At 67.4% G+C, this 52,584-nt stretch carries 67 protein-coding genes (2 of these 67 running past the window's edge); 28 read left to right on the top strand and 39 right to left on the bottom strand.

All coding sequences use genetic code 11. The features are described 5' to 3' along the window. Both RKE50_RS16085 and RKE50_RS16080 read left to right on the top strand, forming a co-directional pair. A protein-coding gene (locus tag RKE50_RS16085) for a TonB-dependent receptor plug domain-containing protein (protein ID WP_350038133.1) crosses the window boundary here: on the top strand, positions 1-1,264 show its end. The gene continues 1,580 nt to the left of window position 1, outside the view; the window shows 1,264 of its 2,844 coding nt (coding positions 1,581-2,844); its start codon lies off the left edge, out of view; its stop codon occupies positions 1,262-1,264. A gap of 101 nt (positions 1,265-1,365) precedes the next feature. Continuing rightward, positions 1,366-2,340 (top strand): class I SAM-dependent methyltransferase, encoded by a 975-nt coding sequence (locus RKE50_RS16080; RefSeq protein ID WP_350038131.1) that lies wholly within the window; start codon positions 1,366-1,368, stop codon positions 2,338-2,340. Here the strand turns inward: RKE50_RS16080 and RKE50_RS16075 are convergent. The 3 genes from RKE50_RS16075 to RKE50_RS16065 form a co-directional block, all read right to left on the bottom strand. After that, entirely contained in the window at positions 2,330-2,512 is a 183-nt protein-coding gene (locus tag RKE50_RS16075; RefSeq protein WP_350038129.1) for an aspartyl/asparaginyl beta-hydroxylase domain-containing protein, read from the bottom strand. The two genes, RKE50_RS16080 and RKE50_RS16075, sit on opposite strands and share 11 nt — an antisense overlap. Before the next feature lie 84 nt (positions 2,513-2,596). Beyond that, positions 2,597-3,985 (bottom strand): sulfotransferase family protein, encoded by a 1,389-nt coding sequence (locus RKE50_RS16070; protein ID WP_350038127.1) that lies wholly within the window; start codon positions 3,983-3,985, stop codon positions 2,597-2,599. 45 nt (positions 3,986-4,030) lie between these two features. Continuing rightward, entirely contained in the window at positions 4,031-5,161 is a 1,131-nt protein-coding gene (locus tag RKE50_RS16065; RefSeq protein WP_350038125.1) for a tetratricopeptide repeat protein, read from the bottom strand. A gap of 57 nt (positions 5,162-5,218) precedes the next feature. Here RKE50_RS16065 and RKE50_RS16060 point away from each other — a divergent pair, with 57 nt between their 5' ends. Together RKE50_RS16060 and RKE50_RS16055 are read left to right on the top strand one after the other, a co-directional pair. Then, a complete protein-coding gene (locus RKE50_RS16060; RefSeq protein ID WP_350038123.1) occupies positions 5,219-5,809 on the top strand; it encodes a YhgN family NAAT transporter in 591 nt (196 codons plus the stop codon). A gap of 94 nt (positions 5,810-5,903) precedes the next feature. Continuing rightward, complete coding sequence (locus RKE50_RS16055) at positions 5,904-6,761, top strand: 6-carboxytetrahydropterin synthase (protein ID WP_350038122.1); 858 nt, start codon at positions 5,904-5,906, stop codon at positions 6,759-6,761. Here the strand turns inward: RKE50_RS16055 and RKE50_RS16050 are convergent. From RKE50_RS16050 to tkt, 3 genes are read right to left on the bottom strand one after another with little or no spacing between them, the layout of a single operon-like run. Continuing rightward, positions 6,758-7,933 (bottom strand): phosphoglycerate kinase, encoded by a 1,176-nt coding sequence (locus RKE50_RS16050; RefSeq protein ID WP_350038120.1) that lies wholly within the window; start codon positions 7,931-7,933, stop codon positions 6,758-6,760. The genes RKE50_RS16055 and RKE50_RS16050 overlap by 4 nt on opposite strands. 23 nt (positions 7,934-7,956) lie before the next feature. Next, complete coding sequence (locus tag RKE50_RS16045; RefSeq protein WP_350038118.1) at positions 7,957-8,970, bottom strand: glyceraldehyde 3-phosphate dehydrogenase NAD-binding domain-containing protein; 1,014 nt, start codon at positions 8,968-8,970, stop codon at positions 7,957-7,959. Between the two features lie 2 nt (positions 8,971-8,972). Beyond that, the gene (gene tkt / locus RKE50_RS16040; RefSeq protein WP_350038116.1) at positions 8,973-10,991 is read right to left on the bottom strand and encodes a transketolase; all 2,019 of its coding nucleotides are present in this window, start codon (positions 10,989-10,991) and stop codon (positions 8,973-8,975) included. Between the two features lie 120 nt (positions 10,992-11,111). On the opposite strand from tkt, the gene RKE50_RS16035 reads away from it, so the two are divergent. From RKE50_RS16035 to RKE50_RS16015, 5 genes are read left to right on the top strand one after another with little or no spacing between them, the layout of a single operon-like run. After that, on the top strand, positions 11,112-12,119 hold the full coding sequence (locus RKE50_RS16035; protein ID WP_350038114.1) for an ArsR/SmtB family transcription factor: 1,008 nt from the start codon (positions 11,112-11,114) through the stop codon (positions 12,117-12,119). A gap of 29 nt (positions 12,120-12,148) precedes the next feature. Then, a complete protein-coding gene (gene metK, locus RKE50_RS16030; RefSeq protein WP_350038113.1) occupies positions 12,149-13,300 on the top strand; it encodes a methionine adenosyltransferase in 1,152 nt (383 codons plus the stop codon). Positions 13,301-13,343: 43 nt separating this feature from the next. Further along, on the top strand, positions 13,344-14,735 hold the full coding sequence (gene ahcY / locus RKE50_RS16025; RefSeq protein WP_350038111.1) for an adenosylhomocysteinase: 1,392 nt from the start codon (positions 13,344-13,346) through the stop codon (positions 14,733-14,735). Positions 14,736-14,744: 9 nt separating this feature from the next. Then, complete coding sequence (gene metF, locus RKE50_RS16020) at positions 14,745-15,587, top strand: methylenetetrahydrofolate reductase [NAD(P)H] (RefSeq protein WP_350038109.1); 843 nt, start codon at positions 14,745-14,747, stop codon at positions 15,585-15,587. A 7-nt stretch (positions 15,588-15,594) separates the two neighbouring features. Beyond that, positions 15,595-16,320: a 16S rRNA (uracil(1498)-N(3))-methyltransferase gene (locus RKE50_RS16015; RefSeq protein WP_350038107.1), complete on the top strand. Its 726-nt coding sequence runs from the start codon at positions 15,595-15,597 to the stop codon at positions 16,318-16,320. On the opposite strand, the gene RKE50_RS16010 is transcribed toward RKE50_RS16015, so the two are convergent. The 5 genes from RKE50_RS16010 to RKE50_RS15990 all read right to left on the bottom strand — a co-directional run bounded on the left by RKE50_RS16010 (position 16,321) and on the right by RKE50_RS15990 (position 17,920). After that, entirely contained in the window at positions 16,321-16,581 is a 261-nt protein-coding gene (locus RKE50_RS16010) for a type II toxin-antitoxin system RelE family toxin (protein WP_350038105.1), read from the bottom strand. Then, a complete protein-coding gene (locus RKE50_RS16005) occupies positions 16,581-16,814 on the bottom strand; it encodes an RH3 domain-containing protein (protein ID WP_350038103.1) in 234 nt (77 codons plus the stop codon). The genes RKE50_RS16010 and RKE50_RS16005 overlap by 1 nt, the downstream gene beginning before the upstream one ends. Before the next feature lie 95 nt (positions 16,815-16,909). Then, positions 16,910-17,335 carry a GtrA family protein gene (locus RKE50_RS16000; protein WP_350038101.1) on the bottom strand — a complete coding sequence of 142 codons (426 nt, stop codon included), beginning with the start codon at positions 17,333-17,335 and terminating at the stop codon, positions 16,910-16,912. A 40-nt stretch (positions 17,336-17,375) separates the two neighbouring features. Further along, entirely contained in the window at positions 17,376-17,675 is a 300-nt protein-coding gene (locus RKE50_RS15995; RefSeq protein WP_350038099.1) for a CcdB family protein, read from the bottom strand. After that, complete coding sequence (locus tag RKE50_RS15990) at positions 17,675-17,920, bottom strand: type II toxin-antitoxin system CcdA family antitoxin (protein ID WP_350038098.1); 246 nt, start codon at positions 17,918-17,920, stop codon at positions 17,675-17,677. Before RKE50_RS15990 ends, RKE50_RS15995 begins: the two co-directional genes overlap by 1 nt. A gap of 344 nt (positions 17,921-18,264) precedes the next feature. Between RKE50_RS15990 and RKE50_RS15985 the strand changes: the two genes are divergently transcribed. Together RKE50_RS15985 and RKE50_RS15980 are read left to right on the top strand one after the other, a co-directional pair. After that, positions 18,265-19,026 carry a phytochelatin synthase family protein gene (locus RKE50_RS15985; RefSeq protein ID WP_350038096.1) on the top strand — a complete coding sequence of 254 codons (762 nt, stop codon included), beginning with the start codon at positions 18,265-18,267 and terminating at the stop codon, positions 19,024-19,026. Between the two features lie 6 nt (positions 19,027-19,032). Continuing rightward, the gene (locus RKE50_RS15980; RefSeq protein WP_350038094.1) at positions 19,033-19,473 is read left to right on the top strand and encodes a GNAT family N-acetyltransferase; all 441 of its coding nucleotides are present in this window, start codon (positions 19,033-19,035) and stop codon (positions 19,471-19,473) included. A 20-nt stretch (positions 19,474-19,493) separates the two neighbouring features. On the opposite strand, the gene RKE50_RS15975 is transcribed toward RKE50_RS15980, so the two are convergent. From RKE50_RS15975 to RKE50_RS15945, 7 genes are all read right to left on the bottom strand, one after another. Continuing rightward, complete coding sequence (locus tag RKE50_RS15975) at positions 19,494-20,291, bottom strand: hypothetical protein (RefSeq protein ID WP_350038092.1); 798 nt, start codon at positions 20,289-20,291, stop codon at positions 19,494-19,496. A gap of 171 nt (positions 20,292-20,462) precedes the next feature. Further along, entirely contained in the window at positions 20,463-21,206 is a 744-nt protein-coding gene (locus RKE50_RS15970; RefSeq protein WP_350038090.1) for an MBL fold metallo-hydrolase, read from the bottom strand. Between the two features lie 150 nt (positions 21,207-21,356). Continuing rightward, positions 21,357-21,971, bottom strand: a complete 615-nt coding sequence (locus RKE50_RS15965; RefSeq protein ID WP_350038088.1) for a thiamine biosynthesis protein ThiC — start codon at positions 21,969-21,971, stop codon at positions 21,357-21,359. Between the two features lie 46 nt (positions 21,972-22,017). Further along, positions 22,018-22,659, bottom strand: a complete 642-nt coding sequence (locus RKE50_RS15960) for an NrsF family protein (RefSeq protein ID WP_350038087.1) — start codon at positions 22,657-22,659, stop codon at positions 22,018-22,020. Between the two features lie 2 nt (positions 22,660-22,661). Beyond that, complete coding sequence (locus RKE50_RS15955; protein ID WP_350038085.1) at positions 22,662-23,192, bottom strand: sigma-70 family RNA polymerase sigma factor; 531 nt, start codon at positions 23,190-23,192, stop codon at positions 22,662-22,664. Beyond that, entirely contained in the window at positions 23,189-23,641 is a 453-nt protein-coding gene (locus tag RKE50_RS15950; protein ID WP_350038083.1) for a DoxX family protein, read from the bottom strand. Before RKE50_RS15950 ends, RKE50_RS15955 begins: the two co-directional genes overlap by 4 nt. Before the next feature lie 4 nt (positions 23,642-23,645). Further along, entirely contained in the window at positions 23,646-23,930 is a 285-nt protein-coding gene (locus tag RKE50_RS15945) for a BufA1 family periplasmic bufferin-type metallophore (protein WP_350038081.1), read from the bottom strand. Positions 23,931-24,120: 190 nt separating this feature from the next. On the opposite strand from RKE50_RS15945, the gene bufA2 reads away from it, so the two are divergent. Genes bufA2 through RKE50_RS15930 form a run of 3 tightly spaced genes read left to right on the top strand, consistent with a single transcriptional unit; the run spans position 24,121 to position 26,038 of the window. Then, entirely contained in the window at positions 24,121-24,405 is a 285-nt protein-coding gene (gene bufA2, locus RKE50_RS15940) for a BufA2 family periplasmic bufferin-type metallophore (protein WP_350038079.1), read from the top strand. Then, complete coding sequence (bufB, locus tag RKE50_RS15935) at positions 24,402-25,250, top strand: MNIO family bufferin maturase (RefSeq protein ID WP_350038077.1); 849 nt, start codon at positions 24,402-24,404, stop codon at positions 25,248-25,250. Before bufA2 ends, bufB begins: the two co-directional genes overlap by 4 nt. Next, on the top strand, positions 25,250-26,038 hold the full coding sequence (locus tag RKE50_RS15930; RefSeq protein WP_350038075.1) for an HvfC/BufC family peptide modification chaperone: 789 nt from the start codon (positions 25,250-25,252) through the stop codon (positions 26,036-26,038). Before bufB ends, RKE50_RS15930 begins: the two co-directional genes overlap by 1 nt. Before the next feature lie 10 nt (positions 26,039-26,048). Here the strand turns inward: RKE50_RS15930 and RKE50_RS15925 are convergent, their stop codons facing one another. After that, positions 26,049-26,276 carry a putative antibiotic biosynthesis monooxygenase gene (locus RKE50_RS15925; protein WP_350038074.1) on the bottom strand — a complete coding sequence of 76 codons (228 nt, stop codon included), beginning with the start codon at positions 26,274-26,276 and terminating at the stop codon, positions 26,049-26,051. Beyond that, a complete protein-coding gene (locus RKE50_RS15920; RefSeq protein ID WP_350038072.1) occupies positions 26,273-27,175 on the bottom strand; it encodes a pirin family protein in 903 nt (300 codons plus the stop codon). The genes RKE50_RS15925 and RKE50_RS15920 overlap by 4 nt, the downstream gene beginning before the upstream one ends. A 147-nt stretch (positions 27,176-27,322) precedes the next feature. On the opposite strand from RKE50_RS15920, the gene RKE50_RS15915 reads away from it, so the two are divergent. Further along, positions 27,323-28,258: a LysR substrate-binding domain-containing protein gene (locus tag RKE50_RS15915; protein ID WP_350038070.1), complete on the top strand. Its 936-nt coding sequence runs from the start codon at positions 27,323-27,325 to the stop codon at positions 28,256-28,258. On the opposite strand, the gene RKE50_RS15910 is transcribed toward RKE50_RS15915, so the two are convergent. The 7 genes from RKE50_RS15910 to RKE50_RS15880 all read right to left on the bottom strand — a co-directional run bounded on the left by RKE50_RS15910 (position 28,224) and on the right by RKE50_RS15880 (position 33,766). Beyond that, entirely contained in the window at positions 28,224-28,682 is a 459-nt protein-coding gene (locus tag RKE50_RS15910; protein ID WP_350038068.1) for an abscisic acid-deficient protein Aba4 family protein, read from the bottom strand. The genes RKE50_RS15915 and RKE50_RS15910 overlap by 35 nt on opposite strands. A gap of 27 nt (positions 28,683-28,709) precedes the next feature. Beyond that, positions 28,710-29,270, bottom strand: a complete 561-nt coding sequence (locus RKE50_RS15905; RefSeq protein ID WP_350038067.1) for a DUF2239 family protein — start codon at positions 29,268-29,270, stop codon at positions 28,710-28,712. Positions 29,271-29,360: 90 nt separating this feature from the next. After that, positions 29,361-30,620 (bottom strand): HNH endonuclease signature motif containing protein, encoded by a 1,260-nt coding sequence (locus RKE50_RS15900; protein WP_350038065.1) that lies wholly within the window; start codon positions 30,618-30,620, stop codon positions 29,361-29,363. 218 nt (positions 30,621-30,838) lie between these two features. Continuing rightward, entirely contained in the window at positions 30,839-31,231 is a 393-nt protein-coding gene (locus RKE50_RS15895; RefSeq protein WP_350038064.1) for a hypothetical protein, read from the bottom strand. A 192-nt stretch (positions 31,232-31,423) separates the two neighbouring features. Then, positions 31,424-32,365, bottom strand: coding sequence for an RNA-directed DNA polymerase (locus RKE50_RS15890; RefSeq protein ID WP_350038062.1), 942 nt, complete (start codon positions 32,363-32,365; stop codon positions 31,424-31,426). A 196-nt stretch (positions 32,366-32,561) separates the two neighbouring features. Beyond that, positions 32,562-33,269: an abortive infection family protein gene (locus tag RKE50_RS15885; RefSeq protein WP_350038060.1), complete on the bottom strand. Its 708-nt coding sequence runs from the start codon at positions 33,267-33,269 to the stop codon at positions 32,562-32,564. 107 nt (positions 33,270-33,376) lie between these two features. Next, positions 33,377-33,766, bottom strand: coding sequence for a hypothetical protein (locus RKE50_RS15880; protein ID WP_350038058.1), 390 nt, complete (start codon positions 33,764-33,766; stop codon positions 33,377-33,379). A gap of 695 nt (positions 33,767-34,461) precedes the next feature. Between RKE50_RS15880 and gshB the strand changes: the two genes are divergently transcribed. Genes gshB through ruvX form a run of 4 tightly spaced genes read left to right on the top strand, consistent with a single transcriptional unit; the run spans position 34,462 to position 37,326 of the window. Then, positions 34,462-35,418, top strand: a complete 957-nt coding sequence (gene gshB / locus RKE50_RS15875; RefSeq protein WP_350038056.1) for a glutathione synthase — start codon at positions 34,462-34,464, stop codon at positions 35,416-35,418. 4 nt (positions 35,419-35,422) lie between these two features. Then, the gene (locus RKE50_RS15870) at positions 35,423-36,277 is read left to right on the top strand and encodes an energy transducer TonB (RefSeq protein WP_350038054.1); all 855 of its coding nucleotides are present in this window, start codon (positions 35,423-35,425) and stop codon (positions 36,275-36,277) included. A gap of 33 nt (positions 36,278-36,310) precedes the next feature. Then, positions 36,311-36,886 carry a YqgE/AlgH family protein gene (locus RKE50_RS15865; protein WP_350038052.1) on the top strand — a complete coding sequence of 192 codons (576 nt, stop codon included), beginning with the start codon at positions 36,311-36,313 and terminating at the stop codon, positions 36,884-36,886. 5 nt (positions 36,887-36,891) lie between these two features. Continuing rightward, on the top strand, positions 36,892-37,326 hold the full coding sequence (ruvX, locus tag RKE50_RS15860) for a Holliday junction resolvase RuvX (protein ID WP_350038050.1): 435 nt from the start codon (positions 36,892-36,894) through the stop codon (positions 37,324-37,326). Between the two features lie 7 nt (positions 37,327-37,333). On the opposite strand, the gene RKE50_RS15855 is transcribed toward ruvX, so the two are convergent. Together RKE50_RS15855 and RKE50_RS15850 are read right to left on the bottom strand one after the other, a co-directional pair. Beyond that, the gene (locus RKE50_RS15855; RefSeq protein WP_350038048.1) at positions 37,334-38,446 is read right to left on the bottom strand and encodes a PilT/PilU family type 4a pilus ATPase; all 1,113 of its coding nucleotides are present in this window, start codon (positions 38,444-38,446) and stop codon (positions 37,334-37,336) included. A 30-nt stretch (positions 38,447-38,476) separates the two neighbouring features. Further along, positions 38,477-39,511 carry a type IV pilus twitching motility protein PilT gene (locus RKE50_RS15850; RefSeq protein WP_350038046.1) on the bottom strand — a complete coding sequence of 345 codons (1,035 nt, stop codon included), beginning with the start codon at positions 39,509-39,511 and terminating at the stop codon, positions 38,477-38,479. 64 nt (positions 39,512-39,575) lie between these two features. Here RKE50_RS15850 and RKE50_RS15845 point away from each other — a divergent pair, with 64 nt between their 5' ends. From RKE50_RS15845 to hemW, 7 genes are read left to right on the top strand one after another with little or no spacing between them, the layout of a single operon-like run. Continuing rightward, positions 39,576-40,268, top strand: a complete 693-nt coding sequence (locus tag RKE50_RS15845) for a YggS family pyridoxal phosphate-dependent enzyme (RefSeq protein WP_350038465.1) — start codon at positions 39,576-39,578, stop codon at positions 40,266-40,268. Between the two features lie 58 nt (positions 40,269-40,326). Then, positions 40,327-41,148 carry a pyrroline-5-carboxylate reductase gene (proC, locus tag RKE50_RS15840; RefSeq protein WP_350038044.1) on the top strand — a complete coding sequence of 274 codons (822 nt, stop codon included), beginning with the start codon at positions 40,327-40,329 and terminating at the stop codon, positions 41,146-41,148. A gap of 22 nt (positions 41,149-41,170) precedes the next feature. Then, on the top strand, positions 41,171-41,758 hold the full coding sequence (locus RKE50_RS15835; RefSeq protein WP_350038042.1) for a YggT family protein: 588 nt from the start codon (positions 41,171-41,173) through the stop codon (positions 41,756-41,758). Between the two features lie 10 nt (positions 41,759-41,768). After that, entirely contained in the window at positions 41,769-42,914 is a 1,146-nt protein-coding gene (gene metX, locus RKE50_RS15830) for a homoserine O-succinyltransferase MetX (protein ID WP_350038041.1), read from the top strand. Beyond that, positions 42,914-43,504, top strand: a complete 591-nt coding sequence (gene metW, locus RKE50_RS15825) for a methionine biosynthesis protein MetW (RefSeq protein ID WP_350038039.1) — start codon at positions 42,914-42,916, stop codon at positions 43,502-43,504. Before metX ends, metW begins: the two co-directional genes overlap by 1 nt. After that, positions 43,501-44,115, top strand: a complete 615-nt coding sequence (rdgB, locus tag RKE50_RS15820; protein ID WP_350038037.1) for an RdgB/HAM1 family non-canonical purine NTP pyrophosphatase — start codon at positions 43,501-43,503, stop codon at positions 44,113-44,115. The genes metW and rdgB overlap by 4 nt, the downstream gene beginning before the upstream one ends. Beyond that, entirely contained in the window at positions 44,112-45,251 is a 1,140-nt protein-coding gene (gene hemW, locus RKE50_RS15815) for a radical SAM family heme chaperone HemW (RefSeq protein WP_350038035.1), read from the top strand. Before rdgB ends, hemW begins: the two co-directional genes overlap by 4 nt. Here hemW and trmB read toward each other — a convergent pair. From trmB to ftsY, 6 genes are read right to left on the bottom strand one after another with little or no spacing between them, the layout of a single operon-like run. Continuing rightward, positions 45,248-45,940, bottom strand: a complete 693-nt coding sequence (trmB, locus tag RKE50_RS15810; protein ID WP_350038033.1) for a tRNA (guanosine(46)-N7)-methyltransferase TrmB — start codon at positions 45,938-45,940, stop codon at positions 45,248-45,250. The two genes, hemW and trmB, sit on opposite strands and share 4 nt — an antisense overlap. Positions 45,941-45,956: 16 nt before the next feature. Continuing rightward, positions 45,957-46,334 carry a DUF423 domain-containing protein gene (locus RKE50_RS15805; RefSeq protein ID WP_350038031.1) on the bottom strand — a complete coding sequence of 126 codons (378 nt, stop codon included), beginning with the start codon at positions 46,332-46,334 and terminating at the stop codon, positions 45,957-45,959. Positions 46,335-46,337: 3 nt separating this feature from the next. Then, positions 46,338-47,192: an RNA polymerase sigma factor RpoH gene (gene rpoH / locus RKE50_RS15800; protein ID WP_350038029.1), complete on the bottom strand. Its 855-nt coding sequence runs from the start codon at positions 47,190-47,192 to the stop codon at positions 46,338-46,340. Positions 47,193-47,245: 53 nt separating this feature from the next. Further along, entirely contained in the window at positions 47,246-48,238 is a 993-nt protein-coding gene (gene ftsX, locus RKE50_RS15795) for a permease-like cell division protein FtsX (protein ID WP_350038027.1), read from the bottom strand. Further along, the gene (ftsE, locus tag RKE50_RS15790; RefSeq protein ID WP_350038025.1) at positions 48,238-48,900 is read right to left on the bottom strand and encodes a cell division ATP-binding protein FtsE; all 663 of its coding nucleotides are present in this window, start codon (positions 48,898-48,900) and stop codon (positions 48,238-48,240) included. Before ftsE ends, ftsX begins: the two co-directional genes overlap by 1 nt. 7 nt (positions 48,901-48,907) lie before the next feature. After that, the gene (gene ftsY / locus RKE50_RS15785; RefSeq protein ID WP_350038023.1) at positions 48,908-49,960 is read right to left on the bottom strand and encodes a signal recognition particle-docking protein FtsY; all 1,053 of its coding nucleotides are present in this window, start codon (positions 49,958-49,960) and stop codon (positions 48,908-48,910) included. Between the two features lie 73 nt (positions 49,961-50,033). On the opposite strand from ftsY, the gene rsmD reads away from it, so the two are divergent. Further along, positions 50,034-50,609 (top strand): 16S rRNA (guanine(966)-N(2))-methyltransferase RsmD, encoded by a 576-nt coding sequence (rsmD, locus tag RKE50_RS15780; protein ID WP_350038021.1) that lies wholly within the window; start codon positions 50,034-50,036, stop codon positions 50,607-50,609. Between the two features lie 42 nt (positions 50,610-50,651). Then, positions 50,652-51,137 (top strand): pantetheine-phosphate adenylyltransferase, encoded by a 486-nt coding sequence (gene coaD / locus RKE50_RS15775; protein ID WP_350038019.1) that lies wholly within the window; start codon positions 50,652-50,654, stop codon positions 51,135-51,137. Positions 51,138-51,149: 12 nt separating this feature from the next. On the opposite strand, the gene RKE50_RS15770 is transcribed toward coaD, so the two are convergent. The 4 genes in view from RKE50_RS15770 to rpmB are tightly spaced (at most 57 nt apart) and all read right to left on the bottom strand, a layout consistent with a single transcriptional unit that may run on beyond the window. Continuing rightward, entirely contained in the window at positions 51,150-51,488 is a 339-nt protein-coding gene (locus RKE50_RS15770) for a hypothetical protein (RefSeq protein WP_350038018.1), read from the bottom strand. A gap of 57 nt (positions 51,489-51,545) precedes the next feature. Next, on the bottom strand, positions 51,546-52,358 hold the full coding sequence (gene mutM, locus RKE50_RS15765) for a bifunctional DNA-formamidopyrimidine glycosylase/DNA-(apurinic or apyrimidinic site) lyase (RefSeq protein ID WP_350038016.1): 813 nt from the start codon (positions 52,356-52,358) through the stop codon (positions 51,546-51,548). A 35-nt stretch (positions 52,359-52,393) separates the two neighbouring features. Beyond that, the gene (rpmG, locus tag RKE50_RS15760) at positions 52,394-52,549 is read right to left on the bottom strand and encodes a 50S ribosomal protein L33 (RefSeq protein ID WP_035516806.1); all 156 of its coding nucleotides are present in this window, start codon (positions 52,547-52,549) and stop codon (positions 52,394-52,396) included. Between the two features lie 26 nt (positions 52,550-52,575). Then, a protein-coding gene (rpmB, locus tag RKE50_RS15755; RefSeq protein ID WP_350038013.1) for a 50S ribosomal protein L28 crosses the window boundary here: on the bottom strand, positions 52,576-52,584 show its 3' end. 228 nt of this gene lie beyond the right edge of the window; the window shows 9 of its 237 coding nt (coding positions 229-237); its start codon lies off the right edge, out of view; it ends in the stop codon at positions 52,576-52,578.

Below are 52,584 nucleotides of genomic sequence, written 5' to 3'. Positions count from 1 at the left end.
CGTGCTAGATCTCCCGGCCGGGGGGCTCGGTATGGCAGCCGGCATCGAGTACCGCGAGGAATCCGGTAGCGTAACGCCTTCCGGAATCGTCGGCGACGGCAACAGCGGAGGCAATTTCGCGGAACCCACCGATGGCGAGTACGACCTCTACGAGGTCTACGTGGAAAGTGAAATCCCGCTGATCTCCGGTGCTCCATTCGCCGAAGAGGTGAGCGCTCAGCTCGCCGCGCGGTTCTCGGACTACGGTGACTTCGATGAGACGACCTGGAAAGTCGGCGCCCGCTGGCAGCCGCTGCAGTCGCTGACCTTCCGCGGCCAGCTCTCCACCGGTTTTCGTGCGCCGAACGTACTCGAGCTGTTCGGCGGCAACGCCGACGCGTTCACAGGGGTTACCGACCCCTGCAACTCGGAGAACCAGGCCGCGAACCCGACCGTTGCAGCCAACTGTGCAGCGGAAGGAGTCCCCCCCGACTTTGTTCAGCCGGCTGCACAGCTGAAGATCACCCAGGGCGGCAACCCGGATCTTCAGCCCGAGACCTCTGACAATATGTCCGTGGGCTTCGTGTTCACGCCCGAGGTATGGGGTTCCCCGAGCATCAGCCTCGACTACTACGATGTCGAAATCGATGACGCCATCGGCACGCCGGTGGAGAGCACCGTGATCAATACCTGCTACGAGAGCCAGGGGCTCTCGGCGCCGGAGTGCGATCGTATCGCGCGCGGTCCCGGCAATGACGTGGTGCGCTTTGACCTGCTTCTGGAGAACCTGGCGACGATCGAAACCTCCGGTATCGATCTCAATTCCTCGTTTACCTGGAACACCGATTTCGGCATGGTCAGCGCCGACTGGCTGCTGATGTGGCTGGAGGACTACAAGGAAATCAGCGCAACGGGTGCGGTCGAGGATCAGCGCGGCAAGGTAGCTTGCACTACCTGTTCCTTCGCCGGCTACCCGGAGTACAAGTCGACGCTGTCCCTGAGCCTCGCCCAGGACAGCTGGTCGACTTCACTGGTCTGGCGTTACCTCGATGCAATGGACATCTCGGATGAGGTTGGTTTCGACAACGTCAATACTGAAGTCGACGAGATGAACTACTTCGATTTCTACGCCAGCTACAACTTCAGCGCCTTTGAAGTCTCAGTCGCCGTGGAAAACCTGACCGACGAACAGCCGCCCTTCGTGCCGGCGATTTCGACCAACACCAGTGCAATCTACGACTTCCTTGGTCGGTTCTACAGCGCACGGCTGGTATGGCGCATGTAAATCATCGGCAGTTACCAGCGTTTGCGACGGGCCCTTCGGGGCCCGTTTTTTTTAGTGCTTTCTTTTTGTGCTCGCGATGCGAAGGAGGCATGCTCTAGCCCATGAACAGCACTGACGCACAGGCCTGGGAAGACTACTGGGAGCGGACCCGGCGCGCCGGCGTGGTGCCCGAGATCGGCGCCCGCGACCCGGCGCTCCGGGACTACTGGCTGGCGTTCTTCACGTCCTGCGCGCTCGCCGATGAAGGGCACACCCGCCTGCTGGACCTCGGCTGCGGCCACGGTGCGGTAACCGCCCTGGCCGAGTCCGTCGCCCGCAACAACCTGCGCCACTTCCGCATCACCTGCCTGGACATCAGCGATGCGGCGGTGGACCTGGTCAAGGCACAGCACCCGGCCGTGGCCGCGGTCTGCGCCAGCGCCGACGACATTCCCCTGCCCGATGCGTTCTTCGACCACGTGGTGAGCCAGTTCGGCATCGAGTACGCACCGCCGGCAGCGGCCGATGAAGCAGCGCGCGTGCTCCGGCCCGGCGGCAGCGTCGCCTTTCTCATGCACCTGAAGAACGGCGCTATCTGGGACGAGTGCCGGGCCAACCGCGATGCCCTGGACGGTGTCCGCGACAGCGGCCTGCTGCCGGCTTTCATCCGCCTGGTGGAGGAGAGCCTCGCCCTACGCGAGGGCCGGGGCAGCCGCGGGGCCTTCGAGCAGGCGGACCGCGATCTCGCGCCCTGCGTGAAGGCCATGGAGGCTGTCCTCGGGGAGCACGGCAAGGCGATCGGCGGCGGGCTGGTGTTCCGGACCTACGCCGACATCGCCCACATGTACCGGAAGATGAACGCCTTCGCGCCCGCGGAGGTGATCGCCTGGGCGGAGAAGGTCGAGGCGGCCATGACGGCCTGGCGGGAGCGCATGCAGTCCATGCTGGACGCCGCCCTCGACGAGACCGCCCTCGGCGCCTGGCGCGACCGGCTGACCGCCGGCGGTCTCGCCATGAACGAACCGGCGCGCCTGGCCCTGGGCGAGCCGGTAAGGGACGGTGCCTGGATCCTGCGCGGGAAAAAGCTCAGTCGCTGAAGCTATCGACCGCGTGCAGCAGGGTCCGCACCCAGTGCCACTCGGCTTCCGTGAGCTCCGGTCGCCAGATGTCGAACAGCAGCACTACGCGCTCGCGGTCCGAGCGGTTGATCGCCTCGTGTTCCATGCTGTCGTCAAAGACGAAAGCCTCGCCCTCGACCCAGGGACGCACGCAGTTGACCATGCCGTTGCGAGGCGGGATGTGCGTCCCCGGCTTCAGCTGGGAGAAAATCGAGGCCCCGTTTCAAAAGGTCGCTCACGCCGCACCCTCCAGCGCCTCGCGGAGCGCGGGCAGGGCGTCGGTGAACGGCCTGTGTCCCTCGACCGCTCCGCCGTGGATCGGCCGGCGGACCTGCAGCGTGCTCGCCGTGGTCACGGGGCGAGGGTTCTGCTCCGGCGCCAGGCAGGCCGGCTCCGGCTCCAGGCCGCAGTGCGCGAGCAGCGCGTTGATCACGGGCTCCGGGCTCGCGACGAGTTCCTCGTAGGCGACGCTGTAGAGCCGATCACCCAGCAGCTCACCCATGCGCTTCATGTAGTCGTCGTAGAGGCGCCAGTAGGCGCCCAGCTGCGCCGGGTCGTTGGCGTAGCGGTGCGGCTCGTCGAAGCGCGTGCGGTAAAGGGACCAGCAGGTCGCGAGGGCATCGCGCCGGCAGTGGATGAAGCGCGCCTTCGGGAACAGGCAGGCGAGCAGTGGCAGGGCCAGGAAGTTCGCCGGCATCTTGTCGACCACGCGCCGGGCGAGGGGCGCCCGGGACTGCAGGGCCTTGAGATAGGTGCCGGCAATCCCCCGCCGGTCTGCGGCGGAGAGCCGCCCGAAGGCGACGTTGAAGGGCTGCCGGGCGCGGCGCTCGAGGTCGCCGCAGAGGTCGCCGATGAGCCGCAGCTCGCCCGCGCCGTGCACGGCGCTGTGGCTGTCCAGCACCTGCTCCACCAGCGTGGTGCCGGAGCGCGGCAGGCCGAAAACGAAGATCGGCAGCTCGCTGCCGCTGCCGCCGTCCGCGGCGCGCCCGGCAATGGCGTCGGCGTCCAGGGCGCCGGCCAGGGCATCGAAATAGCGGCCCGCGCCGGCCACGTCGAAGGGCTGCCGCGCCGCGTCCACGGCGTGGGCCTCGGCGAGGTGGGCCAGCGTCGCCTCCACGTCGCCGGCGCGCTCGGCAATCGCCGCCAGCCCCCAGGCGAGGTCACGGCGCTCGAGCGTCCCCGCCTTGCTGCGGGCGTGCAGCTGGCCCAGGGCCTTCGCTTCCGCCGCCTCGGCCGCCGGATCGCTGCCGTCGCGCAGGCGCGCCAGGGCGCAGTGCGCCGGGGCGAAGTCCGGTGCGTGCTGCAGGGCGCGGCGGTAGGCGGTGATGGCGCCGGCCACGTCGCCGAGGTCCCGGCGCACGTTGCCGAGCTCGTACCAGGCACCGTGCAGCCGGGCCTTGCGCGTCACGGCCTCGGCGAGGCAGTCCCGCGCAGCTTCCAGGCGGCCCAGCTGGTAGTAGAGCGTGCCCAGACCGTGCAGCGCCTGCGGGTGCGACGGGTGCGCCGCCAGGGTGGCGCGGTAGCCGCGCTCGGCCTCGCCGAGGCGGCCGGCGCGGTGCAGGGAGAGGGCGTTTTTCAGGGGCGCCGGGATCGCGGCAGCGCGGCGCTTGCGGGCTTGGGCCATGGTGTTCCTGCGTCGGGGGTTGCGGCCCGCGATTCTACCAGAGCGCTAGCTCCCGGCGAGGAGATCGAGCTTATCGCCGTAGCGCTGCTTGTCGCCGTCCCCGGCCAGCGCCTCGGCCTGGCGCAGGAACTTGCGCGCCAGCTCCGGCTGGTGGCGCCGGGTCAGGATCATAGCCATGAGATGGTGAAAACGGTGGTCCTTTGCCTGCTTGCGCAGGGCGCGTTCGAGGTGGCGCTGCGCGGCCGCGTAGGCGCCCGCATCGTACGACTGCTTCGCGCGGTAGTACTGGTAGTAGGGGTTCTTCGAGCGCAGGCGTTCCACCTGCCGTGCGTAGTCGGCAGCCAGCGAGGGCATGCCCTGCTCGCGATAGAGCCGGGCGAGGTTGCTCATGGCCACGGGCTCGCGGTCGAGCTCGATGGCGTGGCGGAACGCCGTCTCGGCCTCGGCGAGGGCCCCCTGGCGACGATAAAGGGTGCCCAGGTTGGTCCAGACGTGCCCCGCGCCGGGCTGCAGCACCAGGGCCTGGCGGAAGTGCAGGAAGGCCCGGGCCGGATCGTCGTGGGTCATGTAATGCACGCCGAGGTTGTTGTGGTAGCGCGACTCCCCGGCCTCGTCGCTGATCAGCCGCCGCGGGTAGGCGCGCAGGTACTCGCCGATGTTGAAATCCACCACCTGCTCGGCACCCGGCAGGTCCACGAGGACGTTCACGTGCAGGTTGTAGAACCAGGCGTTGTCGCCCTCGGTCCAGGTGGGGGGCACCATGACTTCCTGGTAGCTCGCCCGGACCCCGGCTTCCCGTGCCAGCGCCAGGAAAAGGTTGGTAAAGCTCATGCAGTTGCCGGCACGGCGGTAGAACGCCTCGCTGGCGGGCAGGGTGAGCAGGTTGTCGTACTCGAGCTCGAGGCCCCCGGCGAGGATGCCCTCGAGGATCAGGTCGACCTTGCGGGAGTCGGACGCCCGCTCGGGAACGCGCTCGGCGAGAAAGGCGCGCATGTCGTCGTTGACCTCGAGGAGTCCCGGATCCTCGGGGGCGTCCGCGGGGCCGACGCCGAAGAGCCGGCCATCGAGGAGCGCGTTCGGGGCGAGCTGCGCCTCGGGGGCGAACTGCGCGGGCGGCTGCGAGGTACAGCCGGCGAGGATCAGCAGCACAGCCGCAAGCAGCCTGTAGCGGGGCATGGCCAGCCTCCTGCCGGGGCGATGCATCCCGGCGTTTCATGAGACAATTGTAGCACCATGGACACCGCCTTCAGCGCCTTCATCACCCTCCTCCTGGTCATGGACCCGCTGGGCAACGTGCCCATCTTCCTGTCCGTGCTCAAGGACGTGGACCCGAAGCGGCGCCAGTGGGTGATTTTCCGGGAGCTGCTGGTGGCCCTGGGCGTACTGCTCCTCTTCCTCTGGGGCGGGAGCACGGTGCTCGATCTCATGGGGCTGCGGCAGGAATCGATCAGTATCGCCGGCGCGATCATCCTGTTCCTGATCGCCATCCGCATGATCTTCCCGTCGCCCTACGGACTGATCGGTGACGCCCCGGGCGGGGAACCGTTCATCGTGCCGCTGGCCATACCGGCCGTGGCCGGCCCGTCGTCGCTGGCCATCGCCATGCTCATGGTGCATACCGACCCGTCGCGGATGCTCGACTGGACCGCCGCCCTGGTCGGCGCCTGGGCCGTCTCCGCGGTGCTGCTCATGGCCTCACCGCTCCTGCTCCGGGCCCTGGGCAACCGCGGCCTGATCGCCATGGAGCGGCTCATGGGGATGATTTTGGTGATCATCGCCGTGCAGATGTTCTTCGACGGGGTGGCAACCAGCCTGCACCTGTAGCGCCGGACTGCCGCCGTGCTCGACAGGATGGGGTTTTGCCACCACCATGTAGCCTTTTCTGCTCAGCTGCCCCGGCTGAATAGGTAGACAGATCTTGGCCAGGCTGTTCGTAGACAACCTCACCGTGATGGACTTCTCGTTCCTGGACCGGGAGCGTGGCGTGGTCGGTGAGTCCTGGATCGTCGACATCGTGCTCGGCGGCGAGCTCGACGACCAGGGCATGGTCTTTGATTTCGGCCACGTGAAGAAGCAGATCAAGCGGTTTATCGACGCCCGGGCCGATCATCGCCTCCTCGTGCCCGTCGGCGCCGAGGGCTGCCGGACGGAACTGGCCGGTGAGGAACTGTTCATCGAGTTTCCCCTCGCCTCCGGGGCGCTGATCCGGCACCGGTCGCCGCGCGACGCGGTGCTGCTGGTGCAGGCCGACGCCATCGACGCGGCGCAGTTCGCGGGGACGCTGGCGGCGGAGCTTGAGCCCGTCATGCCGGAGAACGTGAAAGAGGTGCTGATCACCCTGCGCCCGGAAGCCATCGAGGGCGCTTACTTCCACTACACCCATGGCCTGGCAAAGCACCGGGGCCAGTGCCAGCGCATTGCCCACGGCCACCGCTCGCGGCTGGAAATCGCCGTCGACGGGCAGCGCGACGCGGCGCTCGAGGCCGAGTGGGCCGGGCGCCTGGCGGACAGCTACATCGCTACCGAGGCGCATATCGCGGACGAGGCCGACCACGGCGGCGTCACCCATCTCACGCTGCGCTACACGGCCGCCCAGGGCGACTTCACCCTCACCCTGCCGCGCGACCAGGTCTATGTCATGCCGCTGGACAGCACCGTGGAGAACATCGCCGGCCACCTGGCCGACCGAATTGCGGGCGCCACGACGGGGGACGTGCTGGTGAAGGCCTTCGAGGGCGTGGGCAAGGGCGCCTTCGGCAGCCGGACGGGACGCTAGCTGCCCTCGCGGGCGCGCGCTTCCAGCATCGCCACCGCCGGCAGGGTCTTGCCTTCCACGTACTCGAGGAAAGCGCCGCCGCCGGTGGAGATGTAGGAAACCCGGTCGGCGATGCCGAACTGGTCGATGGCGGCCAGCGTGTCGCCGCCGCCGGCCAGGGAGAAGGCATCGCTGGCCGCGATCGCCTCCGCCAGGGCGCGGGTGCCGCCGGCAAAGGCCTCGAACTCGAACACGCCGACCGGGCCGTTCCAGAGGATCGTGCCGGCGCCGGTGAGCTGGGCGGCGAGGGCCTCGGCGGCCCGGGGGCCGATATCGAGGATCATGTCCTCCGGGCCGACGTCGGCCACGGCCTTCACGGTCGCCTCCGCATCGGCGCTGAACTCGCTGGCCACCACCACGTCCTCCGGCAGCGGCACCTCGGTTTTCTCCATGAGCGCCTTCGCCGCGGGCACGAGGTCGTGCTCGCAGAGCGACTTGCCCACCGGGTGCCCGGCTGCGGCGAGGAAGGTGTTGGCGATACCGCCGCCGACCACCAGCTTGTCGACCTTGTCGGCCAGGGTCTCGAGCACGGTGAGCTTGGTGGAGACCTTGGAGCCGCCGACGATGGCGACCATCGGCCGGGCGGGCTCCGCGAGGGCCCGCTCCAGGGCCGACAGCTCCGCCGCCAGCAGGGGCCCCGCGCAGGCGGCCGGGGCGTAGCGGGCGACGCCATGGGTCGAGGCCTGGGCCCGGTGCGCGGTGCCGAAGGCATCCATGACGAAGAGGTCGCAGAGGCCCGCATAGGCCCGGGCCAGCGCCTCGTCATCGCTCTTCTCGCCGCTGTTGAAGCGCACGTTCTCGAGCATGGCGATCTCGCCGTCGCCGAAAACCACGCCGCTACGCCAGTCCGGAATCATCGGTACCGGGCGGCCGAGCAGCTCGCCGAGGTGCGCCGCCACCGGCTCCAGCGAAAGCGCCGGGTCGAATTCGCCCTCCACGGGCCGACCCAGGTGCGACATGAGCAGCACCTTCGCGCCCGCGGCCAGCGCCTGCTCGATGGTGGGCAGGGCGGCGCGGATGCGCGCATCCGAGGCCACCCTGCCGTCCTTGAGGGGCACGTTCAGGTCCTCGCGGATGAGCAGCGTGCGGCCGGCGAGGGGAAAGTCCTGCATGAGCTTGACGGAGAGGGACATGGCGGGCTCCTCCGGGGTAGCGCCTAGGCGGTGTGGCTCCAGTAGTGGGCGACGTCGAGCATGCGGTTGGCGTAGCCCCATTCATTGTCGAACCAGGTCAGCACCTTCACCAGCTGGCTGCCGCTGACCCGGGTCTGGCTGGCATCGATGATACTGGAGCGCGGATCGTGGTTGAAATCGCAGGAGGCCAGGGGCTCCTCCGTGTAGCCGAGGACGCCGTCGAAGCGCGCGGCGGCGGCTTCGGCGAGCGCGCGGTTCACGGCGGCGACGTCCGCCGCCGCGCGCACCTGCACCGTCAGGTCCATGGCGGAGACGTTGAGCGTCGGCACGCGCAGCGCCTGCGCGCTGAAGCGGCCGGCCAGGGCCGGCAGGATGCGCTCGATGCCCCGGGCCAGCCCCGTGTCGATGGGAATGATGGAGCGCGACGCGGCCCGGGTCTTGCGCAGGTCCGTGTGGTGGTAGGCATCGAGCACCGGCTGGTCGTTCATCGCCGAGTGGATGGTCGTGATCGTGCCCACCTCGATGCCGAAGGCGTCGTCCAGGGCCGCAATCACCGGCACGATGCCGTTGGTGGTGCAGGAGGCGGCGGAGACGATGCGGTGGCGAGCCTCGAGGCAGTCGTGGTTGACCCCGTAGACCACGGTGGCGTCGACATCCGCCTGCGCCGGCTGCGAGAAGAGCAGGCGCCCGGCGCCAGCGGCGAGGTGCTGCTCGGCGGTCGCGCGGTCCGTGAAGGCGCCGGAGCATTCCAGCACGAGGTCCACGCCGTGGCGGCCCCAGTCGAGGCGCGCCGGGTCTTCTTCGCGGAGCAGCGCGATCGGCTCGCCGGCGATGCTGAAGCCGCCCTCGCAGGCGGCGACCTCGGCCGGGAAGCGGCCGTGGGTGCTGTCGTAGCGGGTGAGGTGGACTACCGTCGCCGCGTCCGCCAGCTCGTTGACCGCGACCACCTCGAGCGCCCCGCGCAGCGGGCTCTCCTGCAGGGCCCTGAGGACACTGCGCCCGATGCGGCCGTAGCCATTGATGGCGAGGCGCAGCATGCTCAGCCTGGCTGCAGGACCTCGTCCACCGCGGCAACCACGTTGTCGACGGTGAAGCCGAACTCCTCGAACAGCGCGCCGGCCGGGGCAGACTCGCCAAAGCTGTCCATGGCGACGATACGGCCGTCGAGGCCGACGTACTTGTACCACCAGTCGCGGTGGCCCGCCTCCACGGCGACCCGGGCGAGCAGGTCGATGGGCAGCACCGACTCGCGGTAGGCCGCATCCTGCTGCTCGAAGACCTCGGCGCAGGGCAGGGATACCACGCGCACGGCGCGGCCCTGTTCCGCGAGGCGCTCGGCGGCACCCACGGCGAGGGCGATCTCGGAGCCGGTGGCGATGATCACGGCCTCCGGCGTGCCTTCACAGCCACGCAGGACATAGCCGCCGCGGGCAATGGCCGCCACCTGGGCGTCGTCGCGGGCCTGGTGCGGCAGCCCCTGGCGCGAGAACACCAGCGCGGTGGGGCCGTCGCGGCGCTCGATGGCGGCGCGCCAGGCCACCGCGGCCTCCACGGTGTCGCAGGGGCGCCAGGTGTGCAGGTTAGGCGTCGCGCGCAGGGCGGTCAGCTGCTCCACGGGCTGATGCGTGGGGCCGTCCTCGCCGAGGCCGATGGAGTCGTGGGTGTACACGAGGATCTGCGGCTGACCCATGATCGCCGCCATGCGCACGGCGTTGCGCGCGTACTCCATGAAGATCAGGAAGGTGGCCGTGTAGGGAATAAAGCCGCCGTGGAGCGCGATGCCGTTGGCGATCGCCGTCATCGCGAACTCGCGCACCCCGTAATAAAGGTAGTTGCCCGCCGGGTCGGCGGCGGTCACCGGCTTGCTGCCGTCCCAGAGCGTCAGGTTGGAACCGGCGAGGTCCGCCGAGCCGCCGAGGAACTCCGGCAGCAGGGCGCCGTAGGCATTGAGGCACTGCTGCGACGCCTTGCGGGTCGCGACACTGGCGCCGGCTTGCTGGCACTCGGCGATCCAGGCGTCGGCGCGCTCGCCGAAGTTCGCCGGCAGCTCGCCGGCCAGGCGCCGGGACAGCTCGGCGGCCAGGCCCGGGTGCGCTTCCGCGTACGCCGTCATCGCGGCGTTCCAGGCCGCCTCGCGATCGCTGCCCGCGGCGCGCGCGTCCCAGCCGGCGTAGATGTCCCCGGGCACCTCGAAGGGCGGGTGGGTCCAGCCAAGGGCCTCGCGGGTGGCGGCGACCTCGTCCGCGCCCAGCGGCGCACCGTGGCAGGACTCGCTGCCGGCCTTGTTCGGTGCGCCCTTGCCGATCACCGTGCGGCAGCAGATGAGCGTGGGCCTGTCGCCCTCGGCCCGCGCCGCCTCGATGGCGCCGCGCACGGCCTCGGCATCGTGGCCGTCGACGGCCTCGATCACCTGCCAGCCGTAGGCCCGGAAGCGGCCAGGGGTATCGTCCGTGAACCAGCCTTCCACCTCGCCGTCGATGGAGATGCCGTTGTCGTCGTAGAAGGCGATGAGCTTGCCGAGGCCGAGCGTGCCGGCGAGGGAGCAGCTCTCGTGGGAAATGCCTTCCATCAGGCAGCCGTCACCGAGGAAGACGTAGGTGTGATGGTCGACCACCGTGTGCCCGGGGCGGTTGAACTGCGCCGCCAGGGTCTTCTCGGCGATGGCCATGCCCACGGCATTGGCGAGGCCCTGGCCCAGCGGGCCGGTGGTGGTCTCGACGCCCGGCGTGTAGCCGTACTCCGGGTGGCCCGGCGTGCGGCTGTGCAGCTGGCGGAAGTTCCTGAGCTCCTCGATCGGCAGGTCGTAGCCGGTGAGGTGCAGCAGGCTGTAGATGAGCATGGAGCCGTGCCCGTTGGAAAGCACGAAGCGGTCCCGGTTCGGCCACGCGGGGTTGGCCGGGTTGTGCTGGAGAAAGTCGTTCCACAGCACTTCGGCGATATCGGCCATGCCCATGGGGGCGCCGGGATGGCCACTGTTGGCCTGCTGCACGGCATCCATGGCGAGGGCTCGGATGGCATTGGCCAACTGGGAGCGCGCGAGGTCGGATCGGGCGGGCATAGGTTCGTCCACTGGTCAAAAGCCCGGCATTCTGGCCCAGCGGGGTGCGGGGGACAACGTAAAAAGTCCTATATCGAAATTTTTTGATAGACCGCGAAGGGCCTGCTAGACTCCTGCGCCATGCAAGGCACAGCCACCCTGACACCGGTCGCCGGGCGCGACGCACCGGACGCCTCCCTCGCGGACCTCGCCGCGGCCTGCAAGGCCTGCGCGGACCCGCTGCGCCTGACCGTGCTCCGGGTCCTGCAGAACGACTCGCTGGCCGTCTCCGAGCTGTGCGAACTCCTCGGCATCCGCCAGCCGGCCCTCAGCCACCACCTGAAGGTGCTGGCCCGGGCCGGGCTGGTCACCAGCCGCCGCGAGGGCACCAGCATCTTCTACCGGCGCAGTGACCTGCTCGCCCCCGCAGGCGGCGGTGCCGTGGCCGCGGCGCTGCTGGCCGAGCTCGACGCCCGGCCCCTGCCGCCGGCCATCCGCCGCGGCCTCGGCGCGCTGCAGCGGGCAAGGGAGAAGAACTCCCGGGACTTCTTCCGCCTGAACGCCGACAAGTTCCGCGAGCAGCAGGACCTCATCGCCAGCTACGAGCAGTACGGCGACACGGTTGCCAAGCTGCTCGCCGAGGCGCCGCTGCCCCGCCGCGAGCTGGCGCTGGAGATCGGCCCCGGGGACGGCCGCTTCCTCGCCCACCTAGCACCGCGCTTCGCGCGCGTGGTGGCCCTGGACAACGCGCCGGAGATGCTCGCCGCCAGCCGCGCCACGGCAGCGGAAGGCGGCCTGGGCAACGTCGACTTCATCCTCGGCGACACCGGCAGCCCCGCGCTCGCCGGCATCCAAGCGGACTGCATCGTCATCAACATGGTCCTGCACCACACCCCGGACCCGGCCCGGGTGCTCGCGGATGCCGCCGCGCAACTCGCAGCCGGCGGCGTCATCGCGGTCACGGACCTCTGCCGCCACGACCAGGGCTGGGCCCGGGAGAACTGCGGCGACCTCTGGCTCGGCTTCGAGCCCGAGCAACTCACCGCCTGGGCGGCGGACGCGGGGCTCGGCGATCTCGCCAGCAGCTTCCTCGCGCAGCGCAACGGTTTCCAGGTCCAGGTGCGCCTTTTCGGCCACGCGACTTCATAAGCACGCGACTCAGACAGTAAGGACACAGCATGAGCGACTACTCCATCTTCACCTCGGAATCGGTGTCCGAGGGCCACCCGGACAAGATGGCGGACCAGATCTCCGACGCCATCCTCGACGCCATCCTCCACGACGACGTGGACGCCCGCGTCGCGGTGGAGACGCTGGTCAAGACCGGCATGGTGGTGATCGCCGGCGAGGTGACCACGAATACCTATGTCGACCTCGAGGAAGTGGTCCGCGGCGTGGTCACCGACATCGGCTACACCAGCTCGAAGGTCGGCTTCGACGGCGCCTCCTGTGCCGTGCTCAACGCCATCGGCAAGCAGAGCCGCGACATCGCCATGGGCGTGGACGAGGGCGAGGACAAGGAACAGGGCGCCGGCGACCAGGGCCTGATGTTCGGCTATGCCAGCGACGAGACCGACGTGCTCATGCCCGCGCCGATCTACTACGCGCACCGGCTGGTGGAGCGCCAGGCCGCCCTGCGCAAGCACGGCACGCTGCCCTGGCTGCGCCCGGATGCGAAGAGCCAGGTCACGCTGCGCTACGAGCACGGCAAGCCCGTCGCCGTGGACGCGGTGGTGCTGTCCACGCAGCACGACGCGGACATCCCCCAGTCCGACATCCACGACGCCGTCATGGACCTGATCATCAAGGAGGTCCTGCCCGCCGAGTGGCTGCACGCGGACACGCGCTACCACATCAACCCTACCGGCCAGTTCATCATCGGCGGCCCCGTAGGCGACTGCGGCCTGACCGGACGCAAGATCATCGTCGACACCTACGGCGGCATGGCCCGCCACGGTGGCGGCGCCTTCTCCGGCAAGGACCCGTCCAAGGTGGACCGCTCTGCGGCCTACGCCGGCCGCTACGTGGCCAAGAACATCGTCGCCGCCGGCCTCGCCGCGCGCTGCGAGATCCAGGTTTCCTACGCCATCGGCGTGGCGGAGCCGACCTCCATCTCCGTGAACACCTTCGGCACCGGCACCGTGAGCGACGAGCGCATCGTGCAGCTCGTACGCGAGCACTTCGACCTGCGCCCGAAGGGCCTTATCGAAATGCTCGACCTGAAGCGCCCGATCTACCGCGACACCGCCGCCTACGGGCACTTCGGCCGCGAGGACGAGCGCTTCACCTGGGAGAAGACCGACAAGGCCGAGGCGCTGCGCAACGCGTAGGACCGGCAACAGACACCGCATTCAAAGCAGGAAGGAGCAAACCATGAGCACCGCAGAGAAACTCGACACGAAGCAGGACTACAAGGTCGCCGACATCAGCCTCGCCCAGTGGGGCCGGCGCGAGCTGGAAATCGCCGAAACGGAAATGCCGGCGCTGATGGCCCTGCGCGAGAAGTACAGCGCGAAGCAGCCGCTGAAAGGCGCGAAGATCCTCGGCTGCATCCACATGACCATCCAGACCGGCGTGCTCATCGAGACCCTGGTCGCCCTCGGCGCCGAGGTGCGCTGGTCCTCCTGCAACATCTTCTCGACCCAGGACCACGCCGCCGCTGCGATCGCCGCCGCCGGCGTGCCGGTCTTCGCCTGGAAGGGCGAGACGGAGGAGGAGTACGAGTGGTGCATCGAGCAGACCATCCTCAAGGACGGCCAGCCCTGGGAGGCGAACATGGTCCTCGATGACGGCGGCGACCTCACCGCCATGCTGCACGACAAGTACCCGCAGATGCTGGAGAAGATCCACGGCATCACCGAGGAGACCACCACCGGCGTGCACCGGCTGCAGGAGATGCTCAAGGACGGCACGCTGAAGGTGCCGGCGGTGAACGTGAACGACAGCGTCACCAAGAGCAAGAACGACAACAAGTACGGCTGCCGCCACAGCCTCAACGACGCCATCAAGCGCGCCACGGACCACCTGCTCTCCGGCAAGCGCGCGCTGGTCATCGGCTACGGCGACGTCGGCAAGGGCTCGGCCCAGTCCCTGCGCCAGGAAGGCATGATCGTCCGCATCACCGAGGTGGACCCGATCTGCGCCATGCAGGCGTGCATGGACGGCTTCGAGGTCGTCTCCCCCTTCAAGGGCGGCGTCAACGACGGCACCGATGACTGCATCGACACGGACCTGCTCGGCAGCATCGACCTGCTGGTCACCGCCACCGGCAACTACGACGTCTGCAACGCCGCCATGCTGCGCGCGATCAAGCGCAACGCCGTGGTCTGCAACATCGGCCACTTTGACAACGAGATCGACACGGCCTACATGCGCCGCAACTGGGAGTGGGAGGAGATCAAGCCGCAGGTACACAAGATCTACCGCAACCAGGCCGAGAACGACTACATCCTGCTGCTCGCCGAGGGCCGGCTGGTGAACCTCGGCAACGCGACCGGGCACCCGTCGCGCATCATGGACGGCTCCTTCGCCAACCAGGTGCTGGCGCAGATCTACCTCTTCGAGCGCCGCTTCGCAGACCTCGAGCCGGACCTCAAGGAGGCCGCGCTGAAGGTCGAAGTGCTGCCGAAGAAGCTCGACGAGGAGGTCGCCGCGCACATGGTCGCGGGCTTCGGCGGCGTGCTCACGAAGCTCACCCAGGAGCAGGCCGGCTACATTCACGTCACCGTGGACGGCCCCTTCAAGCCCGAGAGCTACAAGTACTGAGGACCGGCCATGGCACGGCAGCCTGAGATCAGCTTCGAGTTCTTTCCGCCCAAGACGGACGCCGGGCGGGAGAAACTCCTGGCGCAGACGGCCCCGGCGCTCGCGGAACTGGGGCCGGGGTTCTTCTCGGTCACCTACGGCGCCGGCGGCTCCACCCGGGACCGGACCTTCGACACGGTCACAGCCCTGGCGGACCGGGGCCTCACCGTGGCGCCGCACCTGAGCTTCGGCGGCGACGACGAGGCCACCATCGGCGACCTGCTCGATCGCTACAAGGCGCGCGGCATCGACCGCATCGTGGCGCTGCGCGGTGACATCCCCTCCGGCAACGGCGCCGGCGCGACCATCGTCTACGCCAACGAGCTGGTGGCCTTCATCCGCGAGCGCACCGGCGACCACTTCCACATCGAGGTGGCGGCCTACCCGGAGATCCACCCGCAGGCACTGTCCTACGAGAGCGACATCCGCTACCTCAAGGGCAAGTTCGACGCCGGCGCCAACGGGGGCATCACCCAGTACTTCTACAGCCCGGAGGCGTACTTCTATTTCCTGGACCGCTGCGCCGCCATCGGCATCGAGGCGCCGATCGTCCCGGGCATCATGCCCATCACCAACTACCAGAACCTGGCCCGCTTCTCGCGCAACTGCGGTGCCGAGATCCCGCGCTGGATCTGCCAGCGCATCGAGGGCTTCGGCGACGACCAGGAGAGCATCCGCGAGTTCGGCATCGAGGTGGTCACCCAGCTCTGCGGCACGCTGCTCGACTCCGGTGCCCCGGGGCTGCACTTCTACACCATGAACCAGGTCGAGCCGACCCGGCAGATCTGCGAGAACCTGGGCCTCAAGGGCTAGCCCCGCCGTGGACCGCCCCCGCTTCTTCACCCGCCAGGCGCTCGCCGAGGGCGCCGAGGTCGAGCTGGAGGCGGAGCCGGCCCGGCACATCGCGCGCACCCTGCGCATGCAGCCCGGCGACACCCTGGTGCTCTTCGACGGCAGCGGCAGCGAGCACCCCGGCGAAATCATCGCCGCCGACAAGCGCAGCGTGACCGTGCGCCTGCGCGCCCCGCGCGCCATCGACCGCGAATCCCCCCTCCTCGTGGAGCTCGGCATCGCCGTCTCGCGGGGCGACCGGGTGGACCAGGTCGTGCAGAAGGCCACGGAGCTCGGCATCGCCCGCATCGCGCCGCTGCTCACGGCCCGCGGTCTCAACCTGCTGGCGGACCGGCGCGAGAAGAAGCGCGGCCACTGGCAGCGCATCGCCGAGAGCGCCTGCGAGCAGTGCGGCCGCAACCGCGTGCCGGCCATCGCCGAGCCGCAGCCGCTGGCCCAGTGGGTCGACAGCGTCGACGCCCCGCTGCGCCTGGTGCTGGACCCCCGCGCCGAGCCGCGCGACCTGCCCGCCTACGCGGGCGCCGTCGCGCTGCTCTGCGGCCCCGAGGGCGGGCTGGAGGAAGAGGAGGTCACCCGCGCCCAGGCCGCCGGCTTCGGCACCCTGGTTCTCGGTCCGCGCGTGCTGCGCACGGAAACCGCGCCGCTGGCGGCGCTGGCCGCGCTGCAGGCAAAGTGGGGCGACCTGCGGTTCTAGTCAGTTCTTGCGATACGCCCGCTTGCGGTGAGCGACCTTGATGACGATAACGATCAACCGCTCATCGACGATCTCATAGACGATCCGGTACACGCCCTGCCGTACCCGGTAGCGGTCCTGGCCCGAGAGCTTCTCGCAGTTGGCGGGCCGGGGGTCGGTTCGAAGTGCTTCGATACGCTTCAGAATACGCTCAACGTCCCTACGGGGAATCCCCCGCAGATCCCTGGCAACGGACTTCTTGAAGGAGAGCGTATAGCCCACTAGATCTTGCCATGGGCCTTCAGGTCATCAAGCAGGTCCTGGTAGCTAAGCTCTGGCTCGGCTACGCGTTCGTCGAACGCCGCGAGGTCCTCCTGGTCTTCCGCCAGCAGTTCGCGAACGGCGTCATTGACGATCTCCGACAGGCTCCGGTTTGCATGCGCCGCCCGCAGGCGCAAGGCCCGGTGAAGCTCGGGGTCGAAGTAGATGGTTGAGCGCTTGAGCGGCTTGCCCATGGGAGGCTCCGGGGAAGTCGATGACAGGACATCACTATAGCGTCATGACGCTGTGACGTCTTGCCCATCAGTCCACCAAGTGCGGCCACCGCGCTTCAACCGTCGAACACCAGCTCCCGAGACACGAAGAAATTGAAGCACATCCCCACCACGCCACCCAGGCAGACGCCGATCAATGGAATAGCCGCCTCCCAGCCCGGCGCAAAGTCAGCGCCCTCGCCGGCATAGACCACGAGCGAAAAGACACCGAAGTTGAGGAGGCCGCCCACTGCGTGCACAGCGAAAAACCGCGCCAGCTCATCGAGCACGTGGCGAACGTTGTCGACGTGATGGAAAGTAAAGTAGCGGTTGAGAAAGTAACCGACCATCAGCCCCGCGGGGTAGGACACCAGGCGGGCAGTGTAGGCGTTAAAGGCAGGTTGATACTTCAGCCAGTAAAGCAGGCCGATATCGATCAGCGCCATGGTGAGACCGACGCAGGCGAAACGCAGGAAGGCCGCGCGCGCGCTCGGTGAGAGCACACCCCATCGAAGTAACCTGTAGGAGCGCCGGACCGGGATATCAAAAGCCCAGGAAGAGCATGTCGAGGGCCGCGGAGATCTCATCCCGCTTTTCGGCGAGGCTGCCAACCTGCGCGTACAGTTCGCCAGCAGGCACAGCGGCGAGATACTGGGTCGCCATGACCAGCTCATTGCCGTCGATACGGAACAAGGGGTTCAGGCGCTGCGCAGGCGACGGAGCCGATGCCACAGGCAGGAGCGGCACGACAACCCGGGTGTTCAAGCCATCCAGGAGATCTGACTGAACATCCAGCAGGCAACCGTCTCCGCCTGCGTTCTCGTAGACATCAAAGCGCGCCATCAGAACTGGCGATGGTGCGCTAGGGGCAGACCGTGCGCCTCGACGTAGGCATTTGAACTTGCCAGGGCGTCGCCATTCTCCCTGAGCCACTGCTCCCGCTTGCGCCGCTTTACGGCATCCGCGATCCCGGCCTCCGCAGACCGCGACACATTGATGCCAAGCGCCCTGGCCTCCTCTAAGAGGGACCTGTCGAGCGAGAGGTTGGTCGGTTTGCGTTTCGGCGTTGCGGCTTCAATCGATGGCATGGTTCAACTCCAGGCGCCCACTTCACCATACCTTATGCGCATATTTAATGCGCGGCAAGCGCCTGGCGCGCTCAGCCCAGATGAGGCAGCGCCGCGACCTGCAGCCAAAGCACCAGCGCGAGAAGCAGGGCGGCAAACAGCTCCTGCCGCCACCCCCGGCCATCGAGCATCAGAGCAGCCATCTGCCACCTCCCGGTCGTCGTGGGAGACGACCCTTTCTCACCCCTGAGTGTGGTCGGGAAAACTAGAGCTTTCACACTAATCCTCGGCTGCGATTTGTCGTTCTCGAAAATGCCAGCTGGTAGTAGCATCAGCATCGACCCACCCCCTCTACGGTGACAGAGATGTTTACGATCAAGCGCGTCACTTTCGCCCTGGCAATCCTCGCCTTCGCCCCGGGCGTCGCTATCGCCCTGGACGCCACCGCGCCGACGCCCAAGCTCGCCGCGGACATGACCCCGGTGACGACGGACAACGCCTTTCTCCGCTCTGCCGAGGCGCCGGATTACTGGGCCATGTCGCCCTTCTACCTGGCCCAGCAGACCAACGCCGCCTGCTCACTGGCCAGCATGGCCGTCGCGATGAATACGCTGCGCGGCCTGCCGGCCCTGGCAAAAGAGACGCTTGTCACCCAGGACAGCCTGCTGGCAGCCGTGGCAGACCCCGATTGGAACAGGCAGGCGGCCCAGGACGGCGACGGCGTGACCTTCGACGACCTCGTCGAGCAGGCGCAAGCGGGCCCGACCGCCCTCGCCATCGACGCCTCGGTAGAGGCCCGGCAACCCGCCCTGGACAGCACGGCCACGCTCGATGCGTTCCGGGCCCTGCTGGCGAAGAACGAGCAGTCCGCGAACGACGTGGTCCTGGTCTACTACAACCAGGGCGTCGTCACCGGCGACTGGGACGGCCCGCACGTCTCGCCGATCGGCGCCTATGACGCCGCGAAGGACCGGGTGCTGATCATGGATGTCGACCGCGAGTGGTACGTGCCTTACTGGACAGCCACCGAGACTCTCTACAAGGCGATGCTGAAGCCGACCTCGGCCGAGCATGGCGTGCTCGAGGGCGAAGTCGGCGGCTGGGTCCGGATCGCCCGTGGCGACTGATCGCGAATGACGATCGAGCGACTCGGGCCCGGCCGGGCCGCGAGGGCCCGCGAACTGTTCGCGCTCCTCGCCCGCGTCTTCGACGAGCGGCAGGAAGCACTCGATCAAGCCTACCTGGAAGGCCTGCTGGACGATCAGCGCTTCTGGGCCCTGGCCGCCGTTGAAGACGAGGGCATCATTGGCGGCCTGACGGCCTGGGAGCTGCCGCTGACTGCCCGGCAGTCCCACGAACTGATGATCTACGACCTCGCGGTCGACCCGGCGCACTGGCGTCAGGGCGTCGGCGGGCGCCTGGTGGGAGCGCTACGGGAGCAGGCAAGAGAACAGGCCATCCGGGTCGCCTGGGTACCGGTCGACAACGAGGACACCCACGCCCTCGATTTCTACCGCGCGATCGGCGGAACGGCAGAGCCGGTAACCATTGTTACCTTTGGCGAACCCTCCTAGGCACCCGGCCTACGTCAACGCTACTGACGCCATCCGCCAACGTCGTGGGTCGTGCTCGTGCTACCTTTCCGCCGACCGCGACCATTCATGCGCTCACCGTTTGCCGACAGCGTGAGAACATCGATGTAACCTTTGTCCCAGTCAAGAGTGATCTGGTTGCCGCTACAGCTCCAGCTGCCGCGTTCGGTCCCCTGCCTGGAAAAGCTACCATTCGGATGTATGTCGATATCCGGCCCTGTCTGCCACTTCCAATGGCCATGAAATGCTGAACACTCCCTACCAGCACTTCCGCCGGCCAGGTCTTGAGAAAGACTACGGCAATTGATGACGCCCTCTGCGATGTCGGGCGCGAGATACTGGCCATTTCCGTGCAGCTTGCAGGCGTGCTGCCAAGCCGCGGGATGGCTTGAGAAGCTACCGGCAATCCTGCGCCAGCCAGGCTCTGAATAGTTCGAGTCAGCCACACCGAGTACGCAGGGGGATACGCCGCAATTCGCGTAGACGAAAAGGCCCGAAGAAGCGGAGCTCCGCGCTCCGCCGGGGCAAGCACTACAGGCATTCGGTGACGCGTTGAGTGCGTCGCGGACGGATTCTGCCCGTGCCCAGTCATTGAAGCGCTCGACCATCCACACCTGGTTGCTGGAATTGCCGCCGCTTATCAGCGACGAACGGGACACTGAATAGCACGCACACTGCCAGGGCGGGGCAGAGAGGTCGACCAGCCGCTTGTGCAGATAGACGTAGTCGTTGACGCCCTGCGCTGCGAGCGAGGGAGCAAGGAGCGCAAAAACTATCGGAAGAAGCGTTCGGTAGCGCATCAGAAGCACCTCCTGTGCCAGTGGCAGAGTGCCGGGCAGCAATTCCCCGCGGTCTACGCCGCTCCGAGTTCAGCAGCAACACAAGAACAGAGTAGACACGCCACGCTAACTTTTCGAGCACCGTTGCATCCTGCTACCCCGGACAAAGGGTCTGGCGGAGACTGGCGCGCCTCAGGAATTCTCAGGCAGTGAAGACGACTCGTAGCTGAACGTGCCGTCGGGCCGGCGCCAGACACCGCCGGTCTCACCGAGATAGGGTCGAGCGCTCGGTTCCGGTGCTTCCAGCAGCAATGGCGCCACCTTGCCTCCGGCCACGAGATAGCCGGTGCAGCAAGCCAGCACCTCTGGGTTCACATCCCCCAGGACGGACCGCGTGGCGTGACTGAACTGGCCCGGGGCTTCGAAGTTCGCAATTTGCGTCCTCCCATCGGAGTGGTCCCAGACGGCGAGCGCATCGCCGGCGACGAAGCTTCGACGACCGTCGAGTTCGGCGACGATACCGATGCTGCCTTCGCTGTGCCCCGGCAGCGGAACCAGATGGAGGCCGGCCACCTGCATGGGCGCGGTGACGCGTTGATCGACCTCGATACAATTGCCGGGCAACGGCTCGTCGCATCCCATGAACACCCTGAGACCCAGTGCCTCCTTCCAGCACTGTGCGCTACCGACGAAGTCGGTATGACTGATAACCAGCGTCGTAAGCTGGCCAAGTGCGCACACGGTCTTCACCGAGTTTTCATTGAAGATGGGGGGCGGGTCGAACAGCACGACTTCACCGCCAGCTTCGATCGCGTAACTGACGTGTTCCCACTCCCGGGTGAAGCGCGGCTGCTTGCGAAGGCAGCTGACCGATGGGCTCAAGCGCTCAACGTCCAGCGTGAGTTCCGTGACTGCGGGGTCGTCGAGCGTCTTCATGGCCGACACCCTCGCACCACAGAGCGGGCAGCAGTAGTCGCCGGCCAGGTACTCGTCCTCCGGAATCCATTCAACGTGCCCGCAGACACGGCAGAACCAGGGAACGAGTCGTGGTGATGGCATGCGACTACCTCGCTCTCGCGTACCGCTTCACTCCGCCTGCCGGACCCCATCTTCCAGCGCCAGCAGGCAGACAGCCAGCAGCACCGTGGCCAGCACTCCGGAGCCCCCGGCCAGCGGCAACTCACCGAAAACATCCCGGCCCGCCGCCATGGATGCCGCGTTGCTCACCAGCGCGACGATGCCGAACGCGACGCTTGCGCCGCCGAGCAACCTCGACCCCGACACCAACCTGTCCATACCGAAAACGATCAGCGCCAGGGCCAGGAGTACCTTGGCCGCGTTGTAGACCATAAAGGAAAAGGCCACGATCGCCTCCGCCGCCGGCGCCAGTGCCTCGGCCTCTCCGGCCGCTTCGAAGAACGGGCCGAACAGGGTCAGGCCGACACCAACCTGCACCACGTTGAGCACGGCGGCCGCCATGATGGCCGACCAGGCCAGCTGAAGCCTCCCCGCCTGCGCCAGGGCCGACCCGGCAAGCGCGGCCAGCAGCACGAAAAGCAGGCCCTCGGTGCCCCACAGTAACCGGCGCGGTACGTTGGCTTCCGCCAGGTAGAGGGCCGTGTACACCGCCTGGGTCAGGGCCGCCAGGAGCAGCAGGCATGCGATCAGCTGCGCTGTGCGCCTCAGCGTGAATTCCATCATTCGGTTGACCTCCGCTTTGACGCCGGCAGCCCGCCGACGTTACGCCCTACCACCGTAACAGAGGCGGCAGCAGGTATCGCCCGAGCAGGGCACCGGCGAGGACCGGCGCAACGTGCCAGAGGCCGAGGTGAACGGGTCCGTCCATGGGACAGGCGAGCCCGTAGGCTGCGGAACCCAGCGCGGTGGCCGCGATGCCGAGATGCAGCCCCGCGGTGCGCGGTGCCACCGGTGCCCCCCGGCGCAGCCAGTAGAACAGCACGGCCGCGCTCAGCAGTGACGCCAGCATCGCGGCACCGAAACACTGGAGCCCGTGGGGGTCGGCGATCTCGCCCAGGGGATGCTCGTGCCCCACGAGGCTCAGCACGGCGGCCACGGGCAGCACTGCCACCATCAGAGACGCCCAGCGCGGGCCGTCGTGCCGGTTGCCCACCCGCGGGGTCGCCATGCGCAGAACGCTGCTGACCGCGGCACAGCCCAGGATCAGCAGCAGGCCGTTCGTCGTGAGGAAGAGCGCCGAGGCCTGTCCCTGCCAGAGCCCCTCCCACAGCCCCGGCAGCAGGGCAATGCCCAGGACCGTCAGGCCCACGGCGGCCAGCAGCCACAGCAGGCCTGTGCGAAAGCGAAGTGCCCGCACGGGCTGCAGGTCGTCCGCCATCTCCTCGATCAATGTCTGCGTGGATCTATCCATGGTTACTCTGCTTTCTCGGGCAGGGCCGACAGTCTCTTCAGCCCGCGATGAATACTGACCTTGACCGCGCTCTCGCTCTGTCCGCTGCGCGCGGCCGCCTCGCGGATGGAGAGACCCTCGATCTTCACCCAGGCGATGACGCGGGCCTGCGGTTCCGGCAGCTGCGCCAGCATGCGGTCGAGGCTCAACCGTGCCAGCATGGCGCCTTCCTCGCTGCCGGCGGGGATATCCCCGTCCGTCAGGTCCTGCTCCGCTTTACGGTAAACGGTGCGCAGGTGGTCCACCCAGCGGTAGCGGGCGATAGCCGCCAGCCACGGGAGATAGGGCCGCGCCGGATCATAGGTCGCGCGCTTGTTGTGCACGGCGATGAGCACCTCCTGCACCAGGTCGTCCCGGTTGCCCGGCGCGCAGCGGCGGTTGAAGAAACGCTCCAGCCAGCGCTGCGATTCGGTCAACAGCGCGGTGTAGGCCTGCCGGTCTCCGCCCTGGGCCAGGCGCATCAGCTCTGCCAGCGTTTCCTCTTCTGCAATCATGCGCGCACGGGAACTCCCCGGTAGCGTTGGCCGCGAAGGAGATGGTCGAGGGACAACCACCCCCCGCCGGACGACACGAGCACCAGCGCCATTGCCGCCCAGAGGCTGTGTACCGGCCACCAGGCGTCAGGGTAAACGAAAACCTGGATGGTGAGTGTCATCAGCAGCAGCGCCAGGGCCGCAAACCGCGTCGCCAGCCCCAGCAGCAGGAGCACGGGAAAAAGGTGCTCTGCCCAGGTCGCCAGGTACATCGCCAGCGTCGTCGGCAGCGGCACGCCGCTGTACTCGCTCTCAAAGAGAAAGCGTGTGGTGGCGCTGGGGGTAAGCCAGCTTCCGTCCTCGACCTTGGTGCGGCCCGCGCGCCAGAACACCCCGGCAAGCGAGACGCGGCACAGGAGCAGGGCCGCCCCGTCCAGGCCGGCAATGAGCCGCTGGTGGAAACCGTTCATGACATCAGCGCTCGATCGGCGTCAAGGAACCCTTGCCTTTCGGGGTCTCGATCTTCTCGCAGCTGCCCTTTTCGACCAGCTTCCAGGCATTGCCCTGGTAGTCCCGCGTGGAGGTGCCGGAGCAGCTGGTGCCGGGGCCGGCCGCGCAGTCGTTCTCGCCGGCCTTGGCAACGCCGTAGCATTTCTCCATGGCGGCGCCCTGCGCCGCGGCGGGCGCGGCCTGGATGCCGGCGGTGATGCCGGCGGCAAGGGCCAGCGTTGCAATGCGGTTGATGTCTCGTCTGTTCATGTCGGCTTCCTCGTTGGTGAGTGGTGACATGACGGAATTCGCCGCCCGGGCCGGATTGGTTACAGCGCCCTGGAGAAATTTTTTCCTGTTTTCCTGTAACCGACCGGGACGGTGTGGCGAATACCCCTGTGTCCAGTGAGGACAGCAAGGCAACGCAAAACAATCATTCAGAACTCAAGGGAACCGAACCATGAACAAGCAGAACATTTTCGCGGCCGCCGCAGCGGCCATCGCACTCTCCTCGACCGCCAGCTTCGCCGCGGAGCCGCCGGCAGGCAGCAGCGGGGCGGCAATCGGCGCCAACGACAAGGTTCACTGTTACGGCGTGCACAGCTGCAAGGGCAATGCAGATTGCGCCACCACGGAAAACGCGTGCAAGGGCATGAATGCCTGCAAGGGTCACGGCTTCAAGGCCATGGCGGCAGGCGAGTGCCTCAGCAAGGGCGGCACCATCGGCGACCTGGGCGCGGAATGAACGAAAAAGGCCCAGGCACTGCGCCCCGCTACGGCCTGGGCCTTCGCCGAGCGCACTACGACGACTTTCTCACCGGCCGCGTGCCGGTGGACTTCGTCGAGGTGATCTCGGAAAACTTCATGGTCGATGGCGGCAACCCCCGCCACGTGCTGGAGACCGTACGCAGGGACACGGACGTGGCCCTGCACGGAGTATCAATGTCCATCGGGTCTGCGGATGGCCTGCACGGCAACTATCTGCAGAGGCTCAGGGACCTCGCAGACCGGATCGAGCCGCTCTGGGTCTCCGACCACGTCTGCTGGACCCGCACCAGCGCCCACAACAGCCACGACCTGCTGCCGCTGCCCTACACCCGCGAGGCGCTGCAGGTGGTCTGCGACAACGTCCATCGCGCGCAGGACTACCTGGGCCGGCCCCTGGTGCTGGAGAACCCCTCCAGTTACCTGGCCTTCCCCGGGGACGAGATGAGCGAGTGGGAGTTTATCGCCGCCATCGCGAGCCGCACCGGCTGCGGCCTGCTGCTGGACCTCAACAACATCGTCGTCAGCGCGCATAACCACGGCTTTGCGCCGGCGGACTACATCGCCGGCCTGCCGCTACAGCGCGTGCGCCAGGTGCACCTCGCCGGGCACACCGACGGCGCGATCAAGATCGACACCCACGACCAGCCCGTGTCGGCGGACACCTGGGCGCTCTACGAGCAGGTGATGCCGATGCTCCCTGGCGTCGCCGTCATGATCGAGCGGGATGACAACATTCCGCCGCTGCCGGAACTGCTTCACGAGCTCGAGCAGGCGCGCGCGCTGGCCACGCGCCCCGCGCGCTGCAGCAGGGTGCCGGCCTGATGGCGCCCACCTCGCTCGCCGGGACGCAGGCGGCGTTCATGGCCCTGCTGCTTAAGGAGGACAGCCCGCTGCCCGAGGGCTTGGACGCAGAGAGGGTGGCGATCTACCGCAACGCCTACCGCGCCCGCCTCGTCGATGCGCTGCGCGAGACCTACCCGCGCACCGCGCGATGGGTGGGAGACGAGGCCTTCCGCCGCGCCGCGGCCCACCATCTCATCGCCTCGCCACCGAACAGCTGGACCCTGGACGAGGCGGGGCGCGGCTTTGCCGACACGCTGGCGGCGCTGTTCCGCAAGGACCCGGAAGTCACCGAGCTCGCCTGGCTGGAGTGGGCCATGCACGAATGCTTCGTCAGCGCCGACGCCACGCCCCTCGACGCCGCGGGCTTCGCCGCAGCCACGGCGCAGTACAGCGAGAGTGACTGGGCCCGGCTGCGCCTCCACTTCCTGCCGGGAACGCAATGCACGGCGCTCGAGCATCGCATCCACGCCCTGTGGCCGCTGCTCGCCGAGGATTCGCCGGACGAGGCCGCGCGCGACGGCGACTACCGCAGCGAGCAACCCATCGCCTGCATCGTCTGGCGCCAGGCACTCAAGCCCGTCTTCCTACCCGTATCCGCCGCGGAGGGCAATACGCTGAGCCTGCTGCTCACCGGGGCTAGCTACGGCGAGGCCTGTGCGGCACTGGTTCACCGCCTGGGCGAAGACGCGGCCGTCGCCGAGGCCGGCACCATGCTCGGGCGCTGGCTCCACGAAGGCATGATCCGGGCCGTGGACGTCGCGCCGTAGGCGGCGACCGCTAGCGGTAGAGCCAGTCTGCCGCAACCTTCGTCATGAGCGGCATGATGAAATACGACATCAGGCCGACCATGAGCGCAACCGACACCGGCAGGGCAAGCAGTTGATGCTGTGGCAACAGTGCCTGCAATGCCGTCGGGATGAAGTGCACGGGGACAAGGAGGCCCAGGAACGTGAGCAAAGCCATCTTGTGACGCTTGGGCCGCGCACAGTCTGTTTCGCGGTTCATAGCTCCCCCAGCTCGCCCGCCTCGTAGGCGGCCTTTACCTCGTCGATCTCCTCGGCAGAGCCCATGACGAAAGGACCCTGCTGAACGTACGGCTCGCGGATCGGCTCTGCCGCAAAGAGGGCAAAGTGGGTCGCCGCGCCGCGGGTACTCGCCAGCTGCAGGTCCATGAACTCGCCTTCTGCCGGGCTGCTGACCGTAAGCGCTTCGCCTTCGCGAATGGTGTAGTGCGAACCCGCGACCGACACCGACAGGTCACCGTCGATGGCCTGCAGCCAGGCATTTCGATTGGCGGCCAGGCGATGAACAAACGTTCCGTTCCCGTTCACCGTCCCGTCGAGGATAGTCATCGACGCGTCCGGCGCGGCAACGCCGGTGACACCGTTCGAGCTGCCGAGCGCGATGCGAACCCGGTAGTCCTCGCCGGTCAGCACGGGCATCTCGTCACCGCGCACCAGCACCGACATCGGGGCGTCGCGGCGCTGACGCTCGGGCAGGTTGACGAACACCTGGAGGCCGTGAATCCGCGACCCGGGCCGCGGCGCCTCGTCGTGGACTGCACCGCTGCCGGCCTTGAGCCAGTACAGGTCACCCGGTTGCAGGTCGAAGTCGTTACCGAGGGAGTCGCGGTTGTGAAAGCGCCCGCTGCCGTCCTGGAAAAGGAGAGAAACCGCCGACAGGCCGGCATGAGGATGCGCACCGAAGGTGGACTCGGTCATCACGTAGTGATCCACCATGACCAGCGGGTCCATGGCGGCGTCGACTTCCCTGGCGCGAAAGCTTTGCGCCGTGAAGCCCTCGCCAATGACCAGGTCCTTACCCGCGACAGGCGGGCTGACCCGGGGGCCTTCAGCGTTGTTGGAAGGTGCGTCGTGATCGATTGCGGTGTTCAGTGCGGTCATGGTGGCTTCCTCCGATGGGGTTCGTCTGCAACACGTTTTCAGAATACCAGCAGAACAATCCTCAGCAGAAGTGCCAAAATTTGAAAATTCTGTTCTATATTCAGAACAACAGGCTCGCACCCCGTGAAGGAGAGGCTCACCCCGACCATGACTGCCATCGACCTGAACGACTACTTCTACTTCGTCCACGTGGTGGAGAAGCGAGGCTTCTCAGCGGCGGCCCAGGCCCTGGGGATGCCCAAGTCGAGACTGAGCCGGCACATCGCCGCCCTCGAAGCGCGCCTGGACACGCGCCTGATCCAGCGCACCACCCGGCAGTTCAACGTGACCGACATCGGCGAGGTGTTCTACCAGCATGCCCGCGCGCTGATCGACGAGATGGAGAGCGCCGAGGCGGCGGTGGAACGGAAGAAGAACACGCTGTCGGGCAACGTCGTCCTGAGCTGCTCGGTGGGCGTTGCGCAGTTTGCGGTCAAGGACCTCCTGGCGCGCTTTCTCACCGAGAACCCGCGGGTGACCGTGGCGCAGCAGGTCACCAACCAGAACATCGACCTGGTCGGGGCCGGCGTCGACCTGTCCATACGCGGACACACCGGCCCACTGCCCGACTCCTCCCTGGTTCAGCGCAAGCTGGCAACGGTGGAGTGGCACCTCTTCTGCGCGGCCGGGTACCAGGACCAGCATGGCGCCATCGACAACCCGGGGGACCTGGCAGGGCACCACACGCTCGCCCTGGGCTGGCAGTCGCCGACGGGGCAGTGGTCGCTGCAGACAGACGCCGGCGACAAGATGGAGGTCGCCATCACCCCACGGCTCAAGAGTGAAGACATGTCCACGCTCAAGGAAGCCGCCATTCACGGCCTGGGGGTGGTAGCCCTGCCGGCGTATACCTGCCGGCAGGAGCTGGAGGACGGCCGGCTGACCCGGGTGCTGACCGGCTGGCATGCCGGCGTGGCCCAGCTCAGCCTGGTGCAGCCCAATCGACGGGGCACGTCGGCAGCGGCAGAGGCGCTGCGGGATTTCCTGGTGACCGGGCTTGCCGACGCGGTCAGCGGCGGGGCACAACGCGCCTCGCGCCCGTGACCACGCCCACCGTCAGCAGGTAACCGAGCAGGCCCCAGGCGCCGGACAGGAAGCTGACGACCAGGCAGGGCACGACAACGAGCCGGTTTATCCCGCGCCTGCGGGCATCCTCGATGATCCAGCAGGTCGCCAGCAGGATGAAGCCGAGGATCTCCACCCACACGTTGAGCAACCGCTCCGGCACGCTGAACAGGGCGACGATACCCTCGAAGGAGGTCATGCTTCCCGCCGGCTCCAGGTCGCTGGCGTTGACGACGCCGACCGTGAACAGGAGGAAGAGCGCTGTCGGCGCAAGAATCCCGCCGAGCAACAGGAGCCCGGCACGGGCCCTGGAGGCCTCGGGAAGGAAGTGGGCGACAAACAACCCGAGCCAGCACAGCGCAAAGCCGTTCGTCGCCAGCGTAAAGACCTGTGAACTATCCATGTCAGCTTTCTCCAATCAACAAGTTTGCTAGAACGCCCCGTCACAGAGACGGAGCGTGCAGTCGACGATGTCCTTCGGCCACGCGCCGATGTGCTCCCTGAACGCGCGCTCGTTGCCGGCATACAGGGCCCGCGTGGCCTCCTCGAACCCCGGCAGGTCGCCCGCAATGGCGGACAGGAAGCGATTGGTCCGATCCTGGGCAAGACGGATGCCGTCCGACCGGGCCGTTTGCTTGCGCGCGTCGTCGACCAGCCTGCGCAGCGCCGCCGACGCGCCGCCCCGCTGGCGCTCCAGCCATTCCCAGTGGCGAGGCAGCAGCGTCACCTCTCGGCCTACCACCCCGAGCTTGGGCCGACCCCGGCCGGGCTTCTCCTTCGCGGCGGGCACGCCCGGCTCCGAGAAGCGCTCAACGATGTCGTCGTGGGAACCGCTCAGGTCGAGATCGATCTGGCGGCCCGTTTCCAGCTCGAAGACCAGCGGCGGCGGTGCGTCGGAAGCCGGTTCCTGCGCGTGCAGGCACGACGCGACGTCGAGCAGGCTGCCCGAGGCCAGGCACGTGGAACCGGAGAATGCGATGTGGGTACTCATGAGCTTGCCTTTTCAAAAACTATTTTGTCCGGGCAAAAAGAATATTACCCCGGCAAAATAAAAGCAAGCCCCAATCGGAGAAATTAGCGCTCAGGGGCTCTGCCCCGGATTCAGCCGGCCATCCCGCGCCAGCAGCCCCTCCACCGCCAGCCCCAGGTCCATCCTCTCACCATGCCAGTGCGGCGGGAGGGTCGCCGCATCGATCGGGAGCTGTTCATGATCGTGGTGATGGTGAAGGGCAGAGACGTTCCCGCGGGAACGTGTATCCGGCGCCGGCGGCACCACCGTGCCGCGGGGATCGCGGAAGCGCGCCTCGCCGGAGGGCAGCAGCGCCACGGCATAGCCGCCCTCGTGCACCAGCCGGTGGTGATGGCGGCAGAGCAGCACCAGGTTGTCGAGCTTCGTCTCGCCGCCATCGGCCCAGTGCACCACGTGGTGGGCATCCACGTGGCGTCGCGTCGTGCAGCCCGGGAACGTGCAGCCGCCGTCGCGGTGCTCCAGGGCCCGGCGCAGCGCCGGCGTGATGTTGCGCGAGCGGCGGCCGATATCCAGCGCCTGGCCGCGGTCGTTCTCCAGCCAGTGCACTACCCCGCAGTCGCAGCCGGCGCGCCGGGAGGTTTCCGCGGAAACGTCTTCGTCATCAATGGTGGCCGCTTCCAGGTCGGCCGCCCGCGTATGCACGTGGACCGTGTAGCGGTCACCGCCGGTGCTGTCACCGTCACCGCCCGTCAGGTAGCTGTCCGCCAGCCGCTCCAGCGCATCCGCCCGCCGTTGGGTCGGGGAAAGGTCATCCTCCCGCGGCATGGCGTCCACCGCCGCATCGAGCGCCAGCATCAGCCGCTCCCCCTGCTCGGGCGTCAGCCGTCCGCGGACAACGTAGCTGCCATCCTCGTCGATGTAGTAGCTGAACTTGCGGTTCTCCAGCTGCGCCTGCGCCTCGTCCCGGCCCACGCGCCGGTAGGCCTGCACCAGGCGCTCCACGTGCGCCGCCGTCCCGTGCCGGGCGATCATCAGGAAGTAATCCTCGTTCTCCGGCGTGGCAACGCGGGTAATCGCCCGCACCTTGGAATAGCTGAGGCTACCGACCCGAAAGGCCTCGCTGACCTTGGGCAGCCCGGCCAGCGCATGCGCCACCCGCACCTTCTCCCGCGCAGCACCGATGGCGATGCCGCACTTCCAGTTCAGCCAGTGGGCGCAGGACTTGGTGGCGCCGCAATTCCAGCCACTTCGCAGGTCGTACTCACGGATGAGCGTGAGCAGGCGCCAGGTGGCGGCGTTGATGTGCGCGGCGAGCTCGGTGATCTGGTCTTCGAGGGTTTGCAGGGCAGGCTGGGGGAGGGCGGCGGTCATGGGGCACCTCGTGGGAAGCTGTATTTTCATACAGTATTTTCTCATTTGGCGCTGTGGGGTTCAGGGGTGGCGTTTGATCAGATGTGCTCGCCTGAATTTGCGAGTGCAATTCCGATTCGCACCGGACGATACGTCTGAGCTAAGCGGCGTTTGAGGCGACGCCTGATTCTGCGGTTACAAAAACAGGCGGCGGGTCGAACGTTCCCTGCAGCGATTTATTAGGCAAATTTTGGCGGACTAAAAACATCAAGGTGCTCAAGCATGGTGACTTTCTCGCCAACTTTTACCGAACCCTCAAAAAGCTTGAATTCTGATGCATCTTTGAACAAAGCCCCCCGATTGTTGAACACCGATCTAGTCACTGGGTCTTTTAGCTTGGGGCTTACAGCAATCTTCTTCTTAAGACGATTACTGACAAGAAAGTAACTCACCCAGCAAATAAGATGCTTGTTCCTGTCCTCCTCAGCCGACAGCGCATCCAGATACTTTTCCAGATAAGCAAGAATTTCCGCTTCATGCGCATGACCAAAAGGCGACCTGAGTATGCCCTCGATAATCGCTAATACTTTCGGAAAAGACTTAACCCTTCTAGACGCCAAAATCAATAACATGCTGATTACTTTCTGTAGGTTGAATACTCCAACAGTGACTTTTATTTTTCCATTCTTTGAGACTATGTCGGCTAGAAAACGGTCGATGACTCCTGTGCCAGGGAACTCTTTGTCAACCTGTAAGACAGTTAGGTACAGCTCGCGGAACTGCTTCCACGAGAACTTGGCCCGCTTTCTTGGATAGGCAGAGTGTTAAGAAGAAACCCAGCCTCGAAACAAGCCGTCCGGTAGACGTGATATCCCTGTTTTCTCTTCATTGATTTCAAGATTGTACTCCTTCAAAGCTGCTTGGAGAAACTTAATTGCTCGTTTGGCATCGGACTCCGTGTTAACAAGAATGCGGTAGTCGTCTTTGAAGCGGACAGCCTCGCAGTTCAAGCCTGCAGCTTTGACCGATTTGGTAAAGATACGGTCAACCGCGCTTGCAACGATCTCAGCTATGACGTCAGAAACAACTGGACCAATTGGAACTCCATTTGTGCAACCATCGTTGGCTCGTTGAAATAGGCGATCAAGACGATTTCCTAAGAGCTTGTAATTGTAGAGGTTCGCCGGTTTTCTGATGAAACTCTTCCCATGAATCGCCCACGCAATACTGTGTGTATAGATGGAAGGGTAAAAGTTCTTGATATCGGCCTTGATCAGAAACTGGTAGCGATAAGCTACAGACGCGAGATCATCATCAATCATGCCGAGAAACTCGTAGATCATCCTTCCGCTACGAAGATGACCCAACCGACCTGGATGCCTGGAATCGATTGGAATTGGGAAACTATAAGTCGTCACACAAGAGTCGAACGGAAGCATTGATCGCAGTATCGTCTTCCAGTTCCTGGCTACGTGATAGGCGATGTCATTATGGATCTCGGGGTGCATTACTCCAAAGGCCCGATCTGTAAGTTCAGATTTAGGAAACTGCAGTTTCACTAATTCACGGGTTGGAACTCGAAACTTCTTTCCTTTCTTCTGGACTGGAAAATATACCTTTGGCTTTTTGGGTCTTTTGTTGACCCGGAAGCACGGCGGTAGCACGTAGCTTTCGGGGAAGTAGCCGAACTCAACCAGCCAATGATAAATCTCTGGTTTCGCCAGGCGATCAGCGAGTGATCGCGTCAAGGTCTGGTGTTCTGCCACCGGATTAACTATGAGCATAGGCAATTCACCTACCGCAACGTCTATTTGCCAGCTTGATTGGTGCAGCGCATTGCTATGGCTTTTTCCTTTCGAGGTTATCCAGCATAAGTTCAGCAATTACTCCAATAAATTCAGCTGCTGCTCTTGCTTCAAAGTCCCGCAAATCGGGCACCCAAGGCCGGCCATGTCCAGCTCCTTATTTGTTTCTAAGGTTGTTAATTGAGCAAGCTGTTTCGTAGAGTGAACGCTCCATTCTACAACGCTGATGCTCGTCTTGAGCTGGCGCCTGCTCGGGCGTGGCCATTTCAAGTGCAACAAATGCTTGCCCGAGTAGGCTTGGAAAATTCGCAGTGGAAGGATAGCTACCCCATAGCTCCTGTATTACATGGGCTGCCACCGCCTCCATTAAGTCCTTGCTTGTTCCTACTACCAGTGCCGCATCTTCGATACCTTTTTTTGCTCGTCTTACATAACCGCGCAGAGCCTGAGTAAGATTGCGCCCCGAAAGACTATCAAGCGCCACGGGTGAAATTGACCCGTCTTCGCCCAAAACAATCCCTTCTGAGCGAAGAGCAGCTGCCAAATCTGCAATCGCGTCAACCCCAACAAAGTTGGGCGACGAATCTCGAAACCCTCCGCACCCCTGAACGGAAGAAATTATCCCAGCAGTCAGTTGCTCCGCTTTAGCTATGTCATTTTCTATGGCCCAATTGAGCACTATACGAAGCCTCTTGGCTTTGCCAACGGGAGGGCCATCCTTATTTGGATCAGCATGAATCAATGCAGCTCTTTTAAGCTGGAACTCGATATCCGAATGGCTGGGGTCACGCCTATCCTTTTGGGCATCATCAACTAGACGGGCCAAGGAATAAATAATCGCGTCGTTTACAGGAACTCTATCCATTGCACCCTATTTTCGATTCTGGGCAGGCGATAACGCTTTTTTTTAAGGGCCGCTCTGGAAGCAGCGGCCGGTGGAGCCCGAAGGTCGGTACACTCGGCAATACATCGTTAAGTGATTCTGGCAACCAAGAACGATACTGCCGCCAATGTCCCGAGCCCTACGGAGATGTAAGAGCTGTAGATAAGCCGGACCCGCAAACGTTTGTAGCGAACATTCGGTCCCCACTGCTGTAACTCTTCCTGTGCTTCCAGCTGTTTGGCAACGTAAAAAAAACGCCGAGCATCGATATGTAACTCCAACAGCGAGATAGCGACGGTAGTAACAAACATTAAAAGTGCAAAGATGAGGCATGAGACTTCAAAGGCTTCGTAGTTGGCACCTCTCTCTCCAGACAAGGATAAAAAGAACACACCGGTAGCGCCTGATGCGTAGGCAAGAATATAGCCTCTGAGGCGATTCCCCGCTTCTTTAGCCAGCCTATGAAAATCCGCTGACACGGCGTCTTCACCTAACGCCTTTCGCAACGGCGCGGAAACCGCGCATCGGTTTTTGCTTCCGGCCCGAAGGGGCGAATTGGCGCAACTGGTTAGGTGTCTGACTACGTGGACCGCTCATAACTTGAGCCATGCGAGATACAACCCTACAACGGACATACTAAACGCCCAAAGCCATTTCCAATGGTCGAGGTAGAATTCAACTACTACTCGAGCAATTCTGGCCGTCCAGTGGCGTTTGTAGTCCCCGCCGATAATAACGACCTGAGAGTTGGGGTCATTTTCATAAACCTCGAATTCCCCCTCGTACCAGTCTTTAATTCGCTGGAGCATGAAAAGACACCTAACGGCTCAATATACGGACCATTCCGCCTATCCCCATTCCTGCTATCTTCACACTGGCATCACTTCCGGTCACTTTTCTCTCCGTGCATTAATCAGTGATGCAGCCGCCAGAATGGGCGCCACAATCAATGCCACCAATCCGGCCTGTCCGGCCTCGCAACAGAACCGGGCCCGCGCACTTAGCCAAAGCCACGCAACACCGCCACTTCTTCACTTCAGCCTAGGCAGCAAACCCCATGCCCGCAATTCACCTGGCACCAGAACACCCGAATAATGAGACCCACCACACACTCCCTTGCGCCCCCGCCCCCCACCACGTAGCTTATCTCCACCCAAAAAAGGCAGACCCCCGCATGACGATCAGCGTAGGCGTGGTGATGGATCCCATCGCCGACATTACGTACAAGAAGGACAGCACCCTGGCGATGCTCTGGGCGGTGCAGGACCGGGGCTGGGAGCTCTGGTACATGGAGCCGCGGCACCTGTCGCTGGTGCAGGGGGTGCCGCGTGCGTTCATGGCGCCGCTGGAGGTGCACCGGGATTCGGGGCACTGGTTCGACCTCGGCGAGGGGCAGGACCGGGATCTTGCCGAGCTGGACGTGATCCTCATGCGCAAGGATCCGCCCTTCGACAACGAGTTCGTCTACAACACCTACATTCTCGAGGCCGCGGAGCGGCTGGGTACGCTGGTGGTGAACCGCTGCCAGTCCCTGCGCGACTGCAACGAGAAGATGTTTGCCAACCAGTTCCCGGAGTGCTGCCCGCCGGTGCTGGTGAGCGGCGACATGGCGCGGCTGCGCGCCTTCTACAACGAGCACGGCGACGTGATCTACAAGCCGCTGGACGGCATGGGCGGCACCTCCATCTTCCGCGTGGGGCCCGGGGACCCGAACCTGTCGGTGATTCTCGAGATACTCACGGAGCACGGCACGCGCACGATCATGGCCCAGCGCTACATTCCCGAGATCAGCGAGGGCGACAAGCGCATCCTGGTGATCAAGGGCGAGCCGGTGCCCTACTGCCTGGCGCGGCTGCCTTCCCGAGGGGAGACGCGCGGCAACCTCGCCGCCGGCGGGACCGGGCGGGCGCAGCCGCTGTCCGAGCGCGACAAGTGGATCGCCGCGCAGGTCGGCCCCACGCTGGTGGAGAAGGGCCTGCTCTTTGTCGGCCTGGACGTGATCGGCGACTACCTCACGGAGATCAACGTCACCAGCCCCACCTGCATCCGCGAGATCGACGCGGCCTACGAGCTGGATATCGGCGGCCAGCTCATGGACTGCATCGCCGCGGAGCTGGCGGCGCGCGGCTAGCGCCGTGGCGCTTGCGGCGGGCACAGCGGCGGCACCAGCACCCGCAGCCCCCCGGGACCGGCTGGTCCTGGCGCTGCTGCCCGCCGCCGCCGTTCACGCCCTGCTGATTTTCGGCATCACCTTCAATGCGCTCACCCGCGAGAGCCCCCCGCAGCAGCTGGAGGTGACCCTGGTGCAGGCGCCGGACCGCGCGCCGCTCACGGCCAGCCACCTGGCCCAGGCGAACCAGCGCGGCAGCGGAGACCAGGCTGAGCAGGACCGGGCCCCGCGGGCGGCGCCGGCGGTGCCCGTGCCCACGCAGCGGGCGGAGCAGCGCGCCAGCCGCGGCGCGGGGGAGGGCGGCGACACGGCGCGGGCCCTGCTCACTGCCCGGCGCAGCGAGCAGCGCGCGGTAGCGGAGCGCGGCGAGACCGCCGGCGGCAACCCGGCCGACAAGCTGGCCACCCTGCAGCGCCGGCTGGCAGCCCTCGAGGCCTCGGTGCAGGACCGCGAGGACGCCAGCTCCACCGCGCCGCGGGTGCGCACGCTCACCGCGGTCTCGGCGAAAAGCGCGGTGGAGGCGGACTACCTGCAGGCCTGGCGGGAGCGGCTGGAGACCGTCGGCAATGCCTACTACCCCCGCGCCTCCCTGCGCTACGGGCTCTACGGTGCCCTGCGCATGCGCGTGGTACTGCGCAGCGACGGCAGCCTGGAGAGCGTGGACCTCATCGACTCGTCCGGCTACGCGGTGCTCGACGAGGCCGCCCTGAAGATCGTGCGCATGGCGGCGCCCTACGCCCCCTTCCCACCGGAGCTGCGCGCGAAGGCCGACAAGCTGGAAATCATCCGCACCTGGGACTTTGCACCGGTCGGGGGGTAGCGGCCCGCAGGGCTTTGGGGGCAAACTGTTTCCATGGCCACCGCCCGACACTCCAGCCAATGCCTGCGGGATCACTTCCTGCTCGCCATGCCCAGCCTCGACGAAGGCATCTTCGCGCACAGCGTGACCTACGTCTGCGAGCACGGCGAGGCCGGCGCCATGGGCCTGGTCATCAACCGCCCGCTGGACCTGGACCTCGACGAGATCTTCGACCACCTGGAGATCGAGACCAGCCGCGACTTCAGCGACATCCCGGTGATGGCCGGCGGCCCGGTGCAGACGGACCACGGCTTCATCCTGCACCGCCCGGGCCCCGACGCCTGGGATGCCACCCTGCAGGTCACCAAGGAGCTGCTGCTCACCACCTCCCAGGACATCCTCCGCGCCATCGCCGCCGGCGAGGGCCCGGCCGAGTACCTGGTCGCCCTCGGCTACGCCGGCTGGTCCGCCGGGCAGCTCGAGGAGGAGATCACCCGCAATAGCTGGCTCACGCTGCCGGCGGACCCGGCGATCATCTTCCACACGCCCCCGGAGCAGCGGCTGCAGGCCGCCGCCGGGCGCCTCGGCATCGACATGAACCTCATCAGCAGCGAGGCGGGGCACGCCTGAAGCCGTTGGGTGAGGAAAAGCAGAAGGTACGCACCCTGCTGGCCTTCGACTTCGGCCTCACGCAGATCGGCGTCGCCGTGGGCAACGCCGTGCTCGGCACCTGCGAGCCGCTGACGGTACTGCGGGCGAAGGGAGGGCAGCCGAACTGGGACGAGACCGCGAAGCTCCTCGAGGAGTGGCGGCCGGACCTGCTGCTGGTGGGGGACCCCCTGAACATGGACGGCACGCCGAGCGAGATCGGCGAGCGCGCCCGGCGCTTCGCCCGGCGCCTGCACGGCCGCTTCGGCAAGCCGGTAGAGCTGGTGGACGAGCGGCTGACCAGCCACGCTGCCAAGGCCGAGGCCCGGGAGCGCGGCCACCGCGGGGATTACCGCAAGGACCCGGTGGACAGCCTCGCCGCAAGCCTCATCCTGGAGAGCTGGCTCGCCGGGAACCGCTAGCCGGCCCTCAGCCGTCGTCGATGCTGAGGTTGACCCGGCTGGAGACCCCGCGCTGCCCCTTGTCGTGGAGCTTGATGCCGAGGCGGACGTCGTTCGCCGAGTCGGCGCTGCGGATTGCCTCTTCGCGGCTGATCAGGCCTTCCTTGTAGGCCGCAAGCAGGGACTGGTCGAGGGTCATCATGCCCTGCTCGTTGGAGCGGGAGATCACGCCCTTGATCTCGTGCACCTGGCCGTTGCGGATGTGGTCGGCGATCAGCGCGGAGTTCAGCAACACCTCCATCACCGGCACCCGGCCGGGGCCGCTCTTCCGCGGCAGCAGCTGCTGGGCGATCATCGCCTTCAGGTTCAGCGACAGGTCCATCCACACCTGGTTGTGCATCTCGGACGGGAAGAAGCTGAGGATGCGGTCCAGGGCCTGGTTGGCATTGTTGGCGTGCAGCGTGCACAGGCACAGGTGCCCGGTCTCGGCAAAGGCGAGAGCGTGGGACATGGTCTCGGCGTTGCGCACCTCGCCGATGAGGATCACGTCCGGCGCCTGGCGCAGGGCGTTCTGCAGGGCGATCTCGAAGGAGGCCGTGTCGAGGCCCACCTCGCGCTGGGTCACCAGGCAGCCGGCGTGGTCGTGGATGAACTCGATCGGGTCCTCCACGGTGACGATGTGGCCCCGGGAATTGCGGTTGCGGTGCCCGACCATGGCGGCCAGCGAGGTCGACTTACCGGTGCCGGTGCCGCCCACGAACATGACCAGGCCACGCTTGACCATGGCCAGTTCCTCGATGATCGGCGGCAGGTTGAGCTCGTCCACCCGCGGGATCCGCGTCTGAATGCGCCGGATCACCAGGCCGCAGTTGCCCCGCTGCACGAAGGCGCTGGCCCGGAAGCGGCCGTACTCCTCGGACTGCAGGGCGTAGTTGCACTCGTGGGTGCGCAGGAAATCGGACTTCTGGGCATCGGACAGGGTACCGAGCACGAGGTCGCGCACCTGCTCCTCGTCGAGGGCGGGCGTTTCCAGGGAGTAGATCTGCCCGTCCACCTTGACCGCCGGTGAGGCCCGGGCCGTCAGGAAGCCATCGGAGCCGTTCCTTTCGACGACTTCGCGCATGAGCTCTTCTACGTTCATGGCCTGTGACCTCTCTGGGGGCCCTGGGGTCTAGAAATCTTCGGGTATGCGCGCCTTCTCGCGGGCGTGGTCGCGCGACACCACCCGCTTCGCGACCAGCTCCTTCAGGCACTGGTCCATGGTCTGCATGCCCACGGCGTGACCGGTCTGGATCGCCGAGTACATCTGCGCGACCTTGTCCTCGCGGATCAGGTTACGGATGGCCGAGGTCGCCCGCATGATCTCGTGCGCCGCCACCCGGCCGCCGCCGATGCGCTTCATCAGGGTCTGGGAAATCACGGCCTGCAGCGACTCCGAGAGCATGGAGCGGACCATGGCCTTCTCCGCCGCCGGGAACACGTCGATGACACGGTCGATGGTCTTGGCCGCGGAGGTGGTGTGCAGGGTGCCGAAGACCAGGTGGCCGGTCTCGGCGGCGGTGAGCGCGAGGCGGATCGTCTCGAGGTCGCGCATCTCGCCCACCAGGATGATGTCCGGGTCCTCGCGCAGCGCCGAGCGCAGGGCCTCGGCGAAGCCGAGCGTGTCCCGGTGCACCTCGCGCTGGTTGACCAGGCACTTGCGGCTCTCGTGCACGAACTCGATCGGATCCTCGATGGTGAGGATGTGCTCGTACTTGTTGTCGTTGATGTAGTCAATCATCGCCGCCAGCGTGGTCGACTTGCCGGAGCCGGTCGGGCCGGTCACCAGCACCAGGCCCCGGGGCATCATGCACACGTCGCGGAAGACCTGGCCCATGCCGAGGTCCTCCATGGTCCACACCCGGGAGGGAATGGTCCGGAAGACACCGCCGGCACCGCGGTTCTGGTTGAAGACGTTGACCCGGAAGCGGGCGACGCCCGGCACCTCGAAGGAGAAGTCGGTCTCGAGGAACTCCTCGTAGTCCTTGCGCTGCTTGTCGTTCATGATGTCGTACAGCAGCTCGTGAACCTGCTTGTGCTCGAGGGGCGGCAGGTTGATGCGGCGTACGTCACCGTCGACGCGGATCATGGGCGGCAGCCCGGCGGATAGGTGCAGGTCCGACGCACCCTGCTTCGCGCTGAACGCCAGGAGTTCAGTAATGTCCATGCTTCCGGTCCCCCTCGACACGTCCGTTGTCGCTGCAGCGGGCGCCTTACGCTACCATGCAGCCATGGACGCGGATTGCATTGCGGGCAATATAGCAGAGGTCTGGGAGCGGGTCAGGGCCGCGGCAGAAAAAGTCGGGCGGGACCCAAAGACGGTCCAGGTCCTCGCCGTGAGCAAAACGCACCCCGCCGAGGCCGTCCGCGCCGCCTTCGCGGCCGGCCAGCGCCACTTCGGCGAAAACTACCTGCAGGAGGCCGAGGACAAGATCGCCGCCACCGGCGACCTAGACATCCACTGGCATTTCATCGGCCCGATCCAGTCCAACAAGACCCGGTCCATCGCCGCGCACTTCGACTGGGTGCACAGCCTGGACCGGCTGAAGATCGCCCGGCGCCTCTCCGAGCAGCGCCCGGACAACCTGCCACCGCTCAAGGTCTGCCTGCAGGTGAACATCTCCGGCGAGGCGAGCAAGTCCGGCGTGGAGCCCGACGCGCTGCCCGCCCTGGCCGCCGCCGTGGCAGCGCTGCCCCGGCTGGAGCTGCGCGGCCTCATGGCCATCCCCGCCCCCGTCCAGGACGAGGCGAGGAAGCGCGAGCCCTTCGCTCGCCTCGCCGCCCTCCTCGCCACGCTTGGCGGGACGCTGCCGGGGCTCGATACGCTGTCCATGGGCATGTCCGCGGACCTCGAGGCGGCCATCGCCGAGGGCGCGACCCTGGTGCGTATCGGCACGGCCATCTTCGGCCCGCGGGGCACGTGATTTAGTGAAACAGCGACGTGTATACTCGCGGGTTTCCCGAGACACCGGACTTTAAGCCGTGGCAGAGATCCGCATAGCCTTCATCGGCGCCGGCAACATGGCCGCCAGCATCATCGGCGGGCTCGTGGCCAAGGGGCATCCGCCGGCCAACCTGAGCGCCAGCGACCCGTCGCCGGACAGCCTCGGGCGCCTGCGCGAGGTGGCCCCGGTCGCGACCGGCAGCGACAACCGCGCCGCGGTCGAGGGCGCCGACGTGGTCATTCTCGCCGTGAAGCCGCAGGTCATGGAGCAGGTCTGCACCGACATTGCCCCGGCGCTGGCGGGCGGCAACACCGTGGCCCTGTCGATCGCCGCGGGCATCCCCGTGGCCAGCCTCGAGCGCTGGCTCGGCCCCGGCGTCCCGGTCATCCGCTGCATGCCGAACACGCCGGCGCTCCTCGGCGCCGGCGCCAGCGGCCTCTACGCGACCGGCGCCGTGAACGAGACCCAGCGCGCCCACGCCGCCAAGATCCTCTCTGCCGTGGGCCTCGTGCGCTGGGTGGAAACGGAAGACGACCTGCACGCGGTGACCGCCGTCTCCGGCAGCGGCCCGGCCTACTTCTTCCTGTTCATGGAAGCGATGGCGGCGGAGGGCGAACGCCTGGGCCTTTCCCGGGAAACCGCCACCGCCCTCACCGCCCAGACCTGCCTCGGCGCCGCGCGCATGGCGGCCGAGAGCGGCGTCGAGCTCGCCGAGCTGCGCCGGCGGGTCTGTTCCCCCGGCGGCACCACCGAGCGCGCCATCGAGAGCTTCCGCGGCGACGGCCTGGAGGCCACGGTCACCCGGGCCATGGCCGCCTGCCTCGCCCGCTCGAAGGAAATGGCCGACGAGCTGGGCTGAGCGCCCGAAAGGACACAAAACCATGAGTGCCATGAACGAGATCTTCGCCTACCTGGTCCAGACCGCCCTGAGCCTGTACCTGCTGGTCATGCTCCTGCGCTTCCTGTTCCACTTCGCCCGGGCGGATTTCTACAACCCGATCAGCCAGTTCGTGGTGCGCGCCACCAATCCCCTGGTGCGGCCGACGCGGCGGCTGTTCCCCGCCTTCGGCCGTTTCGACAGCGCCTCGCTGGTGCTCGCCGTGGTCCTCCAGGCGCTGGGCATCGTCACCCTGCTGCTGCTTCACGGCGCCGGCCTGGTCGGGCCCACGCTGATCGTCGCCTGGTCGGTGATCGGTGTCCTCGGGCTGCTGGTCAACATCTACTTCTTCGCCCTGCTGGCCATGATCATCATCAGCTGGGTCGCTCCCACCAGCCGGCACCCGGCGCTGCTGCTGCTCTGGCAGATCACCGAGCCGGTGATGGCGCCGGTGCGGCGCATCCTGCCGCCCATGGGCGGCCTCGACTTCTCGCCGATCCTGGTCTTCATCCTGATCAACGTGCTGCAGATCGCCCTGCGCCACATGGCTGCCGGCGTGGGCCTGCACCCGGCGCTGGTCATGGGTGTGTGACGGGACTGCCGTGGCAACGCACGCCAACGGCGGCTCTGTCGGCCTGGTCACGCCGCAGACGCAGCACTTCGACGAGCCCCTGACGCTCGCCTGCGGGCGGGTGCTGCCCGCCTACGACCTCGTCTACGAGACCTACGGCGAGCTCAACGCCGCGCGGGACAACGCCATCCTCGTCTGCCACGCGCTCTCCGGCCACCACCACGCCGCCGGGCGGCACAGCCCCGACGACCGCAAGCCCGGCTGGTGGGACGAGTGCATCGGTCCCGGCAAGCCCATCGATACGGAGCGCTTCTTCGTCGTCTCGCTGAACAACCTCGGCGGCTGCCACGGCTCCACCGGGCCGGCCTCCATCAACCCGGCGACGGGACAGCCCTGGGGCCCGGAGTTCCCGGCGCTGCGCGTGCGCGACTGGGTACACAGCCAGGCCCGGCTCGCCGATGCGCTGGGCATCGACTGCTGGGCGGCCGTGGTCGGCGGCAGCCTCGGCGGCATGCAGGCCATGCGCTGGGCGCTGCTCTACCCGGAGCGGCTGCGCCACTGCATCGTCATCGCCGCCGCCCTCAAGCTCTCGGCACAGAACCTCGCCTTCAACGAGGTGGCGCGCCACGCGATCCAGTCCGACCCGGATTTCGAGGGCGGCCACTACCTGCGCGCCGGCAAGGTGCCGGCCCGGGGGCTCGCCCTCGCGCGCATGGTCGGGCACATCACCTACCTGTCGGACGACGCCATGGCGAGCAAGTTCGGCCGCGAGCTGCGCTCCGGCAGCTTCGAGATCGGCGGCGACGAGCCGGTGGAGTTCCAGGTACAGAGCTACCTGCGCTACCAGGGCTCGCGCTTCTCCGACAGCTTCGACGCCAACACCTACATCCTGATGACCCAGGCGCTGGACTACTTCGACCTCGCCCGGGAGTACGGCGATGACCCGGTGGCCGCCTTCGAGAACGCGAGCTGCCGCTTCCTCGTGCTGTCCTTCTCCACGGACTGGCGCTTCCCGCCGGCGCGCTCCCGGGAGATCGTCGACGCGCTCATCGCCGCGCGCCGCGAGGTGAGCTACGCGGACATCGCCGCCGACGAGGGGCACGACGCCTTCCTCATGCCCATCCCGCGCTACCTGGCGCTGTTCCGCGCCTACCTGCAGCAGGTGGAGGTCAGCTGATGCGCCAGGACCTCAGCCACAGCGCGCGCTGGATCGACCCGGGCTCCCGGGTCCTGGACCTCGGCTGCGGCGACGGCGAGTTCCTCGAGTTCCTGCGCGAGACGCGCGGCACCGCGGGCACCGGTATCGAGATCGACGAGGACAACATCACCCGCGCCGTCGGCCGCGGCCTCAACATCGTGCAGCAGGACCTGGACCGCGGCCTGGCCAACTTCCCGGACCAGAGCTTCGACACCGTCGTGCTCGCCCACGCCCTGCAGGCGATGCACTACCCGGACAAGGTGCTCGCCGAGATGCTGCGCGTCGGCCGCCAGGGCATCGTCACCTTTCCGAACTTCGGTCACTGGAGCTGCCGGGTGCACCTGGCGACCCGCGGCCGCATGCCCGTGTCGCGCTTCATGCCCTACAACTGGTACGACACGCCGAATATCCATTTCTGCACCGTGCGCGACTTCGAGCAGCTCTGCGCAGAGCTCGGCGTGCGCATCCTGGCGCGCGACATGGTGGGCGCCGGTGCCTCGGCCCTGGCCCGGGCCTGGCCCAACCTGTTTGCGCAGACCGCCATCTACCACATCACGAGGCCAGCATGACCGAGATCGTCGTCGCCAGCGGCAACCGCGGCAAGATCGCCGAGCTGGCGCGCACCCTCGAGCCGCTGGGCGTCACCCTCCGGCCCCAGGGCGAGTTCGGGGTGCCCGAGGTCGAGGAAACGGGCCTGTCCTTCGTGGAAAACGCCATCCTCAAGGCGCGGGCGGCAGCGGCGCACACGGGCCTGCCGGCGATCGCCGACGACTCGGGCCTGGCGGTCGACGCGCTGGGCGGCGCGCCGGGGATCTACTCGGCCCGCTACGCGGCGGTTGCCGGCGGGAAGGGCGACGACGCGGCCAACAACGCGAAGCTGCTCGACGCCCTCGCCGGCGTGCCGGCCGGGGAGCGCGGCGCCCACTTCCACTGCGCGCTGGTGTGCCTGCGCAGCGGCGACGACCCGACCCCGGTGATCGCCGAGGGCCGCTGGCCGGGCCGCATCCGCGAGGCCGCGAGCGGCGGGGGCGGCTTCGGCTACGACCCGCTGTTCGAGCCCGAGGGCCTGGCGGTCACCGCCGCCGAGCTTGCGCCCGCGGAGAAGAACCGGCTGAGCCACCGCGCCCGGGCCAGCGCCGCACTGCTCGACGCCCTGCGGGGGCTCGACGCCACACCGTGAGCCGCCAACCCCTGGGGCTCTACGTGCACCTGCCCTGGTGCGAGCGCAAGTGCCCCTACTGTGACTTCAACTCCCACGAGCGGAAGCAGCTGCCCGAGGACGCCTACGTCACGGCACTGCTGGCCGACCTCGACGGGGAGGCCGCCGCGGCGCGCGGGCGCCCGGTCGGCAGCGTGTTCATCGGCGGCGGCACGCCCAGCCTGTTCTCCGCCGGGGCGATCGCGCGGCTGCTGCGGGGCATCGGCGAGCGCGTGCTGCTCGCCGCGGATGCGGAGATCACCCTGGAGGCCAACCCCGGGAGCGCCGAGGCGGCCAAGTTCGCCGCCTTCCGCCGCGCCGGCGTGAACCGCCTCTCCCTCGGCATCCAGAGCTTCGACGACGACGCCCTCACCCGCCTGGGCCGCGTGCACGACCGCGCCCAGGCCCTGGCGGCCGTTGCCGCGGCGCGCGAGGCGGGCTTCGACAACCTCAACCTGGACCTCATGCACGGCCTGCCGGGGCAGGACCTGGCGGCGGGCCTGGCCGACCTCGACACCGCCATCGCCCTGGGCCCGGAACACCTGTCCTGGTACCAGCTCACCATCGAGCCGAACACGGTCTTCCACCGGCGCCCGCCGCTGCTGCCCGGCGAGGCGATCCTCGGCGACCTGGAGAGCGAGGGCGTGAAGCGGCTGGACGGCGCCGGCTACGGGCGCTACGAGGTCTCGGCCTGGAGCCGGCCCGGCTGGCGCTGCCGGCACAACCTCGGCTACTGGACCTTCGGCGACTACCTCGCCATCGGCGCCGGCGCCCACGGCAAGGTCACCGGAGCGGACGGCCGCGTGCGCCGCCATGCCAAGCGGCGCCAGCCGGAGGCCTACCTCGATGCCGCGCCCGGGGACTTTAACGCCAGCGAACGCGACCTCGAGCCCGCGGACCTCGCCGGCGAGTTCATGCTCAATGCGCTGCGGCTGGTCGAGGGCGTGCCGCGCACGCGCTTCGCCGAGGCGACGGGGCTGGACGACGCGGCGATCGCGGCCACGGTGACAGCGCTGGTGGAGAAGGGGCTGCTGTGGGACGACCCGGCGCACCTCGGCACCACGCCGCTGGGGCTCGCCTTTCTCGACGACGTGGTCGGGGCTTTTTTTGCTGACTAGCGGCGCTGGAAAACCAGGTCCCAGACACCGTGACCCAGGCGCTCACCGCGCTGCTCGAACTTGGTGAGCGGCCGCTGTGCCGGCCGCGGCGCGTAGCCGGTGCCGGGGGCCGTGTTTTCGAGCAGCGGGCAGGCCGAGAGCACCTCGAGCATCTGCCCGGCGTAGTTCTCCCAGTCCGTGGCCAGGTGCAGCCGGCCGCCGGGGCAGAGCCGCGAGGCGGCCAGTTCGACGAAGGGCGGCTGGATGAGGCGGCGCTTGTGGTGCCGCTTCTTGTGCCAGGGGTCGGGGAAGAAGACCTGCAGGGTGTCCAGGGAACCAGGCTCGATGCAGTCCCGTAGCACCTCCACCGCGTCGTGGCACATGACGCGCACGTTGCCGAGCCCCTGTTCCTGCACCAGGTGCAGGAGCTTGCCCACGCCGGGGCGGTGCACCTCGATGCCGAGGAAGTTGCTCTCCGGCGCCGCGGCCGCCATCTCCGCCAGGGACTGGCCCATGCCGAAACCGATCTCCAGCACCCGCGGGCCCGGGCGGCCGAACAGGGCATCGAAGTCCAGCGGCCGACCCGTAAAGTCGATTCCGAAACGTTCCCAGCCGGCGTCCCAGGCCCTGCGCTGTGCCGTGGTCATGCGGCCGTGGCGCAGCACGAAGCTGCGGATCGGGCGGTGTGCGCGCTCGCTTTCCTCGCTCACGGACCTGCGCCGCCCCTCAGGGCAGCAGTTTCCAGGCGGCCGCAGCGAGGCAACCCCAGCCGGCGATGAAGGCGAGGCCGCCGAGGGGGGTGACCGCACCGAGCCACTTGATACCGGTGATGGCGAGGAGGTAGAGGCTGCCGGAGAAGACGGCGATGCCAATGAGGAAGAGCCAGCCGCTGGACTTCAGCAGCGCCGTCGCCGGCTGCGACAGCAGCAGCACGCCGACGAGGGCTAGCGCGAGGGCGTGATAGAAGTGGTACTGCACCGCGGTCTCGAACACGCCGCGGGCGTACTCATCGAGGCGCCCGCGCAGGGCGTGGGCGCCGAAGGCGCCTAGGGCGACGGCCAGCAGGCCGGCCAGCGCGCCGAGGGAGAGAAACAGCTTGGCCACGGGTCAGGCGGCGATGGCGGTCCGCAGCTTCTTCATGGCCGCCTGCTCGAGCTGACGGATGCGCTCGGCGGAGACCCCGTACTCGGCCGCCAGCTCGTGCAGCGTGGCCTTGTCGTCGGCGAGCCAGCGCCGGGCGACGATGTCGCGGCTGCGCTCGTCGAGGTTGCGCAGGGCCTCCTGCAGCTGCCCTTCGCTCCGGGCGCGCCAGTCCTCGGATTCGACCGCGGCAGCCGGGTCACCGCCCTGGTCTTCGAGGTAGTACTGCGGCGCCTGCCAGCCGTCCTCGTCGTCGCTGTCCGCCGGCGCGTCGAAAGCGAGGTCGCGGCTGGAGAGGCGGCCCTCCATGCGCTGGACTTCCTGCACGTTGACGCCGAGGTCATCGGCGACGGCCTGGGCCTCCGCGGCGGTGAGCCAGGCCAGGCTCTTCTTGGCGCTGCGCAGGTTGAAGAACAGCTTGCGCTGCGCCTTGGTCGTGGCGACCTTGACGATGCGCCAGTTGCGCAGGATGTACTCGTGGATCTCGGCCTTGATCCAGTGCACGGCAAAGGACACGAGGCGCACGCCCTTTTCCGGGTCGAAGCGCTTCACGGCCTTCATCAGGCCGACGTTGCCTTCCTGGATCAGGTCCGCCTCGGCGAGGCCGTAGCCGCTGTAGCTGCGGGCGATATGCACCACGAAACGCAGGTGGGACATGACCAGCTCACGCGCGGCCTGCACGTCGTTCTGGTAATGGAGCTGCCGCGCGAGTTCCTGCTCGCGCTCGGCGCTCAGTACCGGGATGCTGGCCACCGCCTGTACGTAGGCGGCAAGGTTGGCCCCCGGTGCCATCTGGTCGATGGGCTGAAGCTGGGTACTCATGCGGTTCCCCTCCGAAACTGGTGCTCAAGTTTAGCACTCGGCGTATTAGAGTGCTAATTTCCTGGAAGTTCCCCGGGGTCCAGCCGCAGGTGCCGGCCCACGGCCAGCCAGGCGGCGATGAGGCCGAGCGCGCCGCCCGCCAGCACCAGCCCGAACGCATCGATGAGGCCCAGGCCGGCCAGCCGCCAGTCCGCCCCGTAGGCCTCGGCCAGCTGCGCCACCGGGCCGCGCAGCGCCGCGAACACCGCGGCCACGAGCAGCGCGGCGACGACGCCGCCGCCGATGCCATACCACAGGCCGGAATAGAGGAAGGGCCGGCGCACGAAAGCATCGGACGCGCCCACGAGGCGGGTGACCTCGATCTCCTCCCGGCGGCCCTCCACGGCGAGGCGGATCGTGTTGCCGAGCACCAGCAGGACCCCGGCGGCCAGCAGCAGCGCCGCCACCAGCACCAGGCGCGCGCCGAGCTCGGTGAGCCGCCGCAGGCGCTCGAGCCAGGCGAGGTCGAGGATCACTTCGTCGACAGTCGCGAGCGCACCGATTTCCTCAGCCAGCGCCGCCGCCTGCGCCGGGTCCCGGGGGACGACAAGGAGCAGGTGGGGCAGGGGGTTGTCCTCGAGGCCGCCGAGCACGTCGCTGAAACCGGAACGGGCGCGGAACTCCTCCAGCGCCTCTTCCCGGGAGCGGAAGGTCGCCGCGGCGATTTCCGCGCGCTGGCCGAGCTCCTCGGCCAGCGCCTGCCCGGCGACGGCGTCGACCGCGGGCCGGAGGAACACGGAGAGCTGGGCCTGGCTGTCCACCCGGCCCCCGAGGGCGCGCAGGTTGTCCAGGGACAGGGCCAGGCTCACCGGCAGCGCGAGCGCAATGCCCACCACCAGCCAGGTCAGCAGGCTTGCCGTGGGCCGCTCGAGCACCCGGCGCAGGCTGTCGGCGGCGGACAGGCGGTGATGGCGCACCCAGGCGTTGAACCGGTGCGAGACCCGCGTGCGCTGCACGCGCGCGCCCTCCCGGCGTGCGCCCTCGCGGCGCGCGGGCCGGGCCGCCATCAGGCCGGCGCCCCCATCAGGCGCCCCTCGCGGAGGGTGATGATCCGGTGCCGCAGCCGGGAAATCAGCGCGAGATCGTGGCTGGCGATAAGCACCGTGACGCCGACGCGGGAGAAATCCTCGAACAGGGTCATGATCTCCGCCGACAGGGCCGGGTCAAGGTTGCCCGTGGGCTCGTCGGCGAGCAGCACCGGCGGCCGGCCGACCACGGCGCGGGCGATGCCCACGCGCTGCTGCTCGCCGCCGGACAGGGTCACGGGCATGGCCCGCTCGTGGCGGAGCAGGCCGACCTTGTCCAGGGCGGCGCGCACGCGCTTGCCGACCTCGCGGTGGTCATAGCCGGCGATATACAGCGGCAGGGCCACGTTGTCGAAAACACTGCGGTCGAAGAGCAGCCGGTGGTTCTGGAACACCACGCCGACCTCGCGGCGGTGCGCCGGAATGCCGCGACGGGCGATGCGCGAGACGTCGCGGCCGTTCACCACCACGCGGCCCCGGGTGGGCCGCTCGAGCAGCATGACCAGGCGCAGTAGCGTCGTCTTGCCGGCGCCGGAGTGGCCGGTGAGAAACACCAGCTCGTCGGCGCCGATCTCGAAGGAGACATCGCGGAGCGCGTCGTGGCCGCCCTCGAAACGCTTGCTGACCCGCTCGAAGGTAATCACCGCGGGCTCAGGTCCGGTCGAAGAGCGCGTCGATGAACTCACCGGCGACGAAGGGGCGCAGGTCCTCCGCGGTTTCGCCGACACCGATGAAGCGGATCGGCAGGCCCAGCTTGCGGGCAATGGCGAAGATGATGCCGCCCTTGGCGGTACCGTCGAGCTTGGTAAGGGTGATACCGGTCACGCCCACGGCCTCCGTGAAGGTGTCCGCCTGGGCGAGGGCGTTCTGCCCGGTGCCCGCATCGAGAACCAGCATCACCTCGTGGGGTGCGGCCGGGTCGAGCTTGCCGAGGACGCGCACCACCTTGCGCAGCTCGTCCATGAGGTGGTCCTTGTTGTGCAGCCGGCCGGCCGTATCGGCGATGAGCACATCCACGCCGCGGGCGCGGGCGGCGGCAAAGGCGTCGTAGAGCACCGAGGCGCTGTCGGCACCGGTGTGCTGGGCGATCACCGGGACGTCATGGCGATCGCCCCAGACCTGCAGCTGCTCCACGGCGGCGGCGCGGAACGTGTCGCCGGCGGCGAGCATCACCGAGCGGCCCTCGTCCTGGAAGCGGCGGGCCAGCTTGCCGATGGTGGTGGTTTTGCCCACACCGTTCACCCCGACCATGAGGATCACGAAGGGCGCGGCGCCGCCGACGGCGAGCGGCCGCTCGCAGGGCTCGAGGATGGCCAGCAGTTCCTCGCGCAGCGCGTCGCGCAGGGCCTCGGGCTCGGTCAGCTCCCTGCGCGAGACGCGCTGCGTGAGCTGCTCGATGATGTGCACGGTGGCGTCCACGCCGACGTCCGCCAGCAGCAGCCGGGACTCGAGCTCCTCGAGGAGCTCGGCGTCGATTTCCTTGCGCCCGAGAAACAGGTTGCCGAGGCCGGCCACGAGGTTGTCGCTGGTGCGGCCGAGACCGCGGCGCAGGCGGCTGAAGAAACCGGGGCGGGCCTTCTCTTCATCCGCCGGCAGCGCCTCGGCGGGCGGTTCCGCGGGGCTTTCGGATGGGGTGGCGCTGTCGGTCGCAGGCGCCTCGGCGCCCTCGTCGGCAGCGCCTTTCCTGCGCTTGAAGAACTTCATGTCGGCCGTGCTAGAGTGCGCGGGCGGGCGCCCGCGGGGCGCCTATGCTATCACCGTGGCACAGGCGGGAAAAATGGCGGCAGGGAGGGGCAGAGGCGGCATCCGCATCATCGGCGGCCAGTGGCGCGGCCGGCGCCTGGCGGTAGCCGACCGCCCGGGGCTGCGGCCCACGGCGGACCGCGTTCGCGAAACCCTCTTCAACTGGCTGCAGGCCGTCGTGCCCGGGGCCCGCTGCCTCGATCTGTTTGCCGGCAGCGGCGCGCTCGGCCTCGAGGCCCTGTCCCGCGGCGCCGCAGCGGTCACCTTCGTGGACAGCGACCGGCAGGCCATGGAGCGCCTGCGCGCCGTCCTCGACACCCTCGGCGCCCTGGACCGCGCCGACTGCCGCTGCGAGCGCGCGGAGCGCTTTCTCACCCCGGGCGAGGGCCCCTTCGACCTCATCTTTCTCGACCCGCCGTTCGCCGGCGACGCGCTGGCCCGGGTGAGCACGGAGCTCGCGCCGCTCTGTCACGAGGGCACGCTGGTCTACGTGGAAACGGACCAGCGCGACCCCGCCGCGCTGCTGCCCGGGGGCTGGACCTGCCACCGCAGCGGCAAGGGCGGGGGCGTGCAGTTCGGCCTCTACCGGCCGTTTGTGGCCCCCGGGTGAATTGTTTACCATCGGCGCCTTCAGCCGCAGGGAACCGCTGCCATGAGTCGGGAAACGGTGATCTACCCGGGGACCTTCGACCCGATCACCAACGGACACGTCGACCTGGCCGAGCGCGCTGCCCGGCTCTTCGACCGCGTGGTCGTGGCCATTGCCTACAGTGAGAAAAAGACGCCGCTGTTCAACCTGGAGCAGCGCGTCGCGCTCTGCGAGACTTCCCTTGCGCACCTGCCCAACGTGGAGGTGCAGGGCTTCAGCAACCTGCTCACGGACTTCGCCCGGAGCCTCGGCGCGCGCTGCGTGCTGCGGGGGCTGCGCGCGGTAGCGGATTTCGAGTACGAGTTCCAGCTGGCGAACATGAACCGGGCCATCTACCCCGAGTTCGAGAGCATCTTCCTGACGCCCTCGGAGCACCTGTCCTACATTTCGTCGTCGCTGGTGCGGGAGATCGCCGCTCTCAACGGCAACGTCGAGCCCTTCGTGCCCCCGTCGGTCGCGGAGGCACTGGCGGCACGCTTCGCGGACTGACCCGGTCCCGGATCAGTCGTTCTGCCCGCGGGCGTCCCGGAGTTCCTTGTCCTTGTAGGTGTAGCCCGGCTCGCGGCAGCCCAGGCAGCGCATGAAGGTGGCCTCACCGGGCCCGAGCACCAGGGTCTCGGCAGACTCGCTCACGTGGCCCGCCAGGGCGGTGAACGGCAGGCTGACCACGAAGGCCGCGGCCCCGACCGCGGTCATGACCAGGCCGATGGGCCGGGCGACGACGAGGTCGCCGACCATGGCGAAACCGTTGGGTTTTTCGTCCACGGACTGGGCGTGGACCGTCGGTGCGACGATCACCAGGGCCAGCAGCAAGGCGGGCAGTCGCTCAAGAAGCTTCATGTTTCTCTCCCCCGGACCGGGTGGTCCGCTCCCTTTATCGCCGTTAGTGTAGCCCGTTCACCGCTGGCAGGCTACGCAGTAGACACTGGCCCGCTGGGCGATGCGCCGCTCCCGCAGCGGGGCCCCGCAGCGCCGGCAGGGCTCGCCCGCGCGGCCGTAGACCCACAGCTGCTGCGCGAAGTAGCCCGGGCGGCCGTCGCTGCCGACGAAATCGCGCAGGGTGGTCCCGCCCTGGGCGATGGCGGCCGCGAGCACGGCGCGGATGTGCCCGGCGAGGGCGTCGTAGCGCGCGGCACCGATACGCCCGGCCGGGCGCCGGGGCGAGATACCGGCGAGGAAGAGGGATTCGGCCGCGTAGATGTTGCCCACGCCGACCACGACCCGGGAATCCATGATGAAGGCCTTGACCGGGGCCCGCCGCCCGCGGGAGAGGCGGTACAGGTACGCGCCGTCGAAGGCATCGCCGAGCGGCTCGGGGCCGAGGTGGTCCAGCAGGGGGTGGCCGGCGTCTCCCGGGAGCCAGTGAAAGCTGCCGAAGCGGCGCGGGTCGTTGTAGCGCAGGGCGACCCCGCTCTCGAGGACGATGTCGATGTGATCGTGCAGCGCCGGCGCGGTGTCGGCGGGCAGCACGCGCACGGAGCCGGACATGCCGAGGTGCACCACCAGGCGCCCGGCGGCGGTGCGAAAGAGCAGGTACTTGGCGCGCCGGTCGATGGCGTCGACCCGCTGGCCGGCGAGTGCGGCGGGCAGCGCCGGGTCCACGGGCCAGCGCAGCCGCGGCTCGCGGACGGTGACCGCGAGGACGCGCTCGCCCACGGCGTGCGGTGCTAGGCCGCGGCGGGTGGTTTCGACTTCGGGGAGTTCCGGCACGGGCGGTGCCGGGGTCTAGCGTGCTCGCAGGCGCCCTACTTGATCTTGCCTTCCTTGTAGATCACGTGCTTGCGAACGACGGGGTCGAATTTCTTCATTTCCAGCTTGTCCGGCGTGGTGCGCTTGTTCTTGTCCGTGGTGTAGAAATGCCCGGTGCCGGCGGTGGAATTCATGCGGATCTTTTCTCTCATGATCGTGCTCCTTCAGCCAGCCGTGCTCAGACTTT

The sequence above is a fragment of the Pseudohaliea sp. genome (assembly GCF_040217025.1).
Taxonomy (GTDB): domain Bacteria; phylum Pseudomonadota; class Gammaproteobacteria; order Pseudomonadales; family Halieaceae; genus Pseudohaliea.
Note: the sequence above shows the minus strand (reverse complement) of the source record. Positions and strands in the feature narration are given on the sequence as shown.

Bases quoted from the DNA above. Each gene is read 5' to 3' on its own strand.
- RKE50_RS16080 (WP_350038131.1), top strand. From the start codon at position 1,366: ATGAACAGCACTGACGCACAGGCCTGGGAAGACTACTGGGAGCGGACC.
- RKE50_RS16070 (WP_350038127.1), bottom strand. From the start codon at position 3,985: ATGGCCCAAGCCCGCAAGCGCCGCGCTGCCGCGATCCCGGCGCCCCTG.
- RKE50_RS16065 (WP_350038125.1), bottom strand. From the start codon at position 5,161: ATGCCCCGCTACAGGCTGCTTGCGGCTGTGCTGCTGATCCTCGCCGGC.
- RKE50_RS16060 (WP_350038123.1), top strand. From the start codon at position 5,219: ATGGACACCGCCTTCAGCGCCTTCATCACCCTCCTCCTGGTCATGGAC.
- RKE50_RS16050 (WP_350038120.1), bottom strand. From the start codon at position 7,933: ATGTCCCTCTCCGTCAAGCTCATGCAGGACTTTCCCCTCGCCGGCCGC.
- RKE50_RS16045 (WP_350038118.1), bottom strand. From the start codon at position 8,970: ATGCTGCGCCTCGCCATCAATGGCTACGGCCGCATCGGGCGCAGTGTC.
- tkt (WP_350038116.1), bottom strand. From the start codon at position 10,991: ATGCCCGCCCGATCCGACCTCGCGCGCTCCCAGTTGGCCAATGCCATC.
- RKE50_RS16035 (WP_350038114.1), top strand. From the start codon at position 11,112: ATGCAAGGCACAGCCACCCTGACACCGGTCGCCGGGCGCGACGCACCG.
- metK (WP_350038113.1), top strand. From the start codon at position 12,149: ATGAGCGACTACTCCATCTTCACCTCGGAATCGGTGTCCGAGGGCCAC.
- ahcY (WP_350038111.1), top strand. From the start codon at position 13,344: ATGAGCACCGCAGAGAAACTCGACACGAAGCAGGACTACAAGGTCGCC.
- metF (WP_350038109.1), top strand. From the start codon at position 14,745: ATGGCACGGCAGCCTGAGATCAGCTTCGAGTTCTTTCCGCCCAAGACG.
- RKE50_RS16005 (WP_350038103.1), bottom strand. From the start codon at position 16,814: ATGGGCAAGCCGCTCAAGCGCTCAACCATCTACTTCGACCCCGAGCTT.
- RKE50_RS15995 (WP_350038099.1), bottom strand. From the start codon at position 17,675: ATGGCGCGCTTTGATGTCTACGAGAACGCAGGCGGAGACGGTTGCCTG.
- RKE50_RS15990 (WP_350038098.1), bottom strand. From the start codon at position 17,920: ATGCCATCGATTGAAGCCGCAACGCCGAAACGCAAACCGACCAACCTC.
- RKE50_RS15985 (WP_350038096.1), top strand. From the start codon at position 18,265: ATGTTTACGATCAAGCGCGTCACTTTCGCCCTGGCAATCCTCGCCTTC.
- RKE50_RS15980 (WP_350038094.1), top strand. From the start codon at position 19,033: ATGACGATCGAGCGACTCGGGCCCGGCCGGGCCGCGAGGGCCCGCGAA.
- RKE50_RS15975 (WP_350038092.1), bottom strand. From the start codon at position 20,291: ATGCGCTACCGAACGCTTCTTCCGATAGTTTTTGCGCTCCTTGCTCCC.
- RKE50_RS15970 (WP_350038090.1), bottom strand. From the start codon at position 21,206: ATGAAGACGCTCGACGACCCCGCAGTCACGGAACTCACGCTGGACGTT.
- RKE50_RS15965 (WP_350038088.1), bottom strand. From the start codon at position 21,971: ATGATGGAATTCACGCTGAGGCGCACAGCGCAGCTGATCGCATGCCTG.
- RKE50_RS15960 (WP_350038087.1), bottom strand. From the start codon at position 22,659: ATGGATAGATCCACGCAGACATTGATCGAGGAGATGGCGGACGACCTG.
- RKE50_RS15955 (WP_350038085.1), bottom strand. From the start codon at position 23,192: ATGATTGCAGAAGAGGAAACGCTGGCAGAGCTGATGCGCCTGGCCCAG.
- RKE50_RS15950 (WP_350038083.1), bottom strand. From the start codon at position 23,641: ATGAACGGTTTCCACCAGCGGCTCATTGCCGGCCTGGACGGGGCGGCC.
- RKE50_RS15945 (WP_350038081.1), bottom strand. From the start codon at position 23,930: ATGAACAGACGAGACATCAACCGCATTGCAACGCTGGCCCTTGCCGCC.
- bufA2 (WP_350038079.1), top strand. From the start codon at position 24,121: ATGAACAAGCAGAACATTTTCGCGGCCGCCGCAGCGGCCATCGCACTC.
- bufB (WP_350038077.1), top strand. From the start codon at position 24,402: ATGAACGAAAAAGGCCCAGGCACTGCGCCCCGCTACGGCCTGGGCCTT.
- RKE50_RS15930 (WP_350038075.1), top strand. From the start codon at position 25,250: ATGGCGCCCACCTCGCTCGCCGGGACGCAGGCGGCGTTCATGGCCCTG.
- RKE50_RS15925 (WP_350038074.1), bottom strand. From the start codon at position 26,276: ATGAACCGCGAAACAGACTGTGCGCGGCCCAAGCGTCACAAGATGGCT.
- RKE50_RS15920 (WP_350038072.1), bottom strand. From the start codon at position 27,175: ATGACCGCACTGAACACCGCAATCGATCACGACGCACCTTCCAACAAC.
- RKE50_RS15915 (WP_350038070.1), top strand. From the start codon at position 27,323: ATGACTGCCATCGACCTGAACGACTACTTCTACTTCGTCCACGTGGTG.
- RKE50_RS15910 (WP_350038068.1), bottom strand. From the start codon at position 28,682: ATGGATAGTTCACAGGTCTTTACGCTGGCGACGAACGGCTTTGCGCTG.
- RKE50_RS15905 (WP_350038067.1), bottom strand. From the start codon at position 29,270: ATGAGTACCCACATCGCATTCTCCGGTTCCACGTGCCTGGCCTCGGGC.
- RKE50_RS15900 (WP_350038065.1), bottom strand. From the start codon at position 30,620: ATGACCGCCGCCCTCCCCCAGCCTGCCCTGCAAACCCTCGAAGACCAG.
- RKE50_RS15895 (WP_350038064.1), bottom strand. From the start codon at position 31,231: ATGTTATTGATTTTGGCGTCTAGAAGGGTTAAGTCTTTTCCGAAAGTA.
- RKE50_RS15885 (WP_350038060.1), bottom strand. From the start codon at position 33,269: ATGGATAGAGTTCCTGTAAACGACGCGATTATTTATTCCTTGGCCCGT.
- gshB (WP_350038056.1), top strand. From the start codon at position 34,462: ATGACGATCAGCGTAGGCGTGGTGATGGATCCCATCGCCGACATTACG.
- RKE50_RS15865 (WP_350038052.1), top strand. From the start codon at position 36,311: ATGGCCACCGCCCGACACTCCAGCCAATGCCTGCGGGATCACTTCCTG.
- RKE50_RS15855 (WP_350038048.1), bottom strand. From the start codon at position 38,446: ATGAACGTAGAAGAGCTCATGCGCGAAGTCGTCGAAAGGAACGGCTCC.
- RKE50_RS15850 (WP_350038046.1), bottom strand. From the start codon at position 39,511: ATGGACATTACTGAACTCCTGGCGTTCAGCGCGAAGCAGGGTGCGTCG.
- RKE50_RS15845 (WP_350038465.1), top strand. From the start codon at position 39,576: ATGGACGCGGATTGCATTGCGGGCAATATAGCAGAGGTCTGGGAGCGG.
- RKE50_RS15835 (WP_350038042.1), top strand. From the start codon at position 41,171: ATGAGTGCCATGAACGAGATCTTCGCCTACCTGGTCCAGACCGCCCTG.
- metW (WP_350038039.1), top strand. From the start codon at position 42,914: ATGCGCCAGGACCTCAGCCACAGCGCGCGCTGGATCGACCCGGGCTCC.
- rdgB (WP_350038037.1), top strand. From the start codon at position 43,501: ATGACCGAGATCGTCGTCGCCAGCGGCAACCGCGGCAAGATCGCCGAG.
- rpoH (WP_350038029.1), bottom strand. From the start codon at position 47,192: ATGAGTACCCAGCTTCAGCCCATCGACCAGATGGCACCGGGGGCCAAC.
- ftsX (WP_350038027.1), bottom strand. From the start codon at position 48,238: ATGGCGGCCCGGCCCGCGCGCCGCGAGGGCGCACGCCGGGAGGGCGCG.
- ftsY (WP_350038023.1), bottom strand. From the start codon at position 49,960: ATGAAGTTCTTCAAGCGCAGGAAAGGCGCTGCCGACGAGGGCGCCGAG.
- rsmD (WP_350038021.1), top strand. From the start codon at position 50,034: ATGGCGGCAGGGAGGGGCAGAGGCGGCATCCGCATCATCGGCGGCCAG.
- coaD (WP_350038019.1), top strand. From the start codon at position 50,652: ATGAGTCGGGAAACGGTGATCTACCCGGGGACCTTCGACCCGATCACC.
- RKE50_RS15770 (WP_350038018.1), bottom strand. From the start codon at position 51,488: ATGAAGCTTCTTGAGCGACTGCCCGCCTTGCTGCTGGCCCTGGTGATC.
- rpmG (WP_035516806.1), bottom strand. From the start codon at position 52,549: ATGAGAGAAAAGATCCGCATGAATTCCACCGCCGGCACCGGGCATTTC.